Below are 57,671 nucleotides of genomic sequence, written 5' to 3'. Positions count from 1 at the left end.
AATTACGGAGCTGAGAAAATAAAATCCATCATTCTTGCAGGTGGTTCGGGAACACGCCTCTGGCCCTTAAGCCGTGAAAAATACCCAAAACAATTCTTAAAGCTGAATGACACTTCACTTTTTCAGGATACCGTCCTCAGATGCCTCGAAGTATCAGATATCTCTGATATATTCGTAGTGACAAATGAATCTCAGAAGTTCTTTGTTATCGGGCAGATAGAAGAACTGGGCCATGAGCTCCCTGTTGAGAATCTCCTTCTCGAACCTGAAGGCAAGAACACCCTTCCTGCGATATGCTACGGTATGAAGGAGATCTACAGAAAGTTCGGAAGGTCCGTTGTAGGAATCTTCTCATCGGACCATGTTCTTGACACCGGGGCAATGGAAACCATTGCAAGTGCAGAAGAACTTGCATCTGAGTACCTGATAACCTTTGGTATCTCTCCGACATCACCACAAACAGGCTACGGTTACATCAAGCCCGGTGAAGCTCTCGGTGTAGGATGTAAAGTCTCGGAATTCAAAGAAAAACCCGACCTTGAGGTCGCTAAAAAGTACATCAAAGAAGGCTGCCTCTGGAACAGCGGTATGTTCCTCTTTGATACGGACGTTTTCTTCAATGAAATGAAATCCAATGCACCGGATGTATCCGACGCATTCGAGAAATCAGAGGATGTACAGGAGATCTATTCGAAAGTTCCATCGATATCTATCGATTACGGTATAATGGAAAAGTCAGATCGTGTGGCCACTGTAAAGATCGATCACCGGTGGAACGATCTCGGGAACTTCGATGCTATATACAATGAGTTCGACAAGGATGAAAATGGCAATGTCATCTACAACTGTGATGACATGCTTCTCGATTCGACTGACAATCTCGTTTATTCGAAACCCGGGAAGATCGTTTCAATGATCGATGTCAATGACATGGTCGTTGTGGACACTCCGGATGCACTGCTTGTCTGCCCCAGGAAAAGCAGCCAGAAAGTGAAAGAGGTCGTCTCTGCCCTCAAGGATGACGAGGATGAGCGCGTACAGCTACACCAGACCGTATACAGGCCCTGGGGCTCCTACACCATTCTGGAAGATTCGGAAAGGCACAAGATCAAGAACCTGGTCGTATTTCCACACAAGAAACTGAGCCTCCAGATGCACCACCACAGGAGCGAGCACTGGGTCGTTGTTGAAGGAATGGCCTGCGTTGAGAATGATGGTGAGAGGTATTTCCTCAGGCAGGGTGAGAGTACGTTCATCAAGGCTGGCATCAGGCACAGGTTGTCGAATCCCGGAAAGTTGCCGCTTGAGATTATTGAGGTGCAGCTTGGGGAGTATGTTGGTGAGGATGATATTGTCCGGTTCGATGATGAGTATGGGAGACACGAATAAACTTTTAAAGCTCCTTCAGGCCAATTGAATATTAGACAGATTTCAGGATTTAAATGATTATCATGAACGCAAAAACTGAAAATCGGGTGAAAAAGATACTTGTCACAGGCGGTGCAGGTTTTATTGGAAGCCATATTGTCGACAGGTTGATGGAATCCGGAAATGAGGTAATTGTGTTCGATAACTTCAGTTCCGGGAACATGGGATTTATAGAACACCATGTTGGGAATTCCAAATTTAAACTCATAAAAGGGGACCTGCTTAGCACCGAAGAGATCGATAAGGCATGCGAAAGTGTTGATCTTGTTTACCATGTAGCTGCAAATCCCGATGTAAAACTTGGTGCTGTGGATACAAGAGTACATTTTGACCAGAACATCACAGCAACCTACAATCTGCTTGAAGCAATGCGCAAGAACAATGTTCCAAATATTGCATTCACTTCCACATCCACTGTCTATGGCGAAGCTGAAATTATCCCTACTCCTGAAGATTATGGACCGCTTGTACCGATCTCACTGTATGGGGCATCCAAACTTGCATGTGAGGCTCTCATCACGTCCTATTCACACACATTTGACATGAAGTCCTGGATATTCAGGTTCGCAAACATCGTAGGTGATCGAAGTACACACGGAATAATCGTTGATTTCATCCAGAAGCTCAGAAATAATCCAGATCAACTTGAGATCCTTGGTGACGGAAGGCAATCCAAATCATATCTTCATGTTGCTGAATGTGTCAATGCGATAATGTTTACTGTAAATAACAGTAATGAATCTGTTAACATTTTCAATGTCGGTTCTGAGGACACCATCAATGCAACCGGGATCGGTGAGACCGTTGTTGAGGAAATGGGACTTGAGAATGTTGAATTTACATACACAGGCGGCAATCGTGGATGGAAAGGAGATGTTCCAAGAATGCTGCTTGGAATCGAGAAATTGAAAAGTCTTGGATGGGCTCCAGAGTATTCATCTATAAGAAGTGTTAGGGAAACGGCACAGTCTTTGATAGATCAAATATGAATCCTTTAAAGAAATAAATTTATCGAGTGTAACCACTATCGTTCATTTGAATTGATATTTGAAAATGCTTAGGTTCAAAAGTAATACTTTACCAGGTCAATATAGCTGATTAATTCGTTTACCCGGAGAATCTCGATGAAAGTAATAATTCCAGCTGCTGGTACTGGAACACGCCTGTTCCCGCATACCCATACAAAACCAAAGCCGATGGTCTATATTGCTGGTAAGCCGATCATAGGACATATCCTTGATAGGATGATAGAGCTTGAGCCAGAGGAGGTCATACTTGTTGTTGGGTATCATAAGGAGCAGCTGATATCTTATGTGGATGAACAATATCAGGGCATATTTAATATTAGGTATGTGGAGCAGGAAAACCGCCTGGGGCTTGGTCATTCGATATATATTACTCGAGAATATGTGAGAGGTTCTGATGTCATGATAGCCCTTGGAGATATGATCTTTAAATCGGGATATCTTGATTTTTATAATAAGCATTCTGGGAATGAAAAGTGTGCAGGTTCAATAGGTGTAAGGGAGGTTGAAGAGCCTAGGAAATATGGGATCGTTGAACTTGAGCAGGATTCACCCTGCATAAAGAAACTGGAAGAGAAACCTGAGAGGCCGGCATCAAACCTTGGTATCGCAGGAGTATATTTTGTAAAGGATACACAGATGCTATTCGATGTCTTGGATATGATGATAGATGATGATGTGAGGTCACGTGGGGAGTACCAACTGACAGATGCACTTCAGGAAATGATACAACAGGGTAGCAGCCTGAAGATCTTCGAGGTTTCAAGCTGGTATGACTGTGGGCATGCTAGATCACTTCTTGAGACAAATCAGGTATTGTTGAATGAAAAAGAGAAGATTAGCTCTGGCTATGAAAGCGTGGATTCTGTGATCATACATCCTGTAGCGATCGGGGGAAATGTGAAAATAGTCAATTCTGTCATTGGTCCATATGCATCGATAGCAGAAGATACTGTGGTGGAGAGCTCCATTATTTCTGACAGTGTGATAGGCTCTCGCACACACATATCGAAAGTGAATCTGCAGTCATCTATAGTTGGGGATGATGCAAACGTCGTTGGTAAGCACAACTCTTTAAATATAGGGGACTCTTCTTCAATAGAGTTCTGATGAGTGATAACATGAAGTCAATAGTAACTGGAGGTGCAGGTTTTTTAGGATCACACCTTTGCGACCTTCTGATCGAAAACGGACATGAGGTAATTTGCATAGATAACCTCGTAACAGGAAATACAAGAAACATCGATCACATTAATTCAGATAGATTCACATATTTGAAACATGACATAACAAAACCGATCTATTTCGGGGACAAGATCGATTACATATTCCATCTCGCAAGTCCCGCTTCTCCCGTTGATTATCTCGAGCTGCCTATACAGACTCTGAAGGTTGGTGCCCTCGGCACGTACAATATGCTTGGGCTTGCAAAAGAGCAAGGTGCCAGATTATTGATCGCATCCACATCAGAGGTATACGGTGACCCATTAGTGAACCCACAGCCTGAGATTTACTGGGGCAATGTGAATCCAATAGGCCCTCGCGGGGTTTACGATGAAGCAAAGAGGTATGCTGAGGCGATAACAATGGCATACCATCGATACCATGGAATTGATACAAGGATCGTAAGAATATTTAATACATACGGACCACGTATGCGTGCACATGACGGCAGGGTTGTCCCGAATTTCATAAACCAGGCTTTAAAAGGTGATGATATAACCGTTTACGGAGACGGTTCCCAGACACGTTCATTCTGCTATGTCTCAGATCTTGTAGGTGGGATCTACAGGTTGATGATGTCAGACTTCACAGAGCCCGTGAATATTGGAAACCCGGCGGAGATGTCAGTGCTGGAGTTTGCAGAAGAGGTTCTTGATATCATAGAAAGCGATTCAAATATCGTCTTCGAAGATCTGCCAGTTGATGACCCAAAGGTTCGAAGGCCGGACATCAGTAGGGCGAAGGAAGTTCTTGGATGGGAACCAAAGGTCGGATTGAAAGAAGGTTTGAAGCAGACAATTGATTATTTCAAAGAGTAATAATCTCAATATTTAATTTATGTTCAGTTTAAAGCGATTTAAAACATTGAAGTTCATAAACCAGGGGTAAATAATATGGGTAAAACAGCTTTGATAACTGGAATCACAGGCCAGGATGGAGCATATCTTGCAGAGTTCCTGCTTGGCAAGGGATATATTGTACACGGCATCAAAAGAAGATCTTCTTCGTTTAATACTGCACGTATCGACCATCTCTACAAGGACCCACATGAGAGGAATGTGAACTTCTTCATGCACTATGGTGATCTTACCGATTCAACAAACCTGATCAGGATCATACAGGAAACCCAGCCAGACGAGATATATAACCTTGCAGCCCAGAGTCATGTGCAGGTCTCATTTGAAACCCCGGAATACACAGCAAACTCGGATGCCATTGGACCCCTGAGGCTTCTGGAAGCCATACGCATACTTGGTCTGGAAAAGAAAACTAGGTTCTACCAAGCCTCAACCAGCGAGCTTTACGGGAAGGTCCAGGAGATTCCTCAAAAGGAGACAACGCCATTTTACCCAAGAAGTCCGTATGCTGCAGCAAAGTTATACGCCTACTGGATAACTGTGAACTACCGTGAAGCCTATGATATGTTCGCATGTAATGGAATTCTTTTCAACCACGAATCCCCGATCCGCGGTGAGACTTTTGTCACAAGGAAGATCACAATGGCAGTTGCTAATATCAAAAAAGGTCTTCAGGAAAAACTTTACCTTGGAAATCTTGATGCAAAGAGGGATTGGGGATTTGCAGGGGACTATGTGGAAGCCATGTGGTTAATGCTCCAGCAGGATGAACCTGATGATTATGTGATAGCTACTGGTGAGACCCATTCCGTGAGGGAATTTGTGGAACTTGCATTCAGGGAAGTGGATGTCGAGATTAACTGGCAGGGCGAAGGTGTTGATGAAGTTGGTGTGGATAGGGAAACCGGTAACGTGCTGATAGAGATCGATCCTCGGTATTACAGACCAACTGAAGTGGATATATTGATTGGAGATCCATCTAAGGCTAGGGAGAAACTGGGATGGACAGCTAATGTTGGGTTTGAAGATCTGGTAAAGACGATGATGACAAACGATTTTGAAAAGTAATAATATTTCACACTTTTTTGTTGTAGGTATTATGTTTATAATTAATTTAAGGTGATTGAATGGGTTTAGTTAATTTAGGTGTTCCAGAAAATGAAGTAGAATACTTGAGAGATAACTTGAATCTGGATGTCTTTGTGGAAGGGGGGACATACAAAGGTACAACTGCAAAAAAAATGAGTGATAAATTTAGTCTGGTTTACACAATAGAAAAATCAGATGCAATGTTTAGTTTAGCTGAAGGAAGTCTGAAATCAATTAATAATATATTTTTACTTAAAGGAGATACCAGAAATCACTTAGACAAAATTCTTGAAAATAATGACAATATACTTTTTTGGCTTGATGCACATTGGAGTGGTGGCGATACTTACGGTGAAAATGATGAATGTCCACTTTTAGAAGAGCTTAGCATAATATTTAGCCACGACAAAAATCATATTATCTTAATAGATGATGCAAGACTCTTTTTAGCACCTCCTCCATTACCACACAAAATTTTGAATTGGCCTTCATTGGGTGATATTTTGGATATTGTCCCAACAAATTGGGATTTGTTGATTTTTGAAGATGTAATTTACATCTTTCCAGATCAAAATAGTAAGCATATTAAAGCTTTTTTCCAAGGCCTAGTTACCAAAAGGTGGGATGAGTATTGTCGTGCTAATAAAAGTACTGTTTTAAATGGCTTGAAATTGGCGGCTCGTGGAATGTTACGTGGGAACATTTATTGATTTTTGGAATGGCAATTGAATGAAATAGTTCATATCGCTTGAGTAAGATAATTTTAATATGGCAATCTTAGGCGACTTAACTTGTTAAATATACCACTAAAAGATGTCATTTATGCTTAACCTCAATACAATCTTCTCTCGAGTGATGTCTGTTGAACCAATACGGCGCCAGAGTCTCATCTCTTTTGTATGGAAAATCTCACTGACATTTATTGGTTTCCTGAGCACTATGTACTTTGCTCATACAGTAGGTGCAGGGATTTTGGGTGTTTATTTTCTTTTCACGGCATATTTTGGTGTAATTAATTTGTTTAGTGATGGGGGACTTGGTGGGGCTGCAATCAAACGTATTAGCGAAGGAAAAGAACAGAATGCTTATTTCAGTGCATTTTTTGTATTGCGCTCTCTCTTTTTAATCACAGTTATTCTATGTTTACTTACATTGAAAGGCCATTTTACAGATCTGAATGATGAGGACATCTTTAATTGGTTGTTAATAGCTTTAGCCGTATCACTCTTTTATGGACCATTGAATAATGCTCTTGCAGGGCTTGCAAAGGTCGGTATACGGGAAACATGTTGTTTTATCAATGAAATTGCCCGCATCTTTACTCAAGTAATCGCAGTGTTTTTTGGGTACGGTATCGCAGGTTTGGCAGGTGGTTTTGTCATTGGGATGATCGTTGCTACTATTATAGAGTTGCGTTTCTTTGATCTACGACTAACTCCTTTTAAATGGCGCCATGTGAAAAACCTATCCTCATTCTCATTTTGGTTATTTTTGACATCAAGTGGTGTTATGCTCTATTCATATGCAGACACAATCATGATTGGTTATTATTTGAGTAATTCAGATATAGGTATATACAGAGTGGCGGTCCAATTTACATCCATTGCAGCATTAGCAACCACTTCAATGCAGGTTACACTCTGGCCCAGAATAAGTCGGTGGGGGAAAACAGGAGAAATAAGATTAGTTGAGAGTTCTCTTTCCGAAGCTATCAAATATGCACTTCTTATAGCTATGCCTATTTGTATAGGGGGAGTTGTGGTTGGTGACAAATTACTCTATTATTTTTATGGGGATGAGTTTGTTCAAGGTTATCCTGTTCTTGTAATTTTGTGCATGACCCAAATAATAAGTGTGTTTCAACTTTTCTTTTTGGCATACCTCAGTGCTCTGGACATGCAAAAGAAAGCATTTAAAGTTACATCCATTGCAGCTACTTTAAATATTGTTATGAATGCGATACTTATCCCTTTGGTCGGTATTGTAGGTGCCGCAATAGCCACCTTGACTACAATTGGGATAAATGGAATTCTAGCGCGGAAAATGTTGGCAACAACAATACAAATCAAATTTGAATATAGTACTTTCTTCAATATACTGAAAGCATCCCTTCTTATGGGAATGATTGTTGGTGTATATAGGTTGATAATACCACTTTCAAATGTTTGGTTAGCTATAATTGCGGTTTTTATTGGGGGAATGGTTTATGGAATATTGTTGTTAAAGTTTGATGATAGAGTTTATGGTGAAATTGAGAGAATTTTCAATCAGTTTATCCAATAAAATTCTAGGATAATTTTCTATATTGATAAATTCATACTTAAATCCCAAATAAATGGGCTCTGTAGAAATCCTCTTCTCTAACCTCAACTGAGTCACTACATTTTTTATAAGAATAAGTCACCTGTGACTGTTTGCCAACAAAAACACAAGGATATGACTGTGTTTTGTCTAACAAGTACTTAAATTTTATTGATATAGCATTGCAAGTAACACGATATTCACACTTTCCACTCTACAGTTGCAAATACTCAAAACAAACATATACACAACATCAGCTATTGACATTGGTTTTGTTCAATGAGTATTTAGGAGAAGATTATCGAGATTTTGTTGAGATCGTTGAATTAATGGATTCTATTCAATCAAAATTTGAATTGGATAAGGTAACCCATTTTACAACACTTCAAAAGTTCGTTACTAGAATTTATTCTGCAATACTTGATCATATCTTTAAGAGAACATTGGACCTATTTTACAAAAATGGCGAGTCAATTGACGTTAATGGTATTGATTCAACTGGTTTTACAAGTGGTTATTGTAGTAACTATTACTCCTAGAGAATCAAAAATGGAGAAGAAGTTATGTCAAAACAAGTATTTCAGTTGATGTTCACAGATTTGTGATTACTGGATAAAAGATCTCCGGGAAACCTGTTCATGATGCTAAGCATGCAAAAACATTGCTATTGCATTGTCATCGTAACAGGAGATCACTCTATTATGTGATGGATAAAGCATATGATTCTGAAACTATCCATGAGCTGACAAGAGAAAAACTCAGGTCAATAGCAGTTGTTCCATTAAGACAACGAGAGAGGAAGATATCGAAAGAAGATGTTAAATGAATTTGATGAGGAAATATGGGGAGAATTTGTGAGCAAGAAAGTATAGAAATCAGGTAAAGGAAGTCAAATTCAAAGTGATATTGCACAATCTTGAGAGATTTGTCAAGATTGTGTTTTTAGTTATAGTGAGGATTTCTACAAAGCCAATAAATGTCTAAAGCATATCCCTATGATTACTTTTAAATAGATCTAAAAAATTTAGATGACATAAATTAATCTTAAACATTTGTGTAGACTCAATATAACGATAGCTTAAAATAACTCTTTTAAAATTTCAAGTTATAAGTATTTGCTTTAATATTGTTACTAAGCGTTTTGAAAGCGTGGTTTAATATTGGAAGGTGGAGATAATATGGGCAATAAACAAAATTATCGTGTGGATGTTTTTGGTTTAAAAAAGGGTGAAAGGGAATAATATGGCAATATTAAAACTTCTTATGAGTGTTATTAATTCTGCTATCCAAAAATGTATTGGTTTGATTGTTCGATTTATTAATGTACTACTGTTAAGTCTAAATTTCATTATTGTTAAGAAAGAAAATTGTATTTGTAAAAAATTAGTTGATGTTTATACAACTCCACATAAAACCAATAATGAACACCCAGCTGAATGTATTATTTTTTCTATGGATAGGGCAATTCAACTTCACGCATTACTTTCGTCTTACTTTGAGAAAGTAACCCCGTCAGTTCCAGTGCATGTCTTATACAGAGCATCATCAAATCCTCATCAAAAAGCTTATGATAGTGTTTTTTCTCTTTTTGATGAGAAGCAGATTTTTCCAGTTTCTCAAAAAGACAAAGGTTCTTTTAAAAAGCAGCTTATCACAATCCTTGAATCCATAAAAGCTGAAAAGGTATTCTTTTTAGTAGATGACATTATATTTATCGAAGATATGGATGTGTTCGATTTCGCAAAGTTTGATCCTCGAACTACAATCATATCTCTTCGCTTAGGAGCAAACTTAAAAAGAGCATACACTTTACAGAAAGAACAACAATTACCACCATTCATTTCAGATATAATCCAAGATTCAGATAAACTTTGTTGGAAATGGGAAGATGGAGAGTTGGATTGGGCATATCCATTATCAGTAGATGGCAATCTTTTTTTAACACGTGAAATAATTGCTCTTGCAAAGAGTATAAATTTTAATTCTCCTAACACATTTGAGAGCAATTTACAGAAACAACTTAGGTATTTCAAACATCGATATGGTGTATGCTACAAGAAATCAAAAATTATTAACATTCCAATGAATAAAGTTCAAGATACTAATGATAATATACATGGAACAATTCACCAAGATTATTTATTAAATCAGTGGAATCATGGAATGCAAATCGATTATCGTGCACTTTATGGTTTTGTAAACGAAAGTGCACATCAGGAAATTGATATTACATTTACAAAACGAAATGACCTAGATAGCATTAAAGAGGTTGAGCAATTTGAAAGATTTTAAAGTATCAGTTATTATGCCTGTATATAATGCAGAAAAATATCTGAAAGATGCTATCGAAAGTATTTTGAATCAATCATTTAAAAACTTTGAACTTTTGATTATAAACGATGGGTCAAATGATAAAAGTAAAGCAATTATTGAATCACACAATGATTCGCGCATTAGATTACTTAATAATGAAGAAAATAGTGGTTTGGCAAAAGTAAGAAATAAAGGCATCTATGAAGCAAAAGGCGAATATATTGCATGGTTGGATGCTGATGACATAAGTCATCCATTAAGATTAGAGAAGCAAGTAAAATTACTGGATAGTCATCCCGATGTAGGAATTTGTGGAACATGGGTGAAAACGATTGGTACTAAAGTGACTCACAAATGGCGTTATCCCACAAATCCTAATTTTATACGCGGTCGAATGCTTTTTGATGATCCATTGGCGACTTCATCAGTTATGCTAAGAAAAAAATTATTTATTGGGTAGAATCAACATTTTGACTTGAACTATCCTCCTGCAGAAGATTATGATTTATGGGAGCGTCTTTCTGGTTGTTATAAAATAACAAACATTCCTAAATTTTTGACATACTACCGTATTCATGATAATCAAACCTCTAAAATAAATGTACTTAATCAAAAATCATCTGTTTGGAACATACAAGAAAGACAACTTAAAAAAATGCATGTTTTGCCTTCAAATGAAGAAAAACAAATGCACCAAAAAATAGGAGGTTGGAAATTTGAAGCGTCAAATGATTTTATTTTGTTTGCTAATGAATGGCTCTTAAAACTTCAAAAAGCAAATTCAAAAACACATTTTTATCCCGAACCACAATTTACTCGTGTTCTTGCTGAAAGATGGTTTTTCATATGTAGAGCAGCTGCAGGATTGGGGTTAAATACATGGTCAATTTACTGGAATTCGCCATTAAGAAAGCATAGTATTTTTTATAAGCATGTATATATACTTGCTAAATCCTTAATAGCCTAAACGAGTAGAAATGTCTGATGAATATAAATTATTGTTGGTTCCGGAATTCAGCTCATCCGGAGGTACACGCAATTATTTTTATTATTTGCTTAACTTTTATTCTTCACAGGGCTATGAAGTTTCAATTGCACTGTGCAGAAATCAGTTGGATGATGAAATAAAGTCTCTCTTAGAGTGTTACAAGTGCAGATTCCATATAATTCCTTCAAGAGATAAAGGTTTTATGAGATTCCTGCGTTATTTTCCAGTGAACCTTCTTTTTGATATCATTTCAATTTTGCCGATCTACATTAAAGAAAATCCAGATATGATAGTAGTATCAAATGGTACTCCTGGTATGTTCATAGGATTGATTTTATTTCCTGTAAAGTTTATTTATACCTTTCATACCTATCCTTTATGGACCAAGATAATATGTCTTAGCAGTATACAAAAAACGTTTTTGAGGATTTTTTTAAATCGTAATAAAATGCTAACTACGGTTTCAGAATATTCAAAAAAGCAGATTCTAGACTTATGGGTGCCTGCACAAAAAAGCGATTATATTAAAGTAATTTACAATTCTGTGAGCAAAAAATGTTTTGTTGAAGGCCATATCCAGAATGAAAATACAAACATTTACCGAGTTCTAACATTAGGACATGTCATATGGTACAAAAACCCAAAAATATGGATAGGAGTAGCCCAAGAAGTAATTAGACAAAGACCAGATATACCAATTGAATTCATCTGGGCAGGAGAAGGAAATCTTCTGGAAGAATGTAACTATATAGTGAAACAGATGGGGTTAGAAGGCATTAAATTCATAGGACATCAAAGCAACGTAGAATCCTTGTATAAACAGAGCACTATCTATTTCCAGCCAAGTCTACTCGAAAGCCATGGAATATCAGTTGTAGAAGCTATGGCACATGGATTACCCTGTGTTACATCCGATGTTGGTGGCTTACCTGAATCAGTTATAAATGGTGAAACTGGTTTTATCTGTCCACCCGATGACATAGAATGTTTTGTGGCACAAATTATTAAACTACTAGATAATGAAAAATTTAGATACATGATGGGACAGTCTGGAAAGTCGAGAGCAAAAGCTTTTTTTTCATCAGATGTGCAAAACAAAAAGATGATAAGCTTATATTCTTCATTATTACAAAATTGAAGGGATAATTGTTTAATTTCCATATTATGATCAGCAATCATAAGTTAGAATCAATGAGAAAACATTAGTGGTAATCAACAAGGTCTAATATGAAACTTGCTCCAATAGCCTTATTCGTATACAATCGACGTAATCACACCCGCAGGACACTTGAAAGTCTTGTGACAAATCCTGGATTTACAGAAAGCTTACTTTATGTTTTCTGTGATGGAGCAAAGAGCGAAAAGGATTTGGATTCTGTTCGATCGACACGTGAATTAATCCATTCTTATGAACTGGAAAATGTCACAATCATTGAGAATGAGTGCAATAAAGGGTTGGCAAGGTCTCTTGTAGATGGTATAAATTATGTATTGCAGAAGCATGATCGTATAATTGTTTTAGAGGATGATTGTTATCCTTCTCAGGATTTCTTACAGTTCATGAACATTTGCCTTGATAATTATGAATCTGATGAAAGAATAATGAATGTGAGTGGTTATGCTCCCCCAATCATGATACCAGATGATTATACTTACGACATATATTTCTCTTACCGCTTTTCATCATGGGGATGGGGTACTTGGAGAAGGGCATGGAAATACTATTCCAAGGATTCCGGGATACTAAAGACAATTGATAGTTCAATATCAATAAAGAAAAAAGTAGATCGTGCAGGGTTGGATTTGTATACAATGTTAAAATGGCAGATCGAAGGCAAGATCGATTCGTGGGCTGTTTTTTGGGCTATCAACATAATTATGCATGATGGGCTTTCCATAAATCCGGTGAGGTCCAGGATAATGAATATAGGGCATGATGGCAGTGGGGTTCATTGTTCTGCTGATGGAAGATATGATGTCCAGATCAATAAGCAAAAAACAAGCACAATTGCATTCCCTGATGCAATAATTCCTGATAATAGGATTGTAAAATCCTATTCTGATTTTCAGACTGGAAATTTGTTTAAAAAAATGTTTTATGTTTGTCATCACAGATTTGGCAAATTTATCGACCCTTTTATTTCATTGATCAGTCGAGTTTTCTGATAAACGAAAAATCCTGATTGTTCTTAGAAATGTAATTGATCTTATATGAGTTTTCAATTAATTTGTTGATAGTTTCAATAGTTTCATCTATGGTGAAAGGTTCAAAACGATGATGAAATTCTATTAGTAATTGTTCAGGATAAATTCTTTTATTGAGCATGTCTGCTATGACTTCATATTCTGAGCCCTCGATATCCATCTTTAGAATATCGATCTTTTTGTGACCTAATTCCTCCATTATTGTGTCGATTGTTTCAACCTTTACTTTTATAGCTTCATCTGAACTATTGTTCTTTGCCACCAAAGAGTGTGACACATGGTCTGGATTTTTTGGAGGGAAAAAGTCCATGTACCCATTTGATGAAGCAATACCCTTCGGGTGAATTACAAATTTATCTATATTCTTATTTTTTGCAAATTCAATTGCTCTTGGGGTAGGATCAAATCCATTAACTATTACATTTTTTTGTTTAATCAAAGCCTCATCCCAAGAAATATCTTCACCAATGCCAAAAGAATAAACAATACTATTCTCATCGATGTTTACAGGACAAAATGCCCACCCACCATAATCAGATCCTAAATATTCGATTTGGCAATTAGCAAGATTATTCTTGTAAATCCTAAATTTAATTAGTTCGTAAAATTTTAAAAAAATATTTTTTAATAATTGGCTCATTATTCCCCCTCTTTATAGCTCACAGTATTTATTTTTTATATTTGCGATTATAAATAGTACTATTAAATCTGTAATATGGTGTACTACTATTTATAAAAAAAGTGGAACTTGCAAAATCAATGTCCTGAACAATCCCATTTTAACCCAAGAGTTATATATGATTTAACAAATCCTTATGCTACTAACTAGTATTAAATTTGTGAAAAATATGAAACCTCTTCTCATCAATACTTCTGACCTCCAGGGTGGTGCAGCTCGAGCAGCTTACAGGTTACATCAGGGACTTCAGGAAATTGGTGTTGAATCAAGAATGTTAGTACAGAAAAAAACGAGTACTGATAATTCTGTAATAGGTCCAAAGACAAATATAAAAGGTCCAAGGTCATCTAGCTGGAATCTAATGGCTGTTGCACGTTATCTTGTAGATCGATTGCCTTTAGCATATTACGATTATCATAATTTCCAGCAAATGGATTGGAGTCCACAGTGGCTACCTCACAATATACACAAGAAAATTAACCGGATACATCCTGATGTTGTACATTTCCACTGGATATGTCAGGGTTTTGTTCCTGTTCAGGAAGTTGCTAAAATAAAGCAACCTCTTGTGTGGACTCTGCATGATATGTGGGCTTTTACCGGCGGCTGTCACTATAATGGTACATGTGATGGTTACAAAAATAAGTGTGGTACATGTCCACAACTTAGTTCTGGTAAAGGAAATGATCTGAGTAATTGGGTCTGGAAACGCAAGAAAAAATATTGGGCTGATCTGGATTTTACTGTTGTTACACCCAGCCGTTGGCTGGCGAATTGTGCAAGTTCCAGTTCTTTATTTGAGGATAAGAAAATCGAAGTGATCCCGAATGGCCTTGATCTTCAAAAATACAAACCGGTTTCAAAGGATGAAGCCAGAAGAGCTTTAAAATTACCTTTGGACAAGAATTTGATTCTTTTTGGGGCATTGAACTCCACAGGGGATAAAAGAAAAGGTTTTCAATATTTAAGATCTGCAGTAGGTATGCTTTCTGATGAGTTTGATTTTGAAGCCATCGTGTTTGGGAATTCGGATGATGGTGATCAATTGGATATTCCAATAAATTATATGGGCAGATTACCGGATAACATGCTAAATTCAATATACTCTGCAGCTGATGTTTTTGTAGCACCATCTGTACAGGACAATTTACCAAATACGATCATGGAATCTCTTGCATGTGGAACTCCATCGGTAGCTTTTGATATTGGTGGGATGTCAGACATGATCGTGCACAAAGAAAATGGGTATCTGGCAAAACCCTTTGATGTGGATGATCTGGCAAAAGGTATAGAGTGGGTTGTTGAGCAGGATCAAAGAAAGGAATACTTAAGTGAAGCTTCCAGAAAGTATGTAGAAAAGAATTTTGAACTAAAATCGATTGCCAAAAAATATGCAGATTTATATTCAGAATTATAATTAATACTGATTGAGGATTTTTAATGGATAAGAATAGCAGGATTTTTATTGCTGGTCACAGGGGTATGGTTGGTTCAGCTATAAAGAGAAAACTGGAATCAAATGGTTATACTAATTTGCTATGTAAAACACATAATGGACTCGATCTGACAGATCAAAAAGCAGTCAATGAGTTCTTCCAATCAGAGAAACCAGAGTACGTCTTCCTAGCAGCAGCTAAAGTAGGTGGTATCCTTGCAAACAGCACGTATCCTGCAGAGTTTATCTACCAGAACATCATGATCGAGGCAAATGTCATCCATGCTGCCTATACCTACGGTGCCAAAAAGCTTCTTTTCCTTGGTTCATCCTGCATATATCCAAAGTTTGCACCCCAGCCCATGAAGGAAGAATATCTGCTTACCGGGGAACTTGAAGTTACAAACGAGGCATATGCAATAGCAAAGATCGCCGGGATAAGACTTTGCAAGCACTATAATCAGCAATATGGGACAAACTTCATGTCTGTCATGCCAACAAACCTTTACGGGCAGAATGATAATTTCGATCTTGAATCATCTCATGTGATGCCTGCACTCATCCGCAAGTTCCATGAGGCAAAGGTAGAGGGTAAGCCAGAGATCGTGATTTGGGGCACAGGCCTGCCGAGGCGTGAGTTCCTGCATGTTGATGATATGGCGGATGCCTGTGTTCATCTTATGGAGAACTATGATGAGTCCGATGTAGGTGAGTTCGTTAATATCGGGGTTGGAAAAGATATCACTATTCAGGAGCTTGCTGAGCTCATAGGAGATATTGTGGGATATGAGGGTGAGATAGTTTATGATACATCAAAACCGGATGGTACTCCTCAGAAGTTGCTGGATGTTAGCAGGCTGAACGGACTTGGATGGGAAGCCAGGATATCGCTCAAGGACGGAATTACGGAAACATATGAGTGGTACAAAAGTGGAAATGAACCGGCATAATAGTACATAATAACTGATGGAATATTCAATGCTATATTCAATGATGATATAAAAGTCATAAGGATCCAATGGCGAATTAAATGACCTCACAACCACTGATCTCCGTAATTGTGGCCGTGTATAATGGTGACAAGACCTTACAGCGTTGTATTGATAGTGTATTCGATCAGACTTATCCCAATAAGGAGCTTATAGTTCTTGATGGGGGTTCTACAGATGATACTGTAGACATCCTAAAAAGAAACAACGACAAGATAGCTTACTGGAAATCAGAGCCAGATACTGGAATTTACAATGCCTGGAATAAGGCACTGGACCATGTCAGTGGGGAATGGATCTATTTTTTGGGATCTGACGACTATCTTTGGAAGAATAGCGTATTTCAGGAGATGGCATCACATCTGATGAAGGGTGCATCCGAAAATATTCAACTGGTCTATGGGCAGGTTGCAAGAGTAACAGCAGCTGATGAGATATGTTGTGTCGATGGCAATCCATGGGATTATACATGGAATGGTATTGTTGAAGATGGGGTATGTACTTTTACGCATCAGGGAATGTTCCACCACCGCAGCCTGTTTGAAACATATGGAAAGTTCGATGAATCTTATAGGATCGTAGGGGATTATGAGTTACTTATCAGGGTCTTTAAGGAAGGTGGAGATGCTCTTTTTGTAAATGGACTGATTGTAGCTGGAATGCAAACCGGTGGTGTCACTGCCAACTGTACTAACCTTGTTAAGGAAACTGCCAGAGCAAGGCGAACTCATAGTTTAAAGGTTGTCACGATCCCCTGGCTCATCTCATATGCGTGGGCTATTTGTTATCCAGTTTTAAATAGGATACTTGGAGATAAGAATACGAGGTATCTGGTTAATTTTGGGAAACGTTTTGTGACCGGGCTTTCTCACAAAAAGAACGTTATTTTGAAACAAAAAAACCAATGACGTAATTAATTGTGTATGTCAGTGTCTATTATCTCTAGTTTGTAACAATCCAATTGCAATATATGGTAGTTTGTTCGATAATAGTTATATATCGAATGATGAATTAATACATTGCAAATTTAAAAGAAAGTTCCCTTTAATATAGGGTAGATACCTGCATTATGTTATCTATCTCTTCATTGTTTAAAATATTCAATATGCACTTAATGCGAGTGAAGCATATGACCGGTGAAAACAAAAAAACCCAAATTACTAGATCCTTACCTTACATTGCAGGGGTGCTTATCTCATTCCTGGTTGCATTATATATCAGAACCATACCCAAAGCAAGTGTATTCCTGTCAAACGGTTTCGTACGTTTTGGCGGAAATGATCCATGGTATCACTTGCGAAACGTAGAATCCATTGTGCACAATTTCCCTAATATACTGTGGTTCGATGCCTACACACAGTATCCAAGTGGTACTCGTCAGATCTTTGCACCCCTGTTCGATCTGGTATTATCTTCGATCATCTGGATCCTCGGTTTTGGGAACCCGGATCAGGATCTGATCTACAAGGTTTGTGCATATTACCCTGCATTTCTTGGTGCAATAGTAGTGATCCCAACATACTTCGTAGCCAAGTGGCTGTTCGATCGCAGGGTCGGTTTGCTTGCAGCTTTGCTAATTGCGATTGCACCGGGGCAGTTTCTCTCAAGGTCTATGATCGGGTTCAATGACCACCACATAGCAGAGACCCTCCTAACCACCATTGTTGCCATGTTCCTGATAATGGCATTGAAGGTCGGTCGTGAACACCCATTTACTTTTGAAAGCATCAGGGCCGGGAAGTTTGCTGAATTAAGACCTGCACTCGCGTATTTTATACTTGCAGGAGTGTCACTGGGCGCTTACTCACTCGCATGGTATGGAGCAGTATTCTTCAGTTTTATTCTTGGCATCTACATCACAGTGCAGCATATAATAGATCACATGCATAATCGCTCGACCGATTATCTCGCAGTCGGCGGCGTTATTATTTTTGGTATTGCTTTGCTAATGGTATTAATGGTTCCGAATCTTTCTTCCAGAGGTCTCCTGATAAAAGGTCTCTTCGCCGGAACCATAGCATTCCCCATTTTCACCCTTATTTCAATTGAACTCAACAAAAGAGATCTCAAAAAATATTACTACCCGATCTCAATAGCATCACTTTCCATTGTAGGGATTGTGTTCGCAAAGATACTTTCACCATCAATCTATGGCTTAATATCAAGTTTAGCAAGCTACTTCATGCGCACAGGGGGCGGCCTCACAATCGCTGAAGCCTCCCCCCTCCTCTCCGTAGGTGGCCAGTTCTCCATTGCTCCTTTCTGGGGCAACTTCACAACTATGGGCTACATCTCACTCATTGCAATAATCTACCTCGGTTATGAGGCATTCAAGAAGAACAACACTCCTGAAAGGACATTCCTGCTTGTCTGGACCTTCATGATCATCTGGGCCATGCTCCAGCAGAACCGTTTTGCATACTACTATTCAGTGAACGCTGCCATCCTGTCTGCTTATGTTGGTATCAAGATCCTGGATCTTGCAGGCTGGAAGGATCTTCTTGATGAGATCAAACTAAAGGATAAGTTCGACATTAAAAGCATTAAGATATGGCCTATACTATCAGTTCTTGTCATACTGCTGGTCTTCATGTATCCATCCTATGACATGTCAATGAAGCAGTCACAGTATACAGGAGGACCCAATGGATACTGGATCGAAGCTAGCATGTGGCTTGACTCAAACACTCCTGATCCAGGACTGGATTACTACGAAAGCTATGAAACGCCCGCAGAAGGTGAGAGCTACCAGTATCCCGACACCGCATATGGCGTGATGTCCTGGTGGGACTACGGCCACTGGATTGAGGTGATCGGTCACCGGATTCCGAATGCCAATCCATTCCAGCAGGGAATAGGTGGCAGAAGGAACAGCATTGATGAAGAGAACAAACCAGGTGCAGCGACATTCTTCACTGCACAGTCTGAAGAAGAGGCCACCGCAGTTCTTGAGGCAGTTCATCCTGACCCGGAGAAGGCCGGTGCAAGGTACATTGTGTCCGATGTTGAGATGGCAACTGGCAAGTTCTATGCCATGACCGCATGGACCCTTGATACAGCTGATTATTACATTCCTGTGCAGACCGACCAGGGAGTGCAGACCGTTCCCGGGCCAAGATATTTCAATTCCATGGAATCAAGGCTCCATATCTTTGATGCAAGAGGAATGGAAGAGTATCGTATGGTGCACGAATCTCCTGCCGGAAATTCTGCTGAGACAGGTTACAAGAACGTGTACAATGCGCTCTTCGAAGGAAACATTCCTCTTGAAAATACCGGGTATGTGAAGATATTCGAGTATGTTGAGGGTGCACAGATCGTCGGCGAAGCGCCTGAAGGCGAGGACGTGACCATCTCAGTGACCATATTGACAAACATCGGAAGGACCTTCGTATACTCCCAGTCGACAGTTTCGGATGGAACCTACTCTTTCACAGTACCATATTCAACACTTGGTCCTATTGAAGGTGAGACACAGTTCGACACCATGCCTGTTGGCCCTTACAAGATAAGCTATGGTAATGTTCAGGAAGAAGTGGATGTCGACGAAAGGGATGTACTGGACGGAAATGTGATAGAGGTCTAATGCGCAGATTTTGTACAACTCCCATCAGTGCATTTTCTAATGTTTTGATGGGATTTCCCTTTTATAATCTGATAATTAACTTGTAATAACGATCGATAAATATCAAAATTATGACCTTAATAAGGGATGTTTAAATGGATGTCAAAAAAGCTGTAATTCCTGCTGCAGGTCTTGGGACCCGGTTCCTGCCGGTGACCAAGTCCATGCCTAAAGAAATGCTTCCGATAATCGATAAGCCGGTGATTCATTATGTCGTGGAGGAGGCTATAGCTGCAGGTATCGATGATATAATATTTGTCACTGGAAGGAGTAAGCGTTCCATTGAGGATTATTTTGACGATTCTCCTGAACTGGAAATGCATCTTAAGGAAAAGCATAAGGACGACCTTCTCAAAATGGTAGAAGACATTTCTTCCATGGTGGACATCCATTACATCAGACAGAAAGAACCAAGAGGTCTTGGTGATGCCATAATGACCGCCCGAAAGCACATAAGCGGTGATCCATTTGCTGTCCTTCTTGGTGATGATATAATTGTAAATCACACTCCCTGTATTCGGCAACTGATCGATGTCTTCCAGAAATACAGGTGCTCTACTATTGCGGTGGAAGAGGTTCCAAGTGAAAAGGTCAGCAGCTATGGTATCATAAAGGGTAAACCACTTGATGAGTCACTTTGTATCCTGGAGGATATTGTGGAAAAACCCTCTATAGAGGAAGCTCCATCCAACATTGGTGCCATAGGAAGGTACGTTTTTACACCTGAGATATTCGATTGCATCAGGGATGCCGGCACAGGTGTAGGTGGTGAAATTCAGCTGACCGATGGTATCCGTATGCTCAACGATATGCAGAAGGTCTATGCTTACAAGTTCGCAGGCAAACGGTATGATACCGGTGACAAGCTGGGGTATGTTCAGGCTGTTATTGATTTTGCACTTTGCAGTGAGGATTTCGGTCCAAGTGTGAAGGAATACCTGAGGTCCATTCCGGATCTTTGATCGCTCCGGTATAGTGGTCACATTAATTTTTCTTTTTCCGCTACATACAAATATTATCGAGTAAAAGCTACATCACAGGTGACAATATTGGAAAGTAAGATCAAAGGAAAGGCATGGATTTTTGGCGATGATATTGACACGGATGTTATCATTCCGGGAAAATATCTCAGGACCACTGATATGCAGGTATTTGCTGATCATGCAATGGAAGGCATTGACCCTGATTTTTCTAAAAAGGTCGAGAAAGGAGACGTTGTGGTCGGTGGTAACAACTTCGGCTGCGGTTCCTCAAGGGAGCAGGCTGCTCTTGCCCTTAAGTATGCTGGGGTTTCCTGTGTTGTTGCAAAGTCATTCGGTCGCATCTTTTTCCGTAATGCCATCAATGTCGGACTTCCTTTAATGGAATCTGATATCGAATGCAACGAAGGTGACATTGTTGAGGTCGACCTGCTTGAAGGGACTGTGAGTGTCAACGGAAAGGATTTCAAGGGTAACAAGCTTCCGGACTTCCTGCTTGAGATCCTCACAGATGGTGGTCTTGTGGAACACCGCAAGAAATTACAAGAACAGAACAAATAACGTTGGCCATGATATTTCCAGATGAATACAAGTATGTCGGAGTGACCGGCATACATCCGGATGATGCAGAAGAGAACATCATCTATTTCCTTTCCGAATACATGGTCGTTGAGGACTGTGTGGGTGAGGAAGAGATCGAATATTCCATCTATCATGTAACAAAGAAGGGCGATGACCTTTTGCGTGAGGTGGAAAAACTTGAGCTGGTTGCAGCGAAAGAGCAGGTCATAAAGTATGACCAGAAATTGAACATCAAGGACCGCGCCCTTCTTATCGAGACGGCAGTGAACCTGTGCAAGGATGGTGTAAATACCGTTATCTTCACAGGTGTGGACAATCACGTGACATTCGTGCACGAACCATCGATGTCGGAGATCATAGATATCGAGATCGTTGATGTGGTGCCTCCAGAACCTTCCTGGCTGTCCCATGTGGTAAGACGGCTTGAGTCGAGTGGCATATTCGGGGACTTTGGAGTGCGTTTTACTGAGGACGTTATAGATCTTTCACAGTTCGAGGGTCCGAAGACGGTGTTCCCATGTTCCTGTTCCGGACTCAAAGGCAAGTTTCTTGATTGCGATACAATAACTGAGGATGGCACTTTGCTTGTTGGTTGTGAGATATCTAAGAAGCTTTTTGAGACAAGGTTCCCGGATGTTGAGTATTCACTGGTGAACATCTGTCCTTTCAAGTCTGATATATTTGAACCTACAAAGCCCTTCATCACCAGATGCTGTCGTTCCGAAAAGTCAGGCCGGGTTACCATTAACGGTATCGAAGGTGTCGTAGTCCACTGGGGAGCGTCCGAGTTCTTCGTGGCAGAAGCTATCCGGGACCTTGCACTGGACATTGCGGAAAAGAGGAAGTGAGTTATGTCTGAAAAAATGAGAGTTGCAATTGTCGAAGGAGACGGTATTGGGAGGGAGGTCATCCCTGCGGCTGTGGAGGTCCTTGATGTACTTGGTCTTCCCATCGAGAAGGTCCCGCTTGAGCTGGGATACGGGAAATGGGAGAAATGCGGTATTGCCATCGATGACAATGACCTTGATGTGCTGAAGAGCTGTGATTGCGTTCTTTTCGGAGCGATCACCACGCCACCTGATCCGAATTACAAGAGCGTGCTCCTTACCATACGCAAGGAGCTTGATATGTATGCGAACATCCGTCCGATCAAGCCGCTTCCTGGTGTAACGGGCGTGACCGGCAGGAGTGATTTTGACTTTGTGATCGTGAGGGAGAACACCGAGGGTATGTATTCATCCATCGAGGAATTCCATGAGGATGTGTCATATACCAAAAGGGTGGTCTCCAGAAAAGGTTCCGAGCGCATTGCCAAGACTGCCTGCAGGCTGGCCAAAGAGCGCCATAACGATCTTACTATTGTTCACAAATCCAATGTACTGAAGTCTGACAACATGTTCCTGAACACCTGTCGTGAGGTGGCAGAGTCCGAGAATGTGGGGCATAGGGACATGCTTGTGGATGCCATGGCTTACAGCTTGATGACCTATCCTGAAAGGTATGATGTTGTGGTCACTACCAATCTGTTTGGTGACATACTGAGCGACATGTCCGCTGCCCTTGTGGGAAGCCTGGGGCTTGCTCCCAGTGCAAACATCGGCGATAAGTATGCTTTCTTTGAGCCGGTACACGGGAGTGGTCCTGATATTGCAGGCAAAGGAATTGCAAACCCCATCGCAGCTATCCTGAGCATGAAGATGATGCTGGAGTGGATGGGTCTCCAGAAAGAAGCTGATATTGTTGAAGAGGCTGTAGGAAGGTGCATAACTGAAAAGATCACCACTCCTGACCTTGGCGGGAGTGCCAGCACCATTGAGGTTGGCAGGGCAATTGCAGATCACGTTCGCAACATGCTGGATGGATGATCTCATCCCGTTTACCTTATTTTTGATCAATTGATATCCATTAGTTGATCATTATTTCTCGAAATGGCTTTTCCTAAATTGACCTGACAATATCATTTTGAAGGTACAGACCTTCGGCTCAGGTTACATTAAGTTAATATTAAATTTCATTGGCCCTGACTTGCGGAGGTTAACTTTTCCCTGTCACGCGGTTCCCAGAAGTGAGGCCACTCCTGATGTTGTGAACACTGCGCTGATGCCGGATATCCATACCATTATTACGAAATCCTTCATCGAACAGAGTATATGGCCTCCGTCAACGAATCTGATAAGGAGGGCTGACATCAGGGAATGAGCTAACATTATGAACAATACCATGGCTGAGAGGAGTTCCATGTTCCCGATATCCGTGTTCAGGATCATTCCCATTCCCATTCCATCAGGCATGGTGACAGTAGTGAACATGTCCTGCATCAGGTCAACGACTCCCAGTGATATGTAAAGGGTAAAGCCGATACCTGCTGTAAGTCCGTACATTACTCCTACCAGGCTGGAAGCTGACTGGTATCTCTTTTTTCTCAGGGTAACGATGCGGTGGAAGTTCGTTGCTATCATATCACCTATAACTTCCGGCTGTCCTCCGAGATTGGTGGCTTCAACGAACATGGCGCTGAATCTCTGTATGAGATTGCTGCCGGTGTTAGCTGAAAAGAATTCCCATGACTTTTTCTTGTCCACACGGGTGTTTATTCGCTTGAAAAGTGAGTTTACATCTTTTGTAAGTGGTCCGAAGTCATGTATTCTCAAGGATTTAAGCGCTTCATCGATGAGTCCGCCTCTTGCACCTGCAGAACTTCCAAGGGAGCGGATGAATGAAGGGTAGTTTTCATCTTTACGCTTGATATCCTTCTCGACCTTCTTTGCAACATGACCGATGTATGTCAGTGGTGTCAATATTGCTGCAACTGCAATGGGTAACTCAAGTTTGCCGTATAGCATGACGGCTATAGCAACGATAATACATCCTGCAATTGAGATAGGGATCGACTGGTATAATTTTGTCTTGGCTTTTGTCGGTATCTTTGTCTGCTGCCAGATAGGGTCCTTTGGTACCTTTGATTTAGTGAAAGTGATCATCACAAGGTCAGTTACCACGAAAACAACCACCACCACTCCCATCAGGAGGACTGCATCCATTCCGGTGATCACAGGCATGATGACTGCAAAAGATGCAAGGAAGATCAATGCCATGATCAGGGAGACGAACAGTTCTTTGATGACCTCTATTGCATAGAGGGCACCGTTGTACATTGATTCATATTCGTTCATCACGACATTCTGTTCTGCTGCAAGGAATGCCTTGATATCCTCTCCGGATTCAAGACCGTGTGCAAACCTGTCCAGGAAATCCTCATAAAGGACAGAAGGTGTCCTCTTTGATGCGAAACGGCATGCATCCGAGAGGCTCATGTTCCAGACAGTTACAAGGTTGTATATCTTTTCACTTTCTTTTGCCAGGAACTTGTAGCTCTCATTTTTGGAAACGATCTTTATGATATCCAGTCTCGGTGTTTCCGCAGTGGATATTGCACCCATCTGTGTGATGTAGTAGTGCATGTTGTTATCAATCTGGGCAGCCTTGCCTCCAAGTGCCGTGAACGGGTAGTAAAAAGCAAAGCCTATACATATCACCGGTATGAGTGCCGGGATCATCTGAGTACTTCCGGTAAAAAGGTCGGGCAATAATGTGTATATAAGGATCGAGAATATGAATCCAAAGGCGACCACTGGCAAAGCTACCTTTTTAGCATAGGCCTTTGGTTCCATTTCCAGTGCATTGAACGCCTTTTTAAAGTCCATTTATCTTCTCCTCAAATTGCAAAAGGCAGTCCTTCAACACCATACTTGTAGAAGTTGATAACGATCTCCAGGACATCGTAGTAGTCCTTGATTCCTCTTTCTTTCATTTCTTCCAGTATCCTTGCCCTGAGCATAAGGTCATTGTATATCTGTCTCTTATCTTCATATCCGAGCTTGGTAGCGATCTTGTTCTCAAGGATGAAGCTGTTGTTAAGGCCCCTGAAATTGTGGGTATCGGTATCCGGGTCCCACTGGAAGACAGCCCTTGTGACTACTCCGCCTGCGTCCTCGTAGTATCCTTCGATCTCTTCGATGGCAAGGCAACGTCTGAGGAATTTTCCTTTCCGGTATACTGCCTGCAAGATCATTGCCACATTGAGGTTATCGATGAAAGTGACCGGGACGTTGATAGGATCACCGGTAAGACGCTGGATCATCTTTGTAACAGCGGATGCGTGGAAAGTTGCCATTACCGGGTGACCGGTCTGCATACCCTGGAAAGCCACAGCTCCCTCTTCACCACGAATCTCACCAACGATGATGTAGTTCGGCCTGGATCTCAAAGCTGCCTTCAGAAGTGCGAAGGTATCGACCCTGGAGTCAGGTGGTCCGTCCTCACGGGTGATCAACTGCTGCCAAACGGGCTGGGGTGGCTGGACCTCAGCAGTATCCTCTGCGGTGAATATCTTAGACTTCGGGTTGACAAAAGCGAGGCATGCGTTCAGCATTGTGGTCTTACCACTTGCGGTCTCACCACTGAAGAAAACGCTCATACCATTTTCAAGGCACATCCACATGTAAGCCCCCATCTCACAACTGATGGCTCCCCACATGATAAGTTCAATGATACTCACCGGTACCTCACTGAACTTACGCATGGTGAAACTGCTTCCACGTTTACTGACGTCAAGACTGTAAATGATGTTGATACGTGACCCGTCAGGAAGGGCACCGTCGGCGATCGGTCTGGCATCGCTCACAGGTCTTCCTATCCTCTCACTCATGCTCCTGAGCCAGTGGTCAAGACCTTCCTCATTTCCGAAAGAAAGGTCGGTCTTCATCATGCCCAGGATCTTGTGGACGATAAATACTCCGGCTACGCCGATACTGTGTATATCCTCAAGGTGAGGGTCCCTGATAATTGGCTCGATAGGCCCGGAACCGATGATGTTCCTCTCGATGTGATACTGCAGATTATTGAATTCCTGCTGGGTAACAGGGATCTTCTTCTGTGTGGGAATGAGCTTCTCGATAATGCTTACTTTTTCATCACTGGAGATCTGCCCTCCTGCTCCGATATCAACTGCTTCGTTCAGGAGCTTTGCGATCAACTCCTTCAGTTTTTCTTCGTTCTTTGGCACAGGTTCGCTTGCAGACCTTTCAAGGATTATGTCCATGATGGCATCGTATTTTGCCTTCTCAAGGTCATTGAGTGGAGGTTCTATTGTATAGTATCCGATCTCCCCCATTTCGGGAGTTCCGTAAAGGTGAATGAAAACAGGATCTCCCACAGGGAGTAACAGGTTGATGTACTCATCGTCCTGTATATCTTTTGAGAGGCTGGTCACGAACTCAGGGTTATTGCCTGTCCTGTTTACAAAGTCCTGAATGTACACTCCCAGATGAGGGTTCCTTTGTAATGCTTTTTGATACTCAGCTTCCACTTAATATACCTCAGCTTATCTTTTTACGCAACGGATGCTATCTCGACGACCAGTCCTACTTTTGGTTCGATCCTGAAACCTATCATCTGTCCCACAGGACCTTTTGCTCCGGTAAACTTGTTTACGATAACTGTACGCTTAACCTCAGCACCCATTGCTTTTGAACGAAGTGACATGTAAATGTCACAGGATGAACGGAACATTGACGCCAGTTCGTCTCCAAGTTCACTGGGTTCAATTGTAAGGATTATTACCTTCCCCATTCCGTTAAGCTTTTTGAAGAAAGAGATCAGGTCCAGGCTCTTTTCAGCGTTTGCACTGTATTTTATGAGGGAGGATATTGTGTCTATCACTATGACATCCTTCTCGAACAGTTCTTCCGCACCCATTAATCTTTCAATGAAATCGATCCTTGATTTTGCAGATTGTACAAGGGGGATTACCGGGATATAGAGTAACCTTCCTTTCAACAAATGTGGTGCGATGGGATAATCAAGAGAGTACATCTGGTTGATGTAACCCTTTGTTGTCAGCTGCGTTGAGATGAAAGTAACACTTGTATCCTCTTCGATCATGCCATAGGTAATGCGCTGGCAGATGGTGCTTTTTCCTCCTCCGCTACCTCCTTCTATCACTACGAGGGAGCCGGCGGGAAAACCTCCGCCAAGCTTTCCATTGAACTCATCCCTGGGAATTTCAAAAGAGCGGATCGCTGACATATTACACCCATGTTATTCTGAAATCCATTGAGTCGGATTTCCCGTTTTCTGCAGCTATCAGTATCCTGTGATCTCCCTCAGTCATTTGATTTTCGGCCTTCATCCTGATCTCAAGAGTGGTCCCGGGTCGCCAGAGCACATCCTGTTCAGGAAGGATCATTTCCAGTTCACCGTGATCTATAAGCAGTCCATCTATGAACATATCAAGGTATTCGGTGTCCAGATTTGTCCGGCCGGTGTTCTTGGCATAGAATGTGTATTCTTTTAAGGTTGTGTTGTATGGTACTGCCTCAGGATCACTGATGATGGTTATATCTGTCTTTATCTGCTCTGATAGTACCTTGCTGCTTGAAGCAGTGGCACCTGTGAGGGACTGGACATTTGAGGACATTACCACTATGACTGTCATAGCAATGACTATGGCAGCTATGAAAAATATCATGTGGGAAATTGCAGTCTCAGCTTCCCCGTTCCTGGTAAAGCTGGACCCTTCTGACCTTTTTAGGAATGCCATCTGTACACCTTTTTCTGATCCGATTATTTATAAAATCAATGTTCAATTATTATCCTTTATTTTTTCAGGAACTCCACTGAATGTTGCAGATATTCCCGTGTCGGTGATGAGATCAACTTTTGTATGGGTAGTTCCTGAAATTCCTTCCACTATGAATGTTTTAGTTTCTCTGGGGAACCATGTTCTTGTATCGGGGGAATAGCTATAGAGTTTGACCCTGCCTTCCACCAGTATGCTTAGCTCATCCGCATAGAGGGTGTTTGTCCCATGGTTTGTTGCCTGTATCACCAATTGTGAGTTCTTATTGTTTATTCCCACCATATCGATGGTAATGAAATCTTCCGGTTCGGTTTCCGGTGGTTCAATATCCCAGTCAATGTCCGGGATTGTGCCATCTCCACTGCTCGGAACTCCACCTATGTAGCCGGTTACGCCGCTGTCTGTGACGACCTTCACTCTTTTATTGGTTGAACCGTCCGGATCTTCGACTGCGAAGATCTTTGTTTCTCCCGGATACCATTTTAAAGTCTCCGGGTAGTAATCGTAATTTAAGAGATAACCATCAACAAGTATGCTGATCTCATCAGAATCAAGGACAATTTTCCCTGAGTTTGTTATCTCTACCGTTAATATGGAACTTTCGTTGTCGAAGTTCATCGAAACCGGGGTCACTGCACTGTTCAGCTTGTTATATTGCATTTCATACCTGATGTCCTCAGCATCACTGACGATATCATTTGAACTGCTCATCACAGCGTAAGAGTTTGTCCCCAGGACAAGGACCGAAACAAAGAATATGGATATGACGACAGTGGTCTCAAATCCCATAAAGTTCCTCCAGGCCATGCTTCACTTTCGCCATCTCCCTGTCGATCATACTGAGCATGTTCCTGTCGATCTTGCGTCCGCAAAGCCTTTCGATGAAAAGGAGTGACTTTGTGTGGTCTTCCGGCAAAAGCCTCCATGTGGGTTTTTCCACATAGTAGTCTATTCCTCTGGCATAGGCCATGATCTCTGATCTGACCTCTTCACTTATCCAGCCAATATCAACATAATAATCAAGAGCGTCCATAAGGTTGTTCCTGCCTACCCTTTCCATCAGGAACTCGATCCAGTTCAACAACACCACGACACTCATCGGGTTCTTCTTTATGGAATCCAGACGTACCAGTGGATTTCTTTCTCCTGCCTGTTTTCCTTCGCCTGTAGGTTCTCCGAACTCATCGGTCTGACCCGGTTTGGAGCTATCATTTTGCTGTGATCTTTTCAGGATGGATTCTTCAAGCTCTTTCTTCAGCTCGGAAAGGTCGATCTTCTCAAGTTCATCGATCCTGCCTGCAAAAGTGCTTGTTGTATGTGCGATATCCACGATGTCTATATCAAGTTGCTTTTGCCTTTCATATGCATCATGGACCTGCTGTGAGATCTCGGTGACACTTTCCTGGAGTGTAACAAGAGAATCCGCAAAGACGTCCATCTTTGTGGTTATATCATCTATTTTTTCTTCAGCTTCTACAGGAAGGCCCGGCATCTGGAGGCTCTGGTTAAGCCCTTCAACCTCATTTTGTAACATCATTACAAAATCAGCAACTTCAGATATCCTTTTTTCAGCCTTGTCAAAGCGTTCAATGGTGGCACGGCCTCCAAGCTCATCCCCTACAAAGGGATTTACCTGATTTGAAACGAGTTCGTAAAGTGAGAGCAGTTCCAGTACGCTCTGGTCTATCTTCTCGACCGTTGTCTTCACACTCTGGCTCTCTCTTTGTACTGTGGAAATGGCAGTATCCACCTTTGAGAGCTTTGTTTCAAGCGCCTTGATCTTTTCAGTATTCTCATTTATCTGCTTATTATCAACAGGTTCCAGCTCTGGATCTTTATCCATGCCCGGCCCGCTCATTCCCGGCGGTAAGGGGGGTGAAGCTGGTGCTCCGAAAGGCGAACCTCCCGGTGGTCCCGAAGGTGCTCCTCCGGGGAAACCAGTGGCATCACCAAAATCAGGAGGGCCTGCTGCAAAAGGAGATTGCGGTGCACCGAATGGAGATGGTTGGGAATCGAATGGAGATCCTGTTCCGCTGTTCCCTTTTTTTCGAAGAATACCATTTGTAAGGCTCTTCAACTTGTCACTGAATCCAGCCATATTTTCACGGAATGTTGTAATTAGACTGTATATTTAACCTCAAACATATATGTATTAATATACATTGTACAACGCTATTATATAAAAATATTCCAAAAAAAGGTGCTTCCCTGCGATGGATTTGTTAAGTTTTCCATCACAAGGTGGTTTTATAGCCCGTAATGATCAGACTACATTATCTGATATTTATGGATTTCTGGTTCCGCAGTCAGCCGATAATGCGTGTTCCCAGATGGACACCGCTTATCTCGCCTACTTTAGAAGCTTCCTGAAGCACTACCTGAAGTACATCCTCCGGGTTGGTACCGTCCATTACGATGGTATCGATGTTGCAGCGCTCTATTATCTTGGATGCAAGAGGGTCAACAGGTGATTTGGAACCTGCCTTCATTTCAGTGGAGATGACAACGCTCACAAGTTCCTTTGCGGTCATCACATCATACTTCTTAGCATCGGGGTCTTCCCTTGGATCACTTGAATAGACACCATCAACGGATGTTGCGATAACCATCATGTCCGCGTTGAGATATTCGGCAAGGACCGCGGAGACCGCATCGGTGGTCTGGCCCGGAATAACTCCGCCCATTACCACTATCTTACCAGATGCGATTGCAGACTCAGCTTCCTTGTAGCTGGTCGGAGGTTCCGGATATGCGTCTTTTCCAAGAGCTGCTATCAGGAGTTGGGCGTTGAGCCTTGTTATGTCAATTCCAATGAAATCGCAAACTACTTCGTTGGCTCCTACTTTCCTTGCAACGTTTATGTAATCCCTCGCAGCAACACCGCCACCGGTTACTATCACTAATTTGTGTTCCTTTCCCAGTTCCCGGAGTGCTGATGCATAAGCAGCAAAATGCTCAGGGTCCAGGTCCTTTGCGAGTATGGATCCGCCTACTGATAATACGATTAACATGATGATCTTCCCTCCTAATGCTGTCAACGGTTTAAATCTATCGGCATAACAAAAAAGAACTCTGGCTTTCTTTTGACTTGCGGTTCAAAAAAGCTAGTGTTCCCTATCCATTAAATGAGCCACCATGCTTTAAATTGTAGGGTGTCTGCAGTAAGACCGGTTAAAGGACAATTGGAAAAGCAACACAAAAAAGCGATATGAAAAATAGAAATGGAAAATAGAAATTAAATGGAATAAGCAGGCTTATTCCATTGTGATAGCATCTGTTGGACAGGAGTCCACACATGCACCACAGTCAAGGCATTCATCATTGTCTACTACAGCGATGTTGTCGCCGTCCATTGAGATTGCTTCGGATGGGCAGTCGTCTACGCATGTTCCGCATCCTACACATTCGTCTCTGTTAATTATAGCTACCATTATTATTCTCTCCTTATTCAAGTCGGTTAAACTTGTATTAGTGCAAATTTTGCAATATACCCATTAAATAAGTTAGATAAAAAGGTATCGATAATCCTGATATGCTCTTCACTTTAAGGAAAAATCTTTCCTGCCGGTACTGTTTAACAATGGCAGTTCATATTCATTGATCCTTTGTTTCCTTCTATGATCCTTTTAATCTTTTCATAAAAGAATGAGTGTGATTCCAGCTCTTGAATTATATATAGTGATTGTCCGACAAAATCGTTTAATATTCCTTTGCTGTGTTCCGATCGGTTGAAATTATGGTAGCGATCCTTAAAAACGATGGTGCAGTTGCACCAATAATCGGAGCGCTACTGCTGGTTATGCTGACAGTGGTCCTTGGTGGCCTGGTCGCAGCAGCAGTAATGGGTGATGGTGTCTTTGGTAGTATTTCCTCTTCTACTCCCATGGCGGTAATAGAGGTCAAAGATGCTGTCGGTGGCGTTCCGAATGCAGTACAGTACAAAGAGAATTATCTGGTCCTGGAGCACAAAGGCGGAGATCCCCTGGACCTGGACTCCACTTTCGTTGTCCTCAGTGGCGATGGCAGCAGTTACGCGGGCAAAGTTGGCTATGGCGGCTTCAAGGTGTACGGGCAGGTAACTGCCAAATACTTCGACCTGACGCCGGATGGCACATGTGCGACCTACAGAAGCAACAATCCGTGCATTGAAGACGGGATCTGGTCAGTGGGTGAGATCCTTGTGCTCAATGGTGATGACAGTATCAATGGCACCGACGCCTCCACTGTCCGGGTCAGTGTGGGAGGGTATTCGGACACTTCCAACAATTACGGCTTCAAGGGAGGCAGTGAGGTATCCGTCAAGGTGTTCGATAGTATCACCGATCGGGTGATCGCAGAGGATATTGTATCCGTCAGACCTGTCGGGTAAAGTTCAATCAATACCATTAAAGTAGGGTGAAAGCATAGGAAGTGCGATGACCGATAATCCCGCGTATATGAAGTATTTCCCAAAAAGCTCATGCTATCAAAATCAGCAGGCTGCAATGGACCGAATTCATTCTGCCCTTATGCAGAAGCAGTTCGTGCTGTTCGAGGGAGCATGCGGGACCGGTAAGACGCTGAGTGCATTATCTCCATCACTACATGTGGGTAAACAGCTTGGAAAGACTGTCATCATAGCTACGAATGTCCACCAGCAGATGGTCCAGTTCATCAACGAGGCGCGTGATATCAAAAAGATCCGTGACGTCAAGGTCGCAGTCGTCAAGGGAAAGACGACAATGTGTCCCCATGAGGCGGATTATGAGGAATGTTCGGTCAAAAGGGAGAACACTTTCGAACTGATGGAAACCGAGCGGGAAATGCATCTTAAGAGGCAGGAGCTTCGGTCCGCCAGGGAAAGCTACAAGAAATCCCATGACCAGGCGTTTGTGGCACTGCGCGATGAGCTGTCAAAGGAGCTCGATGCACTGGAAGAGAAGGCCAAAGGCCTGAGGGATAGGTCCTGTAATGACCTCTATGAGGTGTTGAGGTCGGACAGCGAGACGTTCCGTGACTGGCTCTTTAAGGAAGTTCGCACTCCTGAGGAGGTCAACGACCATGCCCTGCAGAACGGCATGTGCGGATACGAACTGCTAAAACGCGAGCTCAAACATGCGGACCTTCTCATTTGCAATTACCATCATGTGCTCAACTCTGACATCTTCTCAACCGTGCTGGGCTGGCTGGAAAAGGAGCCGCAGGACGTCATCGCCATCTTCGATGAAGCGCATAATATCGAATCCGCAGCACGCTCCCATTCATCTATTTCCCTGACCGAGCACTCCATCGAGAAGGCAAGGGCAGAACTTGAGGCCAACGTAGACCTTCTGGCAGATGACAACATCCATAACCTGTTCAAGGTCTTCCAGGATGTCATTGTTGAGACCTATAATGCCAGGTTCAAGTTCGGAGAGCGTGAGCGTGTAAGGAAGAACTGGTATGATATGCGTATCAGTGACCCTTATGACCGAAATGATATCGTGCGTGCAAGGTTCCTTCGAAACGCAAAGGAAGACTTCGGTGACAAGGACGATATACAGATACTTCTTTCAGAGGCCAGCGAGATCGGTGCCAAACTCGATGAGATGTATCGCGAGCAGTACAAGAAAGGCCTTACAGGAGTGATGAAGCGCTCCCACATTCGCTATGTTGCGGATTTCCTTTCAGCTTACCTTGAGCTGTCCCATAATCCAAATTATTATCCCATACTGAACGTCCGCAGGGATATGAACGACGAGATCTACGGCCGTGTAGAACTGTTCACCTGTATCCCCAAGAACGTCACGGAACCACTTTTCAACTCCCTTTTCTCAGGGGTACTGATGTCAGCGACACTTCATCCTTTTGACATGGTGAAGAAAACTCTGGGAATCACAAGGGATACGTGTGAAATAGCCTACGGGACATCCTTCCCTGAAGAAAAAAGGCTCTCAATTGCAGTATCCATTCCTCCTCTTTTTGCAAAGAACCGGGATGATCCTCATACCGTGGAACTGCTGGAACAGGCACTGATGGACTCAATCGAAAATTCGAAGGGCAATGTGATCATCTTTTTCCAGAGCTCCTTTGAGGCGAAGCGTTTCTATTCAAAGCTGGAACCCGTGGTGGATGTGCCTATGTTCCTTGATGAGGTGGGCGTGTCTTCCCAGGAGGTCAGGCAGGACTTCTTCGAGATCGGTGAGTCCGGTGGAAAGGCCGTACTGATGTCCTATCTCTGGGGAACCCTGAGTGAGGGCATCGACTACCGTGATGGCAGGGGCCGCACCGTTGTTATTGTGGGTGTGGGTTATCCGGCACTCAATGACCGCATGAATGCTGTGGAATCCGCATATGACCATGTATTTGGTTACGGTGCAGGCTGGGAGTTTGCCATACAGGTGCCAACGATACGCAAGATCAGGCAGGCCATGGGCAGGGTCGTACGTTCACCGGAGGATTATGGTGCACGTATACTTCTTGATGGAAGGTTCCTTACAGATTCAAAGGAGAGGTTCGGCAAGTTCGCGGTCTTCGATGTATTCCCTCCTGCCGAGAGGAATGAGTTCGTGGACGTGGATCCTGAGAAGGTGAAGTATTCCCTGATGAACTTCTTCATGGACAATGAGGGTCAGTAAAGGCATTTTTGCCCATTGGGAATTCTCTATGGGAATACATTTATACGGTTGTCTCCCATAATTTCTTTTATACATCACAATATCCGAATGCTGTGATCATTCCTGTGGTCTGGCTTTTCAGGATATGGGGAGGTTATTGATATGGGAGTCGAAGATGTTATAAAAGAAGTGACCACCGAGCTTGAGCGTATGGTCAGCGCAAAGACCGTTATCGGAGATCCGGTAGTTGCCGGGAACAAGACCATAATTCCTGTAACCAAGGTTTCCTTTGGTTTTGGCAGCGGTGGCGGAGAAGGTTCCAAAGGTGAAACCGAAACCGGATTTGGTGGCGGTGGCGGTGGCGGTGCCAAGATCGAGCCAGTTGCTTTCATTGTGATCGAAGAAGAAGGTGTGCGACTGATGACCATCTCCGGAAAGAGCGACTTCGGAAAACTGATCGAAGCTGTTCCGGAGGTCTTCGAGAAGATCAAATCTGCAAAAGGAAAGATGAAAAAGGACGAAGGAAAGGAACCCGAGGTTCCGGAAGACGATGATGGCGAATGATCCGCTATCTCTTCTTTTGACAGAATAGTAATCAGTTGAACATGTCACTTCTCATCTACACGCTTAGCCTTTGCATTGTTCTTTTACTGGGGCTTGTACTGTTTGCCCCGATAGACGTAGTTTTCAATGTAAGGGGTAGTCTGGATGGCGTTCATAGCAGAGCAGATGTGAAGTGGACCATCATTTCTAAGCATTTTTCGAAGAAGAAAACGCTGGAGTCTGGACCTGACACCAAAGAACAGTCGTTGGATAAGGCTGACAACGGTGGCACCGAAGATGGGGGGAAAGGCAAAGGCAAAGATAAGGAAAAAAAGGGTGAAATTGATAAAGGTGAAGAACCCGGCATACGTGAATCCTTTGATGATTATTACGCAAAAGGGCGTATGGTCTATGGAATCCTCGATCCTGTCCTTAGCCTGCTGAAAGGCCTCCTTAGTGCTATACACATCCGTGATCTGTCCTGCGATCTGGATTATGGTCTTCCTGATCCTGCAGACACGGGTATGCTTTGCGGATATCTCCACACCTTGGCCTCTGTGTTTCAAAGTGGTTGCAGGAAGTTCCATTACTCTCTTAATCCCCGGTTCGCCGACGAAGGGCTGGATGTGAAAATGTCAGGCGATATCCGGTTCAGGATCGCATCTCTTCTTTTTCCTCTTTTGAGGTTCATATTCAGCATGAAAGTTCTCAGGACATGCTGGTGGTTTGTGAGGAACAGGGGGTCTTCCAGTTCGGGTGTTAGTGTTTAATATTATGAACACCGAATAAACGAGCATGATAAAAATAAGATCCCCATCAAGGTTGCATCTGTCGCTGATCGACATGAATGCAGAGCTCGGCAGGGTAGATGGCGGTGCAGGGATAACCCTTGATTATCCCAACATCACACTGACCGCTGAAAAAAGTGATGGGATCGAAGTTACCGGTGGTTCAGCTCTCTCGGAGAGGGTATATGCAGCTGCAGAGGCTTTACTCCCTGATGGCGAGGGGATATCAGTCCATGTGGAAGAGGATATGCCGCCTCATGTTGGCCTGGGATCAGGTACCCAGATCGCTCTGAGCGCTGCAGCAGCGGTGAACGAACTTTACGACCTCGGGATGAGCGTTAATGAACTTGCCATAAAGGTTGGCAGGGGTGGGACCTCCGGTATAGGTGTTGCTTCTTTTGAGAGCGGTGGTTTCATTGTTGACTGTGGGCATAAGTTCAGCGACAAAGGCTCATTTTCTCCTTCATCTGCCAGCCGGGCGGATCCTGCACCGGTTGTCTTCAGGCATGACTTCCCTGACTGGGATATCATTCTGGCACTTCCGGATTCCAAAGGGGCACACGATGCCCAGGAAGTGGACATATTCAAGAAGGAGTGTCCTATCCCTCTTCAGGAGGTTCAGGAGATCAGTCATGTTGTGTTGATGCAGATGATGCCTGCGATCATTGAAGGCGACATAGAGAACTTCGGGATGGCACTGAACCATTTGCAGATGGTTGGTTTCAAGAAGAGGGAAGTTGCCCTGCAATCCCCCGAGGTCCGTGATCTTATCGAGTTTATGCAGGACCTTGGTGTGGCAGGTGCAGGGATGAGCTCTTTCGGACCTGTGGTATTCGGTGTTGTGGATCACGGCCGTATAGCCGAGCAGATAAGAAACGAATCACAGATGTTCCTGGACGAGACCGTTGGCGGAAAGGTCGTCCTGACGCGTGCGAACAACTCCGGTGCAAAAATATGGGTGGATTGATTTGAAGATCATTACATGGTATGGGATCCTGGCCATTGAAGAAAATGGTGCTATTGATTGCGAACTTTTCAATAAGGACGTCGAAGAGCTTGCAGAAGGCCTTCTCCATCGTGAGATGACAGGAGCACAGTCTCCTGAAGCAGGCTTTGATATCCGCACTCCGGCAATTTCCTGTGGATTTGTGGAAGATGATCGGGAATATGATTCCCTCCTCCGCGATGTGAGCATACGTGCAGGAAAACTGCGGATCTCCCGCACCAACACGCCGGACATGCGCATCATCCAGGCAGTTGAGGCGCTGGATGACATCGATGATGCTGCAAATGCACTCTCCGAGCGCCTGTCGGAGTGGTATGGACTGCACTTCCCGGAACTGGGATTAAGCTCAGAGCAACTTGCAAGATTTGTAAAGGAGCATGGCGCACGTTCCAACATCCCTGCCGATGACCCGATGTTCGCGAAGGCCTCCTCATCCATGGGTGCCGAACTTCCTCCTGCTGATGAGGAACTTGTGAAGCAGTTCGCTTCCAATGTATGTGAGTTGTACGACAACCGGCACAGCATCGAGGAAAGCATCCTCCGGAACATGGAGGAGATCGCTCCAAACCTTACAGTTATCGCCGGTCCTCTCATCGGTGCACGTCTGATCAGTATGACAGGCGGACTTGAGAGGCTGGCACAGATGCCTTCCAGCACGGTTCAGGTCATGGGTGCCAGCAGGGCGCTGTTCAAGCATTTGAGGTCCCGTGCTCCCTCGCCGAAACACGGCCTGATATTCAATCATCCGCTTATCAAGAACTCTCCCTGGTGGCAGCGGGGCAAGATCGCACGGTCACTGGCCGCAAAGATCAGTCTGGCCTGCCGTACGGATGTCTATTCAGGAGAGCTGAATCCCACAATCAAGACCGAGCTTGAGAAGAAGATCAATTCAATAAAGACTGCCAATCCGAAACCTCCTGCAAGAGCAAAGCCTTCCGGGAAAGGACAGGGTAAGGGCAAGGGTAAGAAGAACTCAGGGGGGAGGCGTTAAATGGCTGCAAAAGAGCTTTCAGACAGTATTTTTGAAGTGCAGAAAAGTGGCAAGAGATTCCTTGGCACAAAGAATGCGGTGCCCGGTTCGGCTGTCTACGGGGAAAGGCTCGTAGAGGTGGAAGGAGACGAGTATCGTATCTGGGATGCCCGCAGGAGCAAGCTTGGTGCCATGGTGCTCAAGAAGATGAAGATCCCGATAAAGAGCGATTCCCACGTATTGTACCTTGGTGCAGCATCCGGTACCACCGTGAGCCATGTTTCGGATATCGTGACAGATGGTCTTGTTTATGCCGTGGAGTTCTCCCCACGTACAATGAGGGAACTGATCCAGCTATGCGATACAAGATCTAACATCGTACCTATTCTTGCAGATGCCAATCATCCTGCTTCCTATGCGCACATCGTTGAACAGGTGGATGTGGTCTTCCAGGATGTGGCACAGCCCAACCAGGCTCAGATCGCGGCAGTGAACTGTGAGCAATTCCTCAAGGATGAGGGTCATCTTCTTCTGTCAATCAAGGCAAGGAGCATTGATACTGTGGCCAGTCCGGCAAAGATCTTCAAGGAAGAAGTAAAGAAGCTGGAAAAGGAATTCGATACAAAATTCGAGGTTCTTAAAAAGCATGACCTTGCTCCGTTCCACGAGGATCACCTGGGTCTGATCGCACAAAAAGTTAGCAGATAAAGATAAAGGGAAGTTGCTTCCTATATCTTATGGGGAATCAATGATGTCCGGTAGCGAAGAAGAAAAGATCGGCGGGAAATATTTCGGTATATGTCCCTCTTTCCACCATTCCAAGGCCTGTAATTGTAAACATTGCCCGTCATCTCCCGGAGAGGGGTATATGTTCTGTGCAAGGGGCAACAAGTTACCTGTCCCTGAAAAAGCGGGATGTTTGTGTAAGGAGTGCTATGTTTACAGCCAGTTCGCTCTTGAAGGCGAATATTTCTGCAGAGAAGAGGATGAATGAGTATGTTGTCTGAGAAAATATTACTTGTTCTTGCCATAGTAATAGTTTCCTGCCTTATTTTAGGGTGTGCAGGCTACGGCACTTCTGATCCGGCAGATGGGACTGTTGGTTCAGATGGATACACTGATGTATCTGTAAAAGAAGCAAAAGAGATGATCGATTCAGGGGATGTGTTCCTGCTGGACGTCCGTTCAGTGGGTGAGTTCGAGACCGAGCACATCGAAGGTGCTGTGAACATCAATGTGAACGAACTCAGCTCAAGGCTGGATGAGGTGCCCCGGGATGAAACGATACTTGTCTATTGTCGCTCTGGTTCCAGAAGTGTTACTGCAAGCAATATCCTCGTTGATGCCGGTTATATGGATGTGTACAACATGCTTGGCGGCATCAACAAATGGAAAGCTGCAGGCTACCCTTATGTGAGCGGCTCATCATCTTAATTTTATTTTCTTTGGTTGTATCCGTCTGCAAGTTCCACGTTAACTTCAACGACCTCGTCATTTGTATGCCTGAATGGGTATCCTTCGTATATCTCAGGTAATGCATCTGCATCTTCCTGGGAAGTGATGACAACTCCTGAGGGCACATATCTGTTCTCTGGAACATTTGCACCTATCACACAGGCTTTTGGCTCAAGTACTGAGTTTTTTCCAATTGTTGCCTTATATACAAAGGTCTGCATTCCTACGAACACATTATCAAAAACAATTGCAGGGCCATGAACCTGTGCCTGGTGGGCAAGAGACACTCGTTTTCCTATATATATCGAATAGTTCTCCCCATCAACTTCTACCTGGTTCTCTTTTATTGGATTCCCATTCTGGTCGATGGTCTGGCGCCCATGGAGGATAACTGCGTCCTGCACATTGCTGTGATCATCGATCCTGATGTCCAGGCCTTCATCTCCTCTTACAGATGCATAGGGTGCGACCATAACCTTTTCACCGATGGAAACTGCTCCGATTACAGTTGCCTGCGGGTGGATGTATGCGGTTTCCGAGATCTCCGGATGCTTGCTTTCTGGATTCCATGAAGTAACTGGATTTGCTTCAACGTTTTCTGGCATAGTATCACGAAGAATTATAATGATTTTCTATTAATAATCAATTTCCCTCAGTAAAATAGAGTGTAATTTTCAAGACTTTGGGTAGTTTAATATTGAATACCTGTCTTATTCTATTCGGGAATTAGCATGAATGTGTCTGAGGATGTGGATGAAGGAGCTGACAATTTCAATGCTTCCGTATCTGATAAGTTGCTGCGCATACAGCGGGAGATAGGTATTGCCCTCTGCTCCAGCAGTAATCTTCTAACGAGTCTTGAGAGGTTACTGGAAACCACTCTTAATATCGGTGTGATCGATTGTGGCGGAATCTATTTTGTAGATGAGGATACCGGTGAGATCTATCTTGTAATGCAGAAGGGCCTTTCAGAGAAGTTCATTCGCAGAAATTCTCATTACAGTTCAGATTCTTCTCAGAATAATCTCCTCAAAAAAGGTTTCCCTCTGTATGGAGTATGTCTTGATTTTGCGGGCAACATCCCGGAAGACCCTTTTACAAACAGTTTGCGTGGCTGCGGTATCATCCCTATAATGCACAACGGAAAAGTGGTAGGCAGCCTGAACGTTGCTTCACACACTCACGATGAGCTTCCTTATGATATCAAGGATTCCCTGGAAGCTATCGGTGCACAGATCGGTGGTTTCATTGCAAGGATAAGGTCTGAGCTGGTACTGGAAAAAAGACAAAAGGACCTCCAGAACCTTTTTGAAAGCATTGAGGACTTCTTTTTCGTTATAGATATGGGCGGCAACATTATCGATGCCAACAAAAAGACCCTTGATAGGCTGGGATATGACTTGGATGAATTTTGCAGACTGGGTCCTATGGGTCTGCATTCCGATGAAGATCGGGCTAAGGTCCTGAAAGTCATGAAGGAGGTCCGTGAGAAGAATCACACTTCCTTTTCTATCCCGATGGTCACAAAGCAAGGAGTTTCAATTCCCGTTGAAGTGAAAGTAACTCCCGGTAAATGGAATGGAAAAGATGCTTACTTTGCTATATGCAGGGATATATCCGACCGTCAAAATGCTGAACACCTGCTCAAAAAGGAGAAGGATAAGCTCCAGAACTACCTGGATATCGTTGGAGTGATCATCTTTGCAGTTGACCGTGACCAGAACGTTATCAGCATCAACAGGAAAGGCTGCAGGATGTTCGGGCGTCCGGAATCTGAAATCATTGGGAAGAAGTGGTATGACCTGGGCTTTTCAGAAGAGTTCAGTTTCCAGGGACGGAAAACTTTCCCGAAGATAATGAAAGGCGATAAGAACGTCATGGAATATTCGGAGAGCAGCATAGTGACAGGCATGGGTGAGGCACGTATCATTGCATGGCATACTGTGGTTCTGAAAGACGATGATGGTCAGATCACAGGTTTGTTATGTTCCGGTGAGGATGTGACCGAATTCAGGGAAGCAGAGTCTGCCCTTAAAAGTTCTGAAGAAAAATACCGTGTTGTTTTCAATGCTTCCCTTGACGGCATCACTATTCATGAAAAGGAGAACTACCGGCTGCTTGATATCAATGCCAGGGGTTGCGAGATGTCGGGGTATTCCAGGGAAGAGGTGCTTGGCAGGACCGCTGAGGACATAAAACGGGGGAAGGCCCTTTTTTCAATGGAGAAGGTCAGGTGGTTGATAGACACTGCTTCTGAAAAGGGATTTGCCAACGCTGAATGGGAAGGCCGTAAGAAGAATGGCGAGCTTTTCTGGACCGATGTCATAGCAACGGCAGCTAAAATTGGTGGCAAAGACCGGGTAATTATAACGATACATGATCTTACCGAGCGCAAGGATGCGGAAAAGGCCCTGATGGAGATCGAGGCGATGCGTAAAAAGGAGATCCATCATCGCATAAAGAATAACCTCCAGATAATATGCAGCCTGCTCGACCTCTGTTCCATGGATTTCGATGATAATCATGTTGTGCAGGCTTTTATGGACAGCAAGAACCGTGTTATGTCCATGTCACTGATCCACGAGGAGCTTTACAGGTCAACGGACATGGAAAGCATCAATTTTGCCGATTATATTCATAAGCTCTCTACTGAACTTATCAGTTCATATTCAGTTGACAAGGATATTGAGCTCGAGCTTAATGTAGAGGATATCTTCCTGAGCATGGACACTGCCATTCCCCTTGGCATTATCATAAATGAACTGGTCACCAATTCTTTGAAGCATGCTTTTGAGGGTAGTTCGGGCAGGATCAGCATTGATCTTCAGCGTGGGGATGAAAATAAATTTATACTAATTGTGAGTGATAATGGAATAGGTTTCCCGAAAGAACTTGATCATAAGAAAAGTACTTCCCTGGGTTTACAGCTGTTGAACACGCTGGTGGACCAGATAGGTGGTACAATTGAAATGGATCGGTCCTGCGGGACAGCATTTACAATAATTTTTGACGAAAAGGGAAAGATGTGAAGGGTACACTATGAAAGAGGCAAATATTTTAGTCGTCGAGGATGAGAATATCGTTGCTTTAAGCATAAAGAAAAAGCTTGAACTTATGGGATATTCAGTGATTGATACGGCTTCTTCAGGAGAGGATGCTATTGTAAAAGCAGACCTGTTCTATCCTGATCTTGTGCTGATGGATGTCATGCTCAGGGGCGAGATGGACGGCATCGAGGCTGCCAAAATGATCAGGGAAAAGTTCGATATCCCGGTGATCTTCCTTACGGCATATACCGATGATAAGACCCTTGAGAGGGCAAAGTTGGCTGAGCCTTATGGTTATATTTCAAAGCCGTTCAAGGAACAGGACCTCAAATCCAATATTGAGATGGCCCTCCACAAGCATGAGAAAGAGATCCGGTTAAGATAAATTCTGATTGTATTATACAGGTCCTTTGATCATTTTTTCTTTCTAGTTTACCTTTTTTGTCAAATGGTTATTCCAATAGCTCATTTTAATAAGCTATATCAATAACCTCTGTTATATGCCCTTCAAACCCGGATTCCCGATATTCGGGATCTGTGTATTCTGAAGGTGTAATTCGTGTTAAAGGTCCTGATATTTGATATGGATGGTGTGCTGGTGGATTCGATGTCCTACCACACCGAGGCCATGAAGCATATTTTTGATGATCTGGGTATCGCTATGGACAAGCAGGATATCTATGACCTGGAAGGGTCTCCGACCGTGGAGATCGTTGGTTCTCTCCTTGAGAAGGAGGGTATCGATCCCAATAATTTTGATGTTGATGGTCTTATCAAAAGATACAGGGCGGAGTTTGCAAGGATCCTTGTGCTTAGCTCGTTCAAAGAAATGGATGAATGCCTTCCGATATTGAAGGAAAGGTTCCTTCTCTCTGTAGTCTCAGGAGCTGACCGGAACATCGTACATGATGTTATTGGAAGGCTGTTCGACGGGATATTTGATGTTGTTCTCAGCGGCGAGGACCTGGAGCGCGGCAAGCCTGAGCCGGATCCGTTCCTGAAGGTCGCCGAGATACTGAACGTTGACCGGAGTGAATGTCTTGTTGTGGAAAATGCTCCCATGGGTGTGGAGGCTGCGAACAGGGCGGGCATCTTCTGTGTTGCTGTGCCTACCTATGTAAGCAAAGAGAGCATCGCAATGGCTGACATGATCGTGGATGATCACCGTATGCTAAAGGACTTCCTGCTTGGGCTTGAACATCCTGAAAAAGAAGAGGTTGAATCCTTACGCCTGCTCCATGAATGATTCAACTGTCTGTTTTTTCCTGTATACCATTCCCTGGAAGATGGCAATGGTGTTGTTGTTATCATCTGTGACCTCAATGGTATATGTGGCGATCTTCGGATTCCTTGATGTTTCCTTTGCCTCGGCAATTAATGTCCCTGATGTTGCTGCGGTGACAAAGGATATGGTTGCATTTATGGCGATCGCAACATTTCCATGGGAATTGGCCGCAGCTGCAAAAGCGAAGTCCGCCAGGGTGAAAGTTGCTCCTCCCTGTACAATACCCACACCGTTTAAGTGGTGTTCCTGAATGTCCATCTTTGCTTTTGCATAACCTTCTGATACCTCCAGAAGCTCAGCATTGATATATTCTGCAAATTTGTCCCTTTTGAAGAACTCTTTTATGCGGTTCATTTTTTTCTTCTCCTTATTGGTCTTACAGTTTGTAGGTCGTTTACATGTGTTATATTTTGGCCCGCGTTCTTACCTTTTAGAATAATATCTATTGCAGAAATTACTATCTTATTAGGAAAGCCCTTTCCATTAATGAGAATACGGATGTGTCTCCACACAAACCCCCCAATTTCCACTGGAGGTCTCGCACAATGTATATGGATATCCTGTACTTCCAGGACATAGTTGTGTAATATAAGGCAACTTTGGAAGGGTTAATATGACTCGAAGGCAAATAGAAGGTATTTTAAGGAGCGAGGTATAAGATTATTTTAATTACTTAATTTCATTTTATTATTGAGAAATTATTTTCCGGTATGGAGGGCGCGTTAATATGGGAATGGATTATTCAGAGTTCTGGGATGCGGATGAGTATATTGTGGTAAATGACAAAACAAAGCCTGCTATTAAATGGGCAGCCGATGAGCTGAAAAAGCGCGGCAAGACAGTTCATTACGTTGACCTTTCCAACAGGCCGGACCTGGATACTATCAAATCTGCAGGTGAGGCTCCAGATGGTGTTAAGAATGCAGTGATAGGCGTGACTCTCATGGAACCTGCTGATATCATGAAGCAGCTTTTTGAAAAAGGGGTTGTCAATATATGGATCCACTGGAGGACAGACACTCCTGCTGTGCGGGAACTATGCGCTGATCACAATTGCTTCACAGGCAGGTGTCCCATGATGTATCTGGGTAGTGATCTTAGTATTCATGGCGTACACAGGGCGATCGCCAAACTGACCGGAAAATATTGAAGCAACTTCAGATCATTTAGAATTAGATCTGAAGAAGCCTTACTTCCGTGATCTCAAGGTAAGTATCCCTCCCAGAATTAGCAGGGCACCTATGGGTGTCCACATCACGTTCAGTAGTACAAATCCTGCAATGCCCGGGATGAGCATCAACATGGTTGCCAGTTGATCTTTCTTCCCCGCATATATTCCTCCTGCTACCCCCATCGCTCCGAATATCATTATCAAAGCGCAGAGTCCGGACATGATGATCTCTGGATCGGATATCCCCCAAACAGCTGGAACTCCGTAGATAAAACTGCTCCCGCCTGGTCCGATTCCTCCTACTGTAACTGCAAACATGAATGCTGCTATGATAATCGCTAAAGTCCCACCTGTGATCCCCAATGCCGCCCCTGTCTTCTTGTTCATAATCTTCTTCTCCGGATTTGCCTGATCTGGAATTGTATATTCAAATAACAATTTTATTTTTAAAATGCAAAACTTTTATTATGTTTAATCACATTATAAATTTTCAGCATTAAATCTTCCGGCAGAAACCCGGATTTGAACTGAAGTGATGATCAATATGAAAAGAATCAGGATCTTGTTTGTTTTCTTTATGGTATTCTCTGCATTTTTATCAGCAGGATGTGTGAATGATCAGGTCTCAGCAGAAGAGATCGCAGAACAAATGCAGCAGAAAAATGACCTGATAGAGGATTCCTCGTTCACGTTGTATATGACGATGTCGCTCATGGGTGAGGAAACAGTAATTGAACAGGACATGATCCAGAAAAAGGAAAAGAGCCGTACTGTTATCAGGCAGCCCGCAGAACAGGCAGGGATGGTTTCCGTTTACAATGGAGAGACAATGTGGACATACGATCCCCATCAGAACACTGTTGTAATTATGGATGTTCCTCATATCGATATGGAAATGGATTACGCGGGTCTGATCTCCCAGTTCCTGAATGAAAGTGATATTTCCTTTTCCGGAATTGAGAAGATCGATGGCAGGAATTCCTTTATAATGATCCTTGAGCCAAAAGAAGAAGGATCTTCTGATGTTATATTTACAGGTAATCTCAAGGTCTGGGTGGATGAAGAGACGTGGATGCCGTTGAAGTACGAAATGTATGATAACGAGGGTAATGTTATCGTTTCAGTTGAAGTCCGCGATCTGCAGGTGAATGCCGGTATTTCGGACGATGTTTTTGAGTTCGAGATCCCTGAAGGTGCGGAAGTGAGTACATTTGATATGAACGAGTTTGCACTTCCAGAGGAGATGACGTTAGAAGAAGCAGGGGATAAGGCTGATTTTGATATACTTATTCCCGCCTATGTGCCGGAGGACTATGTTTTCGATCATGCATTAGTGTTCGATAACAGTGATTTCGCAACTGGTAGCCAGGTCATGCAAAGAGTGACTCTTGTTTACATTAATGGAGACTCCCGGATGTCGATTTCTGAAATATTCTATGAATCCGGTTTTCCCGGACCAACGGAGTTCTCTACTTCCGAGAGTGTTGATGTCAATGGTTCTCCCGGAGACTTTGTCGAGGTTTATGGAAATAGCATGCTTCGATGGGATGTGGATGGCATTGATCTGACGATAAGCGCTTCTCTGGATAAGGATGAGCTACTGGAGATTGCAAGGTCGATGATTTGATTTTATTTTTATATGGTCGGGTGTCAGTTTCATTTTGTAACAAATGCCTGACCAAGACATAATTCCCGTCAAGGTGGTGGATGATATGAGGAAAGTATTGGGAGTTGTTCTCTCAGTTTTTATTTTATTTATTATTGTAATATCTGTTATTGGACTTCATGATTCTGAAAGGTCCTACGAGGACAGTTTCAGAAGCGATTATGAGTACAATGTGGTGATAAGGACCAGCTCTACACTGGAATACGTAACATTTTACCTTCCAGTCCCTGTCTTTGAGAACAGGTCAGAGGTGGCTGAAAGCCTGATCTCAGAGAACCTTCATAATATGCCGGATGGGTGGAATTTTAGTCTTGTCGATACGGAGTATGGTCCTATGCTCGGTATTACTGCAGATGAGATCATCCCGACATATCATTCGTATCCTGTTGCTGTCCCTGAAGATGATTCTATTGATAATGCCGATGTTGCAGACGAGTGGTCGACCTCTGATGAATATTCGGATGAAACCCCGGTACTGAGTTCGTTTGACTTTGGTATGCTCCTGGGTGTGGAATCGGAGATCGACACAAGGAATCCTTTTGGAAAGGAGGCGATGCTGGCTCCAAAGTACGATCTTGGGATGGTCGATCACGATCCTGCATATCCTTTCTCCTCGGGAGAGGAATTCCAATTCTACGAATATGACAGCTTTATCTATGCGGAATATGAAGCAGGTCCTGATAGCAGGGTAGAGATATCAGTTACCATGGCTGGCCTGAACCAGTGGTGGGTGTATGGGTGGAGCTACAATGGTTACGATGATTCCATCTTCACAGAACTTACCGGGGAACAGGAAGGCTGGGTGAGTGCAGAAGGGCAAGTGGTGACAGGCAAAGGTTCATACAAATAAGGGTAGCAGGTTGTAAAATGGCGAATATTTCAAATAACACGATCATCGTCGGGATCACATTGATTCTTGCACTACTAACTTATAGTTACTACATAGGTCAATTGCTTTCGGGAGTATTGATCTCTATATTGCTGATTATTATCTTTTTTATTCCGGTAAAGGATATTGCAGGTTCTAAAGCATCAAAGACAACCACTGTCCAGGAAGAGCTTGAGGGTGAGGTCCTTGTTGATTCAAGGATATATGAGAAGGCAAATTCTTTTATCGGTATTCCCATAGGTATTGTGCTGGGGAAGATATTCGGTAGGTATGAGAGCGTTTTTAGTCTACGTAGCGGTAAAGGTCCGGTCATTGTTTTCTATCCGGGTGTCTGTCCGGTCTCAGGAGGTAGCAATGTCCGGATATCCGGTATATGGTATGAGGGGGAGAATGTAGGTATCAAAGGTAACTTTTTCAGGGCTGAGAGAATTGTGGATGAGAGTACAGGTCTTGTGTTCGCATTAAAAAAATGAGTGTGAGATATGAAAATCTAAGAGTGTAACTCTCTTTTATTTCGTATAATAGGCTTAATATATAATCCCCAAACATCTATTTAGTATGCTTATATCGGTGTTTCTTGCGGTTATTGGAATTCTATCGGTGATCATACTTACCCAGTTCTTCGGATACCGTCTTGGAGGGGTCATAGTAGTTCCGGTACTTGCGGTCTATACGTGTAAGAACTTCTTCATGCTGCCGCTGTTCCTCGCAGGTTTCATAATTGCGTATCTGGGGCTTCGTTACCTGCAGAAGAACACAATGATCTATGGGAGGGAGGAACTTGTTGCAACATTGTTGCTGGGGTCGGTATTGCCTGTCATTGGCCTGTTCTTCATGAAGGGCGTGGGTTATGATCTCACAGACGTAGTATTCTTTGGAAGTATACTTCCCGGGCTTGCAGCTTATAATTACTCAAGGATAAAACCGGAGTACAGGAAACATGATCTAATGGCTTCTGTAGGCATATTCGTCGGACTTCTGGCAGCAGCCTGGGTCCTTGTTACCCCTTCCACAAGTGAAGCAATAGGATACCTTACACCTCCCATCCTTTTCAGTTCCACTTCCGATCTTGCCGTTATGAAGAATGCGGTTGTGGACATCCAGCCGGTTCCCGCGATGATCGACCGTTTTTCCGCATTTGTCCTTTTCATGGTGTCCCTGGTGCTCTCGGAGTTTGTAAGGAAGTCCACCGGTATACGTGTGGGTGTTGTATCCATGGCGATCCTTGCTATCTTCTCACTTGAGAACAGGTGGTTCTTTTTACTCTATTTTGTTAATCTCTTTGTCTCTTACTTCGGTATCGTCATGATACAGAAAGCAACACTGGTTTATGGAAGGAACCTGATCGGGCTTGGGGCCTGCATTTCACTGATGTTGACGGTCCCGTTCGTCTTCCTATTCCCGGTGTCCCGTGGGCTATCGGTTTTCTTCCTCGGGCTGATCGCGGGGCTGAATGCGTATAACCTTCATGTCACGGCCCCTGCAGAGAGGAAATTGTTCATTCCATTGCAGATATCCCTGCTGGCACCACTTATTGCCCTCGCTGCGGCTCTTGGTGAAGGGCAGCCACAGGGCCTGTTCCACGAATTTGGTATTGTCCAGCTAATGATGGTTGTTCTGGGGGCGGCAATTTCCATAGCATTTGTGAAGTACAACTGGGTTTCCAGGCCGCTGGATGAGCATGTCTGGAATGCTTCACTGTTCTCGGAGGAAGACGAATGAAGCGAGCTACCTATGAGATCTACAATAAGGCAGGTGGCTGGACCTGGAGATTAAGGAACAAGGAGGAGATCCTGGCATACAGCGGAAAGATGTTCCCGAGCTCTTCGGAGGCATGGAGGGAAGTGGACCGTGTGCGTGCCATGGCCGCAAGACTTGCCGGGATAGATGCATTCCAGGACATACCACTTGAAGAGATACCTTCAATGGAGATCGCAAATGCGGATGATATCGACTGGCACCTGACTTTCTGCAGTGGGAATACCGTTGCATGCAGTGCAAGACATTATGATGTTCACGAAGATGCCAAAGAGATGCGCAAGGAACTGCTTAGGGATATGATCGGTGCTGTCAAGGTCTTCGTAATGGATGATAGTGATGATCTGCTTACGTTCAGTGTGGGCAGAAAGGGTCCCATGGAATGTCTTGGCTGTTTCCTTAAGAGAGGCCGCAAGCACCGCAACCTTCTGGAACTGACGGATATGCGAATTGATGTGGTGGGCATCCGTGGAAAGTCTTCCACAGTCCATCGTCTCTCTGAGATATTCACAAGGCGCGGGTACAATTCACTTGCCAAGGTCACAGGGAACCGTCCCCATTTGATAGTTAATGGTTTCTCGATACCAATTGAGAGGATGGGTCCGAATGTAACACTTTATGAGAACATCCATGGTTATCAGGAGTTTGTGCCGATCATCGAGTCCTATTCCCCGGATGAGCGGAAGGATATTGCGATCTTTGAGAACCAGGCGATCACCGAATATACCACAAGGATGGTCAATGAGGTCTTTGTCAAACCACATATTGTGGTAATTACCAATGTCAGACAGGATCACCTTTCAACACTTGGCAGGGACAAGATCGAGATCGCAAGGGCATTTGCGCGCTCGATACCAAAAGGAACCCTGGTCATCAATTGTGAGCAGAATGCGGTCCTTCAGGATTATATGATGGATGAGATCGAAAAGCGCGGGGCCACTGTGAAGAATGTGGTGGTTCCTGAAGAGCACAGGGGTCTTCTGGGTGCTGAAACAGTGCATTCACTGAACTATGTCCTTGAGGAAGTTGGAAGTGTGCCGATCCCATTTGAGGAACTGGATGCCTATATAATGTCAATGCAGCCCCGCTGGATGGAGCTTGAAGGCGGCTGTACCATCTTCAATGCTGCAGAGGTCAATGATGTGGAAAGCACTGAAATGATCCGCAAACAGCTTGCAGGGAAGAACAAGGTCCTGCCGTTCGTGTATCTCAGGGATGAGCGCAGGGGCAGGTCCTTTTCTTTTGTGAACTACCTGAACCATCTCTTTGAGAAGGGTTACATCGAAGAGGTCTTTGTAGGCGGTCGTACGATCGCTCCGTTCGCAAAGAACATCATTGCCCCCACAAGACAGTTCAGTGCGGATGATGATGCTTCCATGGTCCTTGATGAGATGGAAAAGAAGGGCATTCCCATTGTTCTCATGGGCAACACCGTTGACGATTTCATGAGGAATATGGAACTTGAGATATCACGAAGGGTGAAGATGGGTGGCAACAAGCATTATTCACCTGAGGTGGATACACTGGAAAAAGTTAGTACGAACATCAGGTCTGTCTGATGTTCTTTATTTTTACAGTATAAGATCGGGACACGATCATTGTATTTCCCGGGGACCGTTGGTTTTGTCATCAAGTGGTTCCAGACGGGGTATCACATAAAGGGAATTTGTGATGCTGTTGTTGATGATCTCTACATCGATGTTATAAGTCTCTTTTATGTTTGCAGGTGTCAGAACCTCTTCAGGACTTCCGGTGGAAATGATGTCCCCGTCCCGGATGAGGCAGATCCTGTCACAGTAATAAGCAGCCAGGTTCAGGTCATGGACGACCGCTATGACAAGCATTCCTTTTCTGGACGCATCCTTTACCAGGTTCAATATATCTATCTGGTTGGTGATGTCCAGATGTGAGGTTGGTTCATCCAGAAGAAGTATCTTTGGACCTTGTGCAAGTGCGCGTGCAATGATGACCTTTTGTAGTTCTCCGCCACTTAGTTGTGTAACGAACCTATCTTTTAGATGAAGGATCTTTGTTTTTTTCATTGCATTATGCACTATCTCTATATCCTCATGGGTCTCTCCACCTTTGATGTAAGGTGTGCGCCCCATCAGTACAACATCTTCCACTGTGAACTCAAAATTAATGGATATTACCTGGGACACCATGGCTATATTTTTAGCTATCTCGATGCTGTCCATGTTCTCTATGTCCCGGCCATCTATGGTTATGGTGCCGGAATTAGGTCTTATGATCCTGTTGATCGTTTTTACGAGTGTTGTCTTCCCTGAACCGTTTGGTCCGATGATACCTACGAATTGTCCCGGTTCTGCATGGAGGGCTACCTCGTTGAGTATCTGTCGATCCCCATAATTTACAACAATATCCCTGACTTCAAGCATAGAGGTTCTTCCTCCTTTTTCTCAGGAGATAAACAAAGAAAGGGGCTCCGAAAAGGGCAGTAACGATACCCACAGGAAGATCCACCCCCTGCAGTGAACCGATCCTTTCCAGTATCAACTGGAACAACATCGTATCGTTAGATTCCAGCAGACCCTGAACTTTGGTGGGAAATGTCCTTGCGAATGTGTCGGATATGACCAAAAAAATAGCCCCTGCCAACGTTGAGGAGGGAAGGAGTCCCCTGTGGTCCGGTCCGACAATGTTACGCATTATGTGGGGGATAATGAGTCCCACGAAACCAATGATACCACTAACTGAGACCGCTGCAGCAGTTATCAATGCAGAGATCACCAGTATTTGTTTTTTAACGCTTTCAATATTGACTCCAAGGGATTGTGCCTGCTCTTCTCCCAGCAACATGACGTTAAGGTTCCAGCAATGCCTGTATGACAATAATATCCCTGCAAAAACGATGATCAATGTGATCCTTACCTTATCCCAGTTTGCGTTCCAGAATCCTCCCATCATCCAGTAGATGATCTGATGGAGTGATTCTGAGAAGAAAAGGAAGAACGATGTTAGTGCCGACAGGAAGAAGCCAACAGCTATCCCTGCAAGAAGAAGTGTGTCTACAGGGACCTTCCCGCCTACCTTTGATATGTTATACACAACAAAGATCGTAGCAGTGGCAACTAAAAATGAGATAAGCTGTATTGGTAACAGCAATGTAAAACCGATGGCAGCACCAAGGGCTGCCCCGGATGACATCCCGATTATGTATGGGTCTGCCAGAGGGTTCTTTAGAAGGCCCTGCATGTTGCACCCGGCAGTTGCAAGGGCTGCCCCGACAAGTGCAGCAAGAACTACCCGGGGCAATCTTATCCCGAGAATGATCTTTTCCTGACCATCGGTCCATGTGTGATCAGGTGCGATACTGTTTAACAGATCAAGGGGGCCGGATGAACCGCTTATGAAGGCACATCCTCCTTCGATCCATTCAAGCATATTTGCGTAGATTATCTTTGCTGTCAGGAATGCCGGAATGTTGGTTGTTCCAATAGCCGTACTGATGACCATTACGGCCAAAAGGGCTGCCCCCTTCACAATGATAAGTGCTCTTACGGAACCACTGAACTTTGGCATTTTCACATTCTCTATGAAGGGGCAGTTCAATGACGTTTCTGTCCTAGATATCCAAGTATCATTATGCTGATGGCAAAGAGTGCTCCAAAACCGGGGGTCTGTGCAGTTGAGTTCTCATTCTCCTGGCCGTTACTCTCTTCTTCGGGACCTGCATTTGTCTGTTCTGGATATTCAAGGCTTGTGAAATCCTTTTGTTCCCAGTCTGCTCCCATGTATACATGTAGTTCTTCCAGTCCCTGAACGATCCTTGGTCCGGACAGTTCTATGATGTTGGGATCCTTTATCGGGTATACTCTGTCGTTTTTGATTGCATCAACCGTTTCAAATGCTTCATTGTTCCTCGTGTTGTTTGCGATCTGGTAGGATAGTCCTCCCATTCCGGAACAGATAATTATCTGTGGATCAGCATTGACAACCGTTTCAAGGTTAATGACCGGCCAGTCACTTGCTTCGATGATATTTTTACCCCCCGCCATCTCTATCAGGTCATCCGGATATGTGTCTGTTCCTGCTGCATACATGGGATCATCCCACACAATGTAAAGGACTCCAGGTCTTTCTTCATCAGGTATGTCCTGGCTACTTTCTTTGACAGTGTCGATGACCTGTTGCATATCGTCAACTACGGATTGTGCATTTTCTTTGTTGTTCGTGACCGTTCCCACAAGGAGTATGCTCTGCATGATCTCATCGATCGTCTTCGGATTGACGACGATGGTCTGTACATTAAGTTCTTCAAGGCGTTTGATCGTGTCTTCACCGTTGGCTTCATCCAGCAGGACAAGGTCCGGTTCCAGTTGTGCGACCGTTTCATAATTGATGGTGGTATATCTTCCAACTTTGGTCAGATCGCTTGCTTCAGGAGGGAAGTAATCATCCTCTGTACCTCCGACGACCTTATCCCCGGCACCGACAGCAAACAATATCTCAGTAATGCTTGGCATAAGCGATACGATGCGCTGTGGTTCCTTTTCTATGGTGATTACAGATCCTGCTGAATCAGTTATAGTTATTGGGTATTCCACGCTGTTGTTATCGGCTGCCTGGACGCCTGGCATAAATAACAGGACAAATATGATCAAAATAGCGGAGATCTTTTTTAGCACGATTGTTTCCTCATTAGCAATTTTGATGAGTGTTGCCGGCATATCTATTTATAATTTGTGTTATGGATAACTAATGTTATCCTTAAACGTAAGATAGTTTTAAAATCGACCTCTATCTATGATCGATATCATCAATGTCATGCTAAAGGAACTGGTCACTAGCTTCACGTTCATGACATTAAAAAATCAGAAGGTATTGATGTGAGATATGTTTGAAAAGACAAAAAAGCAATTCTTCCATCAATTTGTAAAATTATTGAATGATCCTTAAGCGTTGGTCAGTTAAGACCAACGCCACTGCATTGCTCAGGATGAGCTGGTTCTTTGATGCATTCTCCATAATAATTTTTCATCAAAGAGTGCCAATTGTCATCCGCTTTTCGGAATTTGATCCCTCTCTTTTTCCCATTGTATTCCCATACTCCAGCCCGATGGAATATTGCACCAATGTGGCTTGATAACTGTGATTCCTTGGGATTCCAGTTAAGATCACGATAAAGGAATTTCCCAATTCCTTCTTTTTCAGTACCGTTTCTTAATTTTTCCACGTTATTTGACAGGTCTTTCCAATTCTCATCTGCCATATACTCATTCAGTTTACCCAGCTCATCCTTCATTATCAGTTTGTCGACCCTGAGTTTACCATTTGGAGAACTGAATTCCCTGACTATGGAAATGTTGAGTTCACTGTCAATTTTCCACCAGAATGTCTTTGCTTTTCCAAGTGTTTCTTCATGTATCCAGTCACTTTTTTGTTCCGGAACATATGCTTCGATCGTTTGTTCTGCGATGGTGTGCCAGTTGAACTTTGTTTCGATGAGCTCTTTTCCAGTTTCTCTCAGGCTGTCATTGGAAAGGTCATCAAGCATGTAATTTAAGCCCCATGCAATGGAATCCGGGTTCTTGTATACCATTATGCCATCAACGAAATTATCGATGATCTGGACCGCATCTGTTGCAACGATGTTCCTTTCAGCATCCCATCCCTCAAGGACCACTATGCCAAAAGGCTCGTTCCTGCTCGGGATACAGAGGATATCGCATGCGTTTATCCAGTCCCTTGCAGTCTCATCGTCTGCGTATCCAAGGAAATGGCAGCGATCGGATACATTTTCTTCATTTACGAGATATTCGCAGTGAGGGCGCATTTCACCCTCTCCTATGAAAACGAACTGAGTGTCCCAGCGATGGTGCAGTACTTTAGGGATGGCTTTGGCAAGCAGGTCGGGACCTTTCTGGTAGCTCATACGTCCTATGAACAGCACAACAGGTGCCAGAGGGTGTATCCCAAATCTCTTTTTCACTTCACCCGGATCAACATCCTTCTTCATTTTTCCATGGAAGATACCGTTTGGGATGATGGAGATCTTCTCATCGGGTATCTGGTACAGGAACTTGATCTCATCTGTGAGCTGCTGTGAAGTAGATATGACCTTTATGGATTCATAGCCGGCCTTCCATTCCCTGTGGGATATCTCCTTTGCCTCCCACCAGTCTCCGTGTACGTTACCATTTCGTCCCCATTCGGTACTGTGATATGTCATCAAAAAAGGAGTTCCAAACTCGTGTTTTATCCTTGAGACCACATTGACAGGGTGCCAGTCATGAACATGCAATATGTCAAATTCGCCATATTCCTTTGTAACTTCAAGGAACCTTGAGTACATTGAATCGCACATACTATCCATTTGCTGGACGATGCCACCATCAAGGGAATGGTCTACTCGATGGTAGTGAACACCATTGACCATCTCGTGTGGTTCCAGTCCTGAATTCCGGGTAAATATGTGTACCGAATTTCCTTTTTCAGCAAGCGCTTCAGCAAGCTCGGAGACATGCGGAGCTATGCCCCCTACCTTTATCGAGTGTAAGCTCTCCCAGGAGAACATCCCGATCTTTAAATTTTCCCCCATTCTTTCATATCCAAAATTTTATGTGCTTAAATAAGTATTTCTGCAGATATTTAAATTTATCATTTTGTGTTCGATCATAAGTTATTTTTGAACGTTCTGTCTTAACGAAGATGTCTTAAGATCCACATTTCAAGAGTCCACGGAAGTAATTGATTGAGCCTGATCAATACCTAAAAGGCCCCTTAAAAGCATCTGATGCCCATCCAACAATTGTGAGAATTCCTATTGCAAGTGCCAGTGATCCAACGGCAGCTATAAGCCCAACAACGGATTGGGCAAATTCAAATGCTTGTGTTAAAGGAGCACCTATGATCAAAGCAGATGCTAGCATTACAGCAAATGTCTTTAACTTTTCAAATTTGGAATCTGTCCAACCCCTGGTAAATCCCTCGATCGCATCAAGTATCAGATTTAACATTCTATTTTTCTCCCCAAGATAAATATGATTCAAAATTCAGGCATTTTTCAATTTACCCAATTACTACCGAAAGCCCCCGCTTACAGCTAATCGTAAAGTAACTTAATAGCAGTATGCCCAAACCCGGTTAGAAATTAACATTATGGCATATATCTTTTTGCAAGTCAAAAGAAATTGTTGGCGGATATTTACCTTTGCAGCGGATTGTACCATCCTGACATCAACTTCCTTTAATTCCAATTTTTCCCTTTAACATCTTGTGAGATGTCAGTTGAAATTCATTTGAGTAATTAAAGCTGGTAGTCTGGACTGACCTTTGCTGAGACTAATATTACTGAGGTTAAGCAAAAAAAGCAAATAAACAGATATCGAATTCTTGAAGGCATCGACATCTGTTTAGGATCTTTTGATCCTATTCTAACGGACCCGGTGGGAGTTGAACCCACGACCCCCGGGTTAGAAGCCCGGTGCTATATCCTGGCTAAGCCACGGGCCCAAATAGATTTGGGCGGATGAGATACGACATGGGTGTTTATACATAAAAGTCTTTTGTATAGGAGATGCTTTTTGGGTAAATTATGCGTTAAAAAAAGGTTTGTGTGGGAGTTGATGTAACCCACACAAATTGTTCTCTTCTCAATTTCTTTTTTTGCTTGCAATAAAAATTGTCGAGGCCAAAAACGCAATAGATGAAACCACCGACCCAAATCCAGGTGTTTTCACATTTGACTTTTCATCTCCAGTTGCCTTTTCGCCAAAAGCATAGACCTTTCCTTCCGCAACGGTGAACAACATTCCATCTACAATGGCAGGCGATGATCCGCCGTACGGTGAGTTCCAGATAAGTTCTCCAGTGAATGCATCCAGAGCACATGTTCCGTTCAGTCCGGCATAATCCTCTTCGGTATCAAAGGCAGTTCCAACAAAGACCTTCTCATCTGCAACTGCAGCAGAGCAAAGCCAGCCACCAATGCCATCTTCCGGATCTGTTTCCCACTTCAGTTCCCCGGTCGTTGCATCAAAACAGTACGTTTGCAGGTCACTGTATCCGTAGCAACCGCCGGTTACATAGACGTTACCGTAGGCAACAGCAGGTGTGGAATCCGTTGAGTGTATGTCCTTTTTCCATAAAATTGAACCATTATCCCGGTCCAGGGCATAGATCTCACCTTCACCAT

At 43.4% G+C, this 57,671-nt stretch carries 56 protein-coding genes, 1 tRNA gene and 1 pseudogene (1 of these 58 cut by a window edge); 39 read left to right on the top strand and 19 right to left on the bottom strand.

Translation table 11 applies throughout. The annotated features are described in order from the left end of the window. Positions 1–18 precede the first annotated feature (18 nt). The 13 genes and pseudogenes from WOA13_RS10795 to WOA13_RS10735 all read left to right on the top strand — a co-directional run bounded on the left by WOA13_RS10795 (position 19) and on the right by WOA13_RS10735 (position 13,391). Positions 19–1,389 carry a mannose-1-phosphate guanylyltransferase/mannose-6-phosphate isomerase gene (locus WOA13_RS10795; protein ID WP_342128033.1) on the top strand — a complete coding sequence of 457 codons (1,371 nt, stop codon included), beginning with the start codon at positions 19–21 and terminating at the stop codon, positions 1,387–1,389. Positions 1,390–1,451: 62 nt separating this feature from the next. After that, entirely contained in the window at positions 1,452–2,417 is a 966-nt protein-coding gene (locus tag WOA13_RS10790; RefSeq protein WP_342127907.1) for an NAD-dependent epimerase/dehydratase family protein, read from the top strand. 135 nt (positions 2,418–2,552) lie between these two features. After that, positions 2,553–3,563 carry a sugar nucleotidyltransferase gene (locus tag WOA13_RS10785; protein WP_342127906.1) on the top strand — a complete coding sequence of 337 codons (1,011 nt, stop codon included), beginning with the start codon at positions 2,553–2,555 and terminating at the stop codon, positions 3,561–3,563. A gap of 11 nt (positions 3,564–3,574) precedes the next feature. After that, positions 3,575–4,495: a UDP-glucuronic acid decarboxylase family protein gene (locus tag WOA13_RS10780; RefSeq protein ID WP_342127905.1), complete on the top strand. Its 921-nt coding sequence runs from the start codon at positions 3,575–3,577 to the stop codon at positions 4,493–4,495. A 75-nt stretch (positions 4,496–4,570) separates the two neighbouring features. Continuing rightward, the gene (gene gmd, locus WOA13_RS10775; protein ID WP_342127904.1) at positions 4,571–5,602 is read left to right on the top strand and encodes a GDP-mannose 4,6-dehydratase; all 1,032 of its coding nucleotides are present in this window, start codon (positions 4,571–4,573) and stop codon (positions 5,600–5,602) included. A 59-nt stretch (positions 5,603–5,661) separates the two neighbouring features. After that, the gene (locus WOA13_RS10770) at positions 5,662–6,333 is read left to right on the top strand and encodes a hypothetical protein (protein WP_342127903.1); all 672 of its coding nucleotides are present in this window, start codon (positions 5,662–5,664) and stop codon (positions 6,331–6,333) included. A 145-nt stretch (positions 6,334–6,478) separates the two neighbouring features. Next, positions 6,479–7,906, top strand: a complete 1,428-nt coding sequence (locus WOA13_RS10765; protein WP_342127902.1) for a flippase — start codon at positions 6,479–6,481, stop codon at positions 7,904–7,906. Positions 7,907–8,070: 164 nt separating this feature from the next. After that, positions 8,071–8,908, top strand: a pseudogene (locus tag WOA13_RS10760) (IS5 family transposase). 258 nt (positions 8,909–9,166) lie between these two features. Then, positions 9,167–10,216 carry a hypothetical protein gene (locus WOA13_RS10755; RefSeq protein WP_342127901.1) on the top strand — a complete coding sequence of 350 codons (1,050 nt, stop codon included), beginning with the start codon at positions 9,167–9,169 and terminating at the stop codon, positions 10,214–10,216. Then, on the top strand, positions 10,203–10,697 hold the full coding sequence (locus tag WOA13_RS10750) for a glycosyltransferase family 2 protein (RefSeq protein ID WP_342127900.1): 495 nt from the start codon (positions 10,203–10,205) through the stop codon (positions 10,695–10,697). The genes WOA13_RS10755 and WOA13_RS10750 overlap by 14 nt, the downstream gene beginning before the upstream one ends. 15 nt (positions 10,698–10,712) lie before the next feature. After that, the gene (locus WOA13_RS10745; protein WP_342127899.1) at positions 10,713–11,204 is read left to right on the top strand and encodes a hypothetical protein; all 492 of its coding nucleotides are present in this window, start codon (positions 10,713–10,715) and stop codon (positions 11,202–11,204) included. Positions 11,205–11,214: 10 nt separating this feature from the next. After that, entirely contained in the window at positions 11,215–12,363 is a 1,149-nt protein-coding gene (locus WOA13_RS10740) for a glycosyltransferase family 4 protein (RefSeq protein ID WP_342127898.1), read from the top strand. 89 nt (positions 12,364–12,452) lie between these two features. Further along, positions 12,453–13,391, top strand: a complete 939-nt coding sequence (locus WOA13_RS10735) for a glycosyltransferase family 2 protein (RefSeq protein WP_342127897.1) — start codon at positions 12,453–12,455, stop codon at positions 13,389–13,391. Here the strand turns inward: WOA13_RS10735 and WOA13_RS10730 are convergent. Then, positions 13,375–14,070 (bottom strand): FkbM family methyltransferase, encoded by a 696-nt coding sequence (locus WOA13_RS10730; RefSeq protein ID WP_342127896.1) that lies wholly within the window; start codon positions 14,068–14,070, stop codon positions 13,375–13,377. The genes WOA13_RS10735 and WOA13_RS10730 overlap by 17 nt on opposite strands. A gap of 208 nt (positions 14,071–14,278) precedes the next feature. Here WOA13_RS10730 and WOA13_RS10725 point away from each other — a divergent pair, with 208 nt between their 5' ends. The 8 genes from WOA13_RS10725 (at position 14,279) to WOA13_RS10690 (ending at position 23,585) form a co-directional block, all read left to right on the top strand. Then, positions 14,279–15,526, top strand: a complete 1,248-nt coding sequence (locus WOA13_RS10725) for a glycosyltransferase family 4 protein (RefSeq protein ID WP_342127895.1) — start codon at positions 14,279–14,281, stop codon at positions 15,524–15,526. A gap of 23 nt (positions 15,527–15,549) precedes the next feature. After that, the gene (gene fcl / locus WOA13_RS10720; RefSeq protein ID WP_342127894.1) at positions 15,550–16,494 is read left to right on the top strand and encodes a GDP-L-fucose synthase; all 945 of its coding nucleotides are present in this window, start codon (positions 15,550–15,552) and stop codon (positions 16,492–16,494) included. A gap of 80 nt (positions 16,495–16,574) precedes the next feature. Continuing rightward, on the top strand, positions 16,575–17,441 hold the full coding sequence (locus tag WOA13_RS10715; RefSeq protein WP_342127893.1) for a glycosyltransferase family 2 protein: 867 nt from the start codon (positions 16,575–16,577) through the stop codon (positions 17,439–17,441). Positions 17,442–17,719: 278 nt separating this feature from the next. After that, positions 17,720–20,119, top strand: coding sequence for an oligosaccharyl transferase, archaeosortase A system-associated (locus WOA13_RS10710; protein WP_342127892.1), 2,400 nt, complete (start codon positions 17,720–17,722; stop codon positions 20,117–20,119). Between the two features lie 134 nt (positions 20,120–20,253). Next, on the top strand, positions 20,254–21,120 hold the full coding sequence (gene galU / locus WOA13_RS10705) for a UTP--glucose-1-phosphate uridylyltransferase GalU (protein ID WP_342127891.1): 867 nt from the start codon (positions 20,254–20,256) through the stop codon (positions 21,118–21,120). 84 nt (positions 21,121–21,204) lie between these two features. Beyond that, the gene (locus WOA13_RS10700; RefSeq protein WP_048206547.1) at positions 21,205–21,699 is read left to right on the top strand and encodes a LeuD/DmdB family oxidoreductase small subunit; all 495 of its coding nucleotides are present in this window, start codon (positions 21,205–21,207) and stop codon (positions 21,697–21,699) included. Between the two features lie 8 nt (positions 21,700–21,707). Beyond that, positions 21,708–22,568 carry a DUF7714 family protein gene (locus WOA13_RS10695; protein ID WP_342127890.1) on the top strand — a complete coding sequence of 287 codons (861 nt, stop codon included), beginning with the start codon at positions 21,708–21,710 and terminating at the stop codon, positions 22,566–22,568. Positions 22,569–22,583: 15 nt separating this feature from the next. Further along, the gene (locus WOA13_RS10690; protein ID WP_342128032.1) at positions 22,584–23,585 is read left to right on the top strand and encodes an isocitrate/isopropylmalate family dehydrogenase; all 1,002 of its coding nucleotides are present in this window, start codon (positions 22,584–22,586) and stop codon (positions 23,583–23,585) included. 183 nt (positions 23,586–23,768) lie between these two features. Here the strand turns inward: WOA13_RS10690 and flaJ are convergent, their stop codons facing one another. From flaJ to WOA13_RS10650, 8 genes are all read right to left on the bottom strand, one after another. Then, complete coding sequence (flaJ, locus tag WOA13_RS10685; RefSeq protein WP_342127889.1) at positions 23,769–25,424, bottom strand: archaellar assembly protein FlaJ; 1,656 nt, start codon at positions 25,422–25,424, stop codon at positions 23,769–23,771. 11 nt (positions 25,425–25,435) lie between these two features. After that, positions 25,436–27,088, bottom strand: coding sequence for a type II/IV secretion system ATPase subunit (locus tag WOA13_RS10680; RefSeq protein ID WP_342127888.1), 1,653 nt, complete (start codon positions 27,086–27,088; stop codon positions 25,436–25,438). A gap of 23 nt (positions 27,089–27,111) precedes the next feature. Next, on the bottom strand, positions 27,112–27,807 hold the full coding sequence (gene arlH / locus WOA13_RS10675) for an archaellum protein ArlH (RefSeq protein WP_342127887.1): 696 nt from the start codon (positions 27,805–27,807) through the stop codon (positions 27,112–27,114). 1 nt (position 27,808) lies between these two features. Next, entirely contained in the window at positions 27,809–28,321 is a 513-nt protein-coding gene (gene arlG / locus WOA13_RS10670; protein ID WP_342127886.1) for an archaellum stator protein ArlG, read from the bottom strand. 42 nt (positions 28,322–28,363) lie between these two features. After that, positions 28,364–29,149, bottom strand: coding sequence for a hypothetical protein (locus WOA13_RS10665; RefSeq protein WP_342127885.1), 786 nt, complete (start codon positions 29,147–29,149; stop codon positions 28,364–28,366). Then, complete coding sequence (locus WOA13_RS10660) at positions 29,139–30,458, bottom strand: FlaD/FlaE family flagellar protein (protein WP_342127884.1); 1,320 nt, start codon at positions 30,456–30,458, stop codon at positions 29,139–29,141. Before WOA13_RS10660 ends, WOA13_RS10665 begins: the two co-directional genes overlap by 11 nt. A gap of 208 nt (positions 30,459–30,666) precedes the next feature. Beyond that, positions 30,667–31,371: a UMP kinase gene (pyrH, locus tag WOA13_RS10655; protein WP_342127883.1), complete on the bottom strand. Its 705-nt coding sequence runs from the start codon at positions 31,369–31,371 to the stop codon at positions 30,667–30,669. A 243-nt stretch (positions 31,372–31,614) separates the two neighbouring features. Then, positions 31,615–31,791, bottom strand: coding sequence for a 4Fe-4S binding protein (locus WOA13_RS10650; RefSeq protein ID WP_048206138.1), 177 nt, complete (start codon positions 31,789–31,791; stop codon positions 31,615–31,617). Between the two features lie 305 nt (positions 31,792–32,096). Between WOA13_RS10650 and WOA13_RS10645 the strand changes: the two genes are divergently transcribed. The 9 genes from WOA13_RS10645 to WOA13_RS10605 all read left to right on the top strand — a co-directional run bounded on the left by WOA13_RS10645 (position 32,097) and on the right by WOA13_RS10605 (position 39,676). Continuing rightward, positions 32,097–32,729, top strand: a complete 633-nt coding sequence (locus tag WOA13_RS10645) for a type IV pilin N-terminal domain-containing protein (RefSeq protein WP_342127882.1) — start codon at positions 32,097–32,099, stop codon at positions 32,727–32,729. Positions 32,730–32,775: 46 nt separating this feature from the next. Next, positions 32,776–34,956, top strand: coding sequence for an ATP-dependent DNA helicase (locus WOA13_RS10640; RefSeq protein WP_419095422.1), 2,181 nt, complete (start codon positions 32,776–32,778; stop codon positions 34,954–34,956). Positions 34,957–35,097: 141 nt separating this feature from the next. Further along, on the top strand, positions 35,098–35,499 hold the full coding sequence (locus WOA13_RS10635) for a GerW family sporulation protein (protein ID WP_342127880.1): 402 nt from the start codon (positions 35,098–35,100) through the stop codon (positions 35,497–35,499). A 41-nt stretch (positions 35,500–35,540) separates the two neighbouring features. After that, positions 35,541–36,248 (top strand): DUF2953 domain-containing protein, encoded by a 708-nt coding sequence (locus tag WOA13_RS10630; protein ID WP_342128031.1) that lies wholly within the window; start codon positions 35,541–35,543, stop codon positions 36,246–36,248. Between the two features lie 25 nt (positions 36,249–36,273). Next, positions 36,274–37,233 (top strand): beta-ribofuranosylaminobenzene 5'-phosphate synthase, encoded by a 960-nt coding sequence (locus WOA13_RS10625; protein ID WP_342127879.1) that lies wholly within the window; start codon positions 36,274–36,276, stop codon positions 37,231–37,233. A gap of 1 nt (position 37,234) precedes the next feature. Then, positions 37,235–38,263: an NOP5/NOP56 family protein gene (locus tag WOA13_RS10620; RefSeq protein ID WP_342127878.1), complete on the top strand. Its 1,029-nt coding sequence runs from the start codon at positions 37,235–37,237 to the stop codon at positions 38,261–38,263. Beyond that, positions 38,264–38,950 (top strand): fibrillarin-like rRNA/tRNA 2'-O-methyltransferase, encoded by a 687-nt coding sequence (locus WOA13_RS10615; RefSeq protein WP_342127877.1) that lies wholly within the window; start codon positions 38,264–38,266, stop codon positions 38,948–38,950. Between the two features lie 40 nt (positions 38,951–38,990). Beyond that, on the top strand, positions 38,991–39,236 hold the full coding sequence (locus WOA13_RS10610) for a DUF2769 domain-containing protein (protein WP_342127876.1): 246 nt from the start codon (positions 38,991–38,993) through the stop codon (positions 39,234–39,236). Then, positions 39,233–39,676: a rhodanese-like domain-containing protein gene (locus tag WOA13_RS10605; RefSeq protein ID WP_342127875.1), complete on the top strand. Its 444-nt coding sequence runs from the start codon at positions 39,233–39,235 to the stop codon at positions 39,674–39,676. Before WOA13_RS10610 ends, WOA13_RS10605 begins: the two co-directional genes overlap by 4 nt. A 2-nt stretch (positions 39,677–39,678) precedes the next feature. Here WOA13_RS10605 and WOA13_RS10600 read toward each other — a convergent pair whose 3' ends face one another. Next, positions 39,679–40,302 (bottom strand): carbonic anhydrase, encoded by a 624-nt coding sequence (locus tag WOA13_RS10600; protein ID WP_342127874.1) that lies wholly within the window; start codon positions 40,300–40,302, stop codon positions 39,679–39,681. Positions 40,303–40,428: 126 nt separating this feature from the next. Between WOA13_RS10600 and WOA13_RS10595 the strand changes: the two genes are divergently transcribed. From WOA13_RS10595 to WOA13_RS10585, 3 genes are all read left to right on the top strand, one after another. Further along, complete coding sequence (locus WOA13_RS10595; protein ID WP_342127873.1) at positions 40,429–42,726, top strand: PAS domain S-box protein; 2,298 nt, start codon at positions 40,429–40,431, stop codon at positions 42,724–42,726. Between the two features lie 10 nt (positions 42,727–42,736). Then, entirely contained in the window at positions 42,737–43,129 is a 393-nt protein-coding gene (locus WOA13_RS10590) for a response regulator (protein ID WP_342127872.1), read from the top strand. A gap of 174 nt (positions 43,130–43,303) precedes the next feature. Further along, a complete protein-coding gene (locus WOA13_RS10585; RefSeq protein WP_342127871.1) occupies positions 43,304–43,990 on the top strand; it encodes an HAD family hydrolase in 687 nt (228 codons plus the stop codon). On the opposite strand, the gene WOA13_RS10580 is transcribed toward WOA13_RS10585, so the two are convergent. Next, complete coding sequence (locus WOA13_RS10580) at positions 43,970–44,383, bottom strand: PaaI family thioesterase (RefSeq protein ID WP_342127870.1); 414 nt, start codon at positions 44,381–44,383, stop codon at positions 43,970–43,972. The two genes, WOA13_RS10585 and WOA13_RS10580, sit on opposite strands and share 21 nt — an antisense overlap. A 373-nt stretch (positions 44,384–44,756) precedes the next feature. Between WOA13_RS10580 and WOA13_RS10575 the strand changes: the two genes are divergently transcribed. After that, a complete protein-coding gene (locus WOA13_RS10575; protein ID WP_342127869.1) occupies positions 44,757–45,179 on the top strand; it encodes a Rossmann-fold NAD(P)-binding domain-containing protein in 423 nt (140 codons plus the stop codon). A 39-nt stretch (positions 45,180–45,218) separates the two neighbouring features. On the opposite strand, the gene WOA13_RS10570 is transcribed toward WOA13_RS10575, so the two are convergent. Continuing rightward, positions 45,219–45,587, bottom strand: a complete 369-nt coding sequence (locus WOA13_RS10570) for a hypothetical protein (protein WP_342127868.1) — start codon at positions 45,585–45,587, stop codon at positions 45,219–45,221. Positions 45,588–45,744: 157 nt separating this feature from the next. Between WOA13_RS10570 and WOA13_RS10565 the strand changes: the two genes are divergently transcribed. The 5 genes from WOA13_RS10565 to WOA13_RS10545 all read left to right on the top strand — a co-directional run bounded on the left by WOA13_RS10565 (position 45,745) and on the right by WOA13_RS10545 (position 51,072). Then, positions 45,745–46,827, top strand: coding sequence for an outer membrane lipoprotein-sorting protein (locus tag WOA13_RS10565; protein ID WP_342127867.1), 1,083 nt, complete (start codon positions 45,745–45,747; stop codon positions 46,825–46,827). Between the two features lie 85 nt (positions 46,828–46,912). After that, the gene (locus tag WOA13_RS10560; protein ID WP_342127866.1) at positions 46,913–47,716 is read left to right on the top strand and encodes a hypothetical protein; all 804 of its coding nucleotides are present in this window, start codon (positions 46,913–46,915) and stop codon (positions 47,714–47,716) included. Between the two features lie 17 nt (positions 47,717–47,733). Continuing rightward, complete coding sequence (locus tag WOA13_RS10555) at positions 47,734–48,228, top strand: hypothetical protein (protein WP_342127865.1); 495 nt, start codon at positions 47,734–47,736, stop codon at positions 48,226–48,228. An 85-nt stretch (positions 48,229–48,313) separates the two neighbouring features. Continuing rightward, on the top strand, positions 48,314–49,477 hold the full coding sequence (locus WOA13_RS10550; RefSeq protein ID WP_342127864.1) for a poly-gamma-glutamate biosynthesis protein PgsC/CapC: 1,164 nt from the start codon (positions 48,314–48,316) through the stop codon (positions 49,475–49,477). Continuing rightward, positions 49,474–51,072, top strand: coding sequence for a Mur ligase family protein (locus WOA13_RS10545; RefSeq protein WP_342127863.1), 1,599 nt, complete (start codon positions 49,474–49,476; stop codon positions 51,070–51,072). Before WOA13_RS10550 ends, WOA13_RS10545 begins: the two co-directional genes overlap by 4 nt. A 36-nt stretch (positions 51,073–51,108) precedes the next feature. Here WOA13_RS10545 and WOA13_RS10540 read toward each other — a convergent pair whose 3' ends face one another. The 7 genes from WOA13_RS10540 to WOA13_RS10510 all read right to left on the bottom strand — a co-directional run. Then, positions 51,109–51,912 carry a heme ABC transporter ATP-binding protein gene (locus WOA13_RS10540; protein WP_342127862.1) on the bottom strand — a complete coding sequence of 268 codons (804 nt, stop codon included), beginning with the start codon at positions 51,910–51,912 and terminating at the stop codon, positions 51,109–51,111. Beyond that, the gene (locus WOA13_RS10535; protein WP_342127861.1) at positions 51,905–53,056 is read right to left on the bottom strand and encodes a FecCD family ABC transporter permease; all 1,152 of its coding nucleotides are present in this window, start codon (positions 53,054–53,056) and stop codon (positions 51,905–51,907) included. The genes WOA13_RS10540 and WOA13_RS10535 overlap by 8 nt, the downstream gene beginning before the upstream one ends. 26 nt (positions 53,057–53,082) lie before the next feature. Next, positions 53,083–54,162 (bottom strand): ABC transporter substrate-binding protein, encoded by a 1,080-nt coding sequence (locus WOA13_RS10530; protein ID WP_342127860.1) that lies wholly within the window; start codon positions 54,160–54,162, stop codon positions 53,083–53,085. A 278-nt stretch (positions 54,163–54,440) separates the two neighbouring features. After that, positions 54,441–56,075: a glycosyltransferase family 4 protein gene (locus tag WOA13_RS10525; protein ID WP_342127859.1), complete on the bottom strand. Its 1,635-nt coding sequence runs from the start codon at positions 56,073–56,075 to the stop codon at positions 54,441–54,443. 163 nt (positions 56,076–56,238) lie between these two features. Further along, positions 56,239–56,493, bottom strand: a complete 255-nt coding sequence (locus WOA13_RS10520) for a hypothetical protein (protein ID WP_342127858.1) — start codon at positions 56,491–56,493, stop codon at positions 56,239–56,241. Positions 56,494–56,914: 421 nt separating this feature from the next. Then, positions 56,915–56,989: transfer RNA gene (locus WOA13_RS10515), tRNA-Arg, on the bottom strand. Positions 56,990–57,129: 140 nt separating this feature from the next. Further along, on the bottom strand, positions 57,130–57,671 hold the final stretch of the coding sequence (locus WOA13_RS10510; RefSeq protein ID WP_342127857.1) for an outer membrane protein assembly factor BamB family protein. 1,801 nt of this gene lie beyond the right edge of the window; only the last 542 of its 2,343 coding nucleotides appear in the window; the start codon falls outside the window, past its right edge; its stop codon occupies positions 57,130–57,132.

Source organism: Methanococcoides sp. LMO-2, from assembly GCF_038432375.1.
In the GTDB taxonomy this organism is placed as follows: Archaea; Halobacteriota; Methanosarcinia; order Methanosarcinales; family Methanosarcinaceae; genus Methanococcoides; species Methanococcoides cohabitans.
The sequence above is the reverse complement of the archived record's forward strand: the minus strand, read 5'-3'. Positions and strand labels throughout refer to the sequence as shown.

Bases quoted from the DNA above. Each gene is read 5' to 3' on its own strand.
- WOA13_RS10790 (WP_342127907.1), top strand. From the start codon at position 1,452: ATGAACGCAAAAACTGAAAATCGGGTGAAAAAGATACTTGTCACAGGC.
- WOA13_RS10785 (WP_342127906.1), top strand. From the start codon at position 2,553: ATGAAAGTAATAATTCCAGCTGCTGGTACTGGAACACGCCTGTTCCCG.
- WOA13_RS10780 (WP_342127905.1), top strand. From the start codon at position 3,575: ATGAAGTCAATAGTAACTGGAGGTGCAGGTTTTTTAGGATCACACCTT.
- gmd (WP_342127904.1), top strand. From the start codon at position 4,571: ATGGGTAAAACAGCTTTGATAACTGGAATCACAGGCCAGGATGGAGCA.
- WOA13_RS10770 (WP_342127903.1), top strand. From the start codon at position 5,662: ATGGGTTTAGTTAATTTAGGTGTTCCAGAAAATGAAGTAGAATACTTG.
- WOA13_RS10765 (WP_342127902.1), top strand. From the start codon at position 6,479: ATGTCTGTTGAACCAATACGGCGCCAGAGTCTCATCTCTTTTGTATGG.
- WOA13_RS10755 (WP_342127901.1), top strand. From the start codon at position 9,167: ATGGCAATATTAAAACTTCTTATGAGTGTTATTAATTCTGCTATCCAA.
- WOA13_RS10740 (WP_342127898.1), top strand. From the start codon at position 11,215: ATGTCTGATGAATATAAATTATTGTTGGTTCCGGAATTCAGCTCATCC.
- WOA13_RS10735 (WP_342127897.1), top strand. From the start codon at position 12,453: ATGAAACTTGCTCCAATAGCCTTATTCGTATACAATCGACGTAATCAC.
- WOA13_RS10730 (WP_342127896.1), bottom strand. From the start codon at position 14,070: ATGAGCCAATTATTAAAAAATATTTTTTTAAAATTTTACGAACTAATT.
- WOA13_RS10725 (WP_342127895.1), top strand. From the start codon at position 14,279: ATGAAACCTCTTCTCATCAATACTTCTGACCTCCAGGGTGGTGCAGCT.
- fcl (WP_342127894.1), top strand. From the start codon at position 15,550: ATGGATAAGAATAGCAGGATTTTTATTGCTGGTCACAGGGGTATGGTT.
- WOA13_RS10715 (WP_342127893.1), top strand. From the start codon at position 16,575: ATGACCTCACAACCACTGATCTCCGTAATTGTGGCCGTGTATAATGGT.
- galU (WP_342127891.1), top strand. From the start codon at position 20,254: ATGGATGTCAAAAAAGCTGTAATTCCTGCTGCAGGTCTTGGGACCCGG.
- WOA13_RS10695 (WP_342127890.1), top strand. From the start codon at position 21,708: ATGATATTTCCAGATGAATACAAGTATGTCGGAGTGACCGGCATACAT.
- WOA13_RS10690 (WP_342128032.1), top strand. From the start codon at position 22,584: ATGAGAGTTGCAATTGTCGAAGGAGACGGTATTGGGAGGGAGGTCATC.
- flaJ (WP_342127889.1), bottom strand. From the start codon at position 25,424: ATGGACTTTAAAAAGGCGTTCAATGCACTGGAAATGGAACCAAAGGCC.
- arlH (WP_342127887.1), bottom strand. From the start codon at position 27,807: ATGTCAGCGATCCGCTCTTTTGAAATTCCCAGGGATGAGTTCAATGGA.
- arlG (WP_342127886.1), bottom strand. From the start codon at position 28,321: ATGGCATTCCTAAAAAGGTCAGAAGGGTCCAGCTTTACCAGGAACGGG.
- WOA13_RS10665 (WP_342127885.1), bottom strand. From the start codon at position 29,149: ATGGGATTTGAGACCACTGTCGTCATATCCATATTCTTTGTTTCGGTC.
- WOA13_RS10660 (WP_342127884.1), bottom strand. From the start codon at position 30,458: ATGGCTGGATTCAGTGACAAGTTGAAGAGCCTTACAAATGGTATTCTT.
- pyrH (WP_342127883.1), bottom strand. From the start codon at position 31,371: ATGTTAATCGTATTATCAGTAGGCGGATCCATACTCGCAAAGGACCTG.
- WOA13_RS10650 (WP_048206138.1), bottom strand. From the start codon at position 31,791: ATGGTAGCTATAATTAACAGAGACGAATGTGTAGGATGCGGAACATGC.
- WOA13_RS10645 (WP_342127882.1), top strand. From the start codon at position 32,097: ATGGTAGCGATCCTTAAAAACGATGGTGCAGTTGCACCAATAATCGGA.
- WOA13_RS10640 (WP_419095422.1), top strand. From the start codon at position 32,776: ATGACCGATAATCCCGCGTATATGAAGTATTTCCCAAAAAGCTCATGC.
- WOA13_RS10635 (WP_342127880.1), top strand. From the start codon at position 35,098: ATGGGAGTCGAAGATGTTATAAAAGAAGTGACCACCGAGCTTGAGCGT.
- WOA13_RS10630 (WP_342128031.1), top strand. From the start codon at position 35,541: ATGTCACTTCTCATCTACACGCTTAGCCTTTGCATTGTTCTTTTACTG.
- WOA13_RS10625 (WP_342127879.1), top strand. From the start codon at position 36,274: ATGATAAAAATAAGATCCCCATCAAGGTTGCATCTGTCGCTGATCGAC.
- WOA13_RS10615 (WP_342127877.1), top strand. From the start codon at position 38,264: ATGGCTGCAAAAGAGCTTTCAGACAGTATTTTTGAAGTGCAGAAAAGT.
- WOA13_RS10610 (WP_342127876.1), top strand. From the start codon at position 38,991: ATGATGTCCGGTAGCGAAGAAGAAAAGATCGGCGGGAAATATTTCGGT.
- WOA13_RS10605 (WP_342127875.1), top strand. From the start codon at position 39,233: ATGAGTATGTTGTCTGAGAAAATATTACTTGTTCTTGCCATAGTAATA.
- WOA13_RS10600 (WP_342127874.1), bottom strand. From the start codon at position 40,302: ATGCCAGAAAACGTTGAAGCAAATCCAGTTACTTCATGGAATCCAGAA.
- WOA13_RS10595 (WP_342127873.1), top strand. From the start codon at position 40,429: ATGAATGTGTCTGAGGATGTGGATGAAGGAGCTGACAATTTCAATGCT.
- WOA13_RS10590 (WP_342127872.1), top strand. From the start codon at position 42,737: ATGAAAGAGGCAAATATTTTAGTCGTCGAGGATGAGAATATCGTTGCT.
- WOA13_RS10580 (WP_342127870.1), bottom strand. From the start codon at position 44,383: ATGAACCGCATAAAAGAGTTCTTCAAAAGGGACAAATTTGCAGAATAT.
- WOA13_RS10575 (WP_342127869.1), top strand. From the start codon at position 44,757: ATGGGAATGGATTATTCAGAGTTCTGGGATGCGGATGAGTATATTGTG.
- WOA13_RS10570 (WP_342127868.1), bottom strand. From the start codon at position 45,587: ATGAACAAGAAGACAGGGGCGGCATTGGGGATCACAGGTGGGACTTTA.
- WOA13_RS10565 (WP_342127867.1), top strand. From the start codon at position 45,745: ATGAAAAGAATCAGGATCTTGTTTGTTTTCTTTATGGTATTCTCTGCA.
- WOA13_RS10560 (WP_342127866.1), top strand. From the start codon at position 46,913: ATGAGGAAAGTATTGGGAGTTGTTCTCTCAGTTTTTATTTTATTTATT.
- WOA13_RS10555 (WP_342127865.1), top strand. From the start codon at position 47,734: ATGGCGAATATTTCAAATAACACGATCATCGTCGGGATCACATTGATT.
- WOA13_RS10550 (WP_342127864.1), top strand. From the start codon at position 48,314: ATGCTTATATCGGTGTTTCTTGCGGTTATTGGAATTCTATCGGTGATC.
- WOA13_RS10545 (WP_342127863.1), top strand. From the start codon at position 49,474: ATGAAGCGAGCTACCTATGAGATCTACAATAAGGCAGGTGGCTGGACC.
- WOA13_RS10540 (WP_342127862.1), bottom strand. From the start codon at position 51,912: ATGCTTGAAGTCAGGGATATTGTTGTAAATTATGGGGATCGACAGATA.
- WOA13_RS10535 (WP_342127861.1), bottom strand. From the start codon at position 53,056: ATGCCAAAGTTCAGTGGTTCCGTAAGAGCACTTATCATTGTGAAGGGG.
- WOA13_RS10525 (WP_342127859.1), bottom strand. From the start codon at position 56,075: ATGGGGGAAAATTTAAAGATCGGGATGTTCTCCTGGGAGAGCTTACAC.
- WOA13_RS10520 (WP_342127858.1), bottom strand. From the start codon at position 56,493: ATGTTAAATCTGATACTTGATGCGATCGAGGGATTTACCAGGGGTTGG.